Genomic DNA, 57,671 nt, shown 5'->3' on the forward strand with positions numbered 1-57,671 from the left:
ATGGCAGCGGTCAGAGTCGTCTTCCCGTGGTCAACGTGGCCGATGGTGCCAATGTTGACATGGGGCTTTGTTCTCTCGAATTTTTCCTTGGACATTGCGTCGACCTCCCTTGTTTCGAGAATCCTGTCTTTTTTGCTTTTGTCGGATTGCGGCCAGAACAGATCCGCTTTCGCGTGACTTAACGGCTCCGAAAAACAACAAAAATCTTCCCAAACAAAAGTGAAATGGAGCCCACAACCGGAATTGAACCGGTGACCTCACCCTTACCAAGGGTGTGCTCTACCATCTGAGCTATGTGGGCTTATTCCACCTTTGTCCGCGAAGATCGGTTTTAGTATGGAGCGGGAAACGGGACTCGAACCCGCGACCCTCAGCTTGGAAGGCTGATGCTCTAGCCAACTGAGCTACTCCCGCCCAAAACCTCGAAGAACCGAACTTCTATTAAGTTGTCTTGCAGCCTGGTGGGCGCCACCCGGCGGTGCTCCCAGTACCTGCGGCTCGTGGCCTCCTGGAACACAGCCTCCGGACTTTGCCCGGCAGGTAATTTATCAGTGGTGGAGGGGGGAGGATTCGAACCTCCGAAGTCTACGACGGCAGATTTACAGTCTGCTCCCTTTGGCCACTCGGGAACCCCTCCAAAGGATTGCCTCGATCTATTCTCTTTTCAGCTCGTTGCGCCGTTGTGCTCGAGTGGAGCTGGCGACAGGAATCGAACCCGCAACCTGCTGATTACAAGTCAGCTGCTCTACCAGTTGAGCTACGCCAGCACAAGGAGCGATTTATACCTGAGCGGCGCGCGAAATGCAAGGCCTTTTTTTACGGCCCCGCCCCGCCGCAGCAGCGCAAAACATATAATTTAATTGACCTGCCTTGTCAACCGCCTAGTTGGCCCCGGGGCAATTTTTTTTTGCCCGGCACTGCCCAATAAACAATTTCGGGCGCCCCCCTTGACAATAGGCGACAAATATGGTCATATTTAAACCGCAACAACCACTACGCTTTGGGGTGCTCTTATCCCTCCTGGGAGCACCCCATTTTTTTATCCTGTGACAAGGGACGAGTGACGGGTGACGAGTAAAGACTGGAGGCTGGAAGGAATTCACCTCGTCCCTCGTCACTGTTTTTTCCGTCACCCGTCACTCGTCACCCGTCCCTGAATTTTTGCCGGACCACTTCGAACAGGGCAATGCCGGCGGCGACGGAGGCGTTCAGGGAGGAGACCCGGCCGAACATGGGGATGGCCAGCAGCCGGTCACAGCGGCCGCGGATGTTGGGGCGCAGCCCCCGCCCCTCGGCACCGACCACCAGGGCGACATCCCCGCCCAGATCGACCTCGAAAAGATTGACCGCCTCGTCTTCCCCCGCCAGGCCGTAAAGCCAGATCCCCTGGCGCCGCAGCTCGTCCATGGTACGCGCCAGATTGGTGACCCGGCAGACCGGCAGGTGGTTGAGGGCGCCGGCGGCGGCCCGTTCGGCGACGGCCGTGACCGGACATGAGCGGTCCCGAGGCAGAATCAGCCCGTGACAGCCGGCCACCTCGGCACTGCGAGCGATGGCGCCGAGATTGTGTGGATCGGTGACACCGTCGAGCAACAGAAAGAACGCATGGCGGCCGCTTGCCCGCCAGCGGTCGAGCAGGTCTTCGAATGGACAGTAGCGGAAGGGTTCGAGCAGCAGCACCACGTCCTGGTGCCGCAGGCCGCCGCACAGCCGGTCGAGCTCACCGCGCGGACGCCGGCCGACCGACACGCCCCGCTCTTCGGCCAGCCGCAGCAACGGTTCGATTCGGCGATTCTTCCCACCTTCGGCCACCAGCAGCCGAAGGGCCCGGCGCATGCCGCCGGACAGGGCCTCGCGGACCGGGTTGATGCCGCAGACCAGGTCAGCCATCGGCGGACGACGAAAGCGCCTCCTCGATCTCGGCCAGAATCCGCGCGGCCGCATCCACCGGGTCGTCGGCGGCGGAAATGGGACGGCCGACCACCAGGTAATCGGCCCCGGCCCGGATCGCCTCAGCCGGCGTCGTCACCCGCTTCTGGTCGTTGGCGGCGGCAAAGGCCGGCCGGACCCCCGGGGTCACGATACGAAACTCCGGACCGCAGGCCGAACGGATCAGGCCGACCTCGCGCGGCGAGGCGACCACACCGTCCAGGCCAGCGTCCCTGGCCAGGGCGGCCAGCCGGGGGACCATCTCGGTCACCGGCCGGTCGATGCCGATCTGGCGCAGGGTCTCGTCGGTGGACGAGGTGAGGATGGTCACTGCCAGCACCACGGGGCGCTCGATCCCTTCCCGCTCACAGACTTCGCGCACCGCCGTCGACGTCGCCCGCATCATCTCGCCGCCGCCGAGGGCGTGGACGTTGAACATCCGCACCCCAAGCCGACAGGCCTCGACCGCCGCCTTCGCCACCGTGTTCGGAATGTCGTGGTACTTCAGGTCGAGAAAGACCTCCCCGCCCTCGGCCCGGATCATTCGCACCACGTCCGGTCCGCAGCGCGTGAAAAGCTGCTTGCCGACCTTGAACAGACCGACCTTGCCCCTGAGCAGCTTGACCCATTTTTCAGCCTCGTCAAAAGAATCGACATCCATGGCGAAGGCCAGGTGCCGGCTGGCGTTCTCTTTCATCCGTTCCTCCCTACCAGTTCCCGGACGCGACGGGCGATCTCCTGCACCCGCGAGACCAACTCGGCCGAATCCTCGCCGGGCAGATCGCGCCGCGCCACCATGGTTTCCATGTAAAGCAGTTCGTTGAGAGCCTCCGCCAGCAGCCGGTCGCGGTCGTCCTCTCCCAGCCCGGCCAGATTGGCCGCCAGCCTGCCGGCGTCGAGGGAGCCGTCCTGCCGCAGGGTCACATCCTTGAACACGTAGGAGTAGGGCGGGGGAAGATCACGCAAAAAGTGCTGGACCTCGAAGGCGAAGCGCGGGCTGTACCTGATGACGCGGGCGTGGATGGCAACCAGGGCCGCGTTGTAGATCCGGATCAGTTCGCCGGTCCGCCCCTCGACCTCAACCTGCGGCGGCCGCTCCATGCGCACCCGCTTCTTCTCGATCAGCTGGAACAGAACCTTGAGCCCGTCGAACTCCCCCAGCCCCGACTGCCGCAGGATCTCCCTCGCCTCGGCGGCAGCCCCCTGCCCGATACGCTCGAGCAGCCGCTGCTCGGCCGGGGAAAGCTCCCCGCCGCCCTCCCCCGTCGCCACCGGGCAGTGATCGAGCGAGCCAATCACCTCCATGAACAAACCACGCTCGTCGATGCGCCGCAGTCCCTCCATGATCAGGTTCTGGGTGTTCATGGCGAGGGTAACGATCTGCTCCTCGTCGAAGGAACGGGCGGCAAAGGAGAAACTTCCCTCACTGAAGGTGAACAGATCATAGACGATGGTTTCAACCTGGCAGCGCAGGGCCTGCCACAGATCCTTGGCCGTCACCACCTGCCGCTCGACCAGGATCTTGCCGATGGGACTCTTGCTGGTAGCGAACTGCCGGGCCCGGTCGAGGGTTTCCCGGTCGACCTTGCCCAGGGTGAAGAGGATCTCGCCGAGGTCCTCTTCCGGAAAGGTGCTGGTGGCGCTGACGACCTCTCCTTCCCTGAAATAGAGGGCCTTCTCGCCGCCCAGCAGGGCAAAGCGCAGAATGCCGGTCTTGCGGAACATGTTGAAGAAGGAGAGCAGGTCGGGCAGGGTGATTTCGCCCAGCGTACCCGCCAGGCAGACGTTGTCTTCCCCCCGGACCGTCAACAACAGGTGGCCACCGGAACAGGACGCCACCTCCAGCGTCCGGTTGCGCAGCTGGCGGACGGCGCTGGCCGGCAGGTTGATGCGCCCATGGCTGCTGACGGTCAGTCCGGACATGACCGCGACCTAGTCGACAGCGGCGCACATCGCCGCCCGCACCTGCTCGACGACCCGGTCTGCCATCTCGTCCACCGGATACAGGGTGCGCTCGCCGCTGCGCCGCTGCTGCAGCTCTAGCCTGCCGTCCTTCAGGCCGCGGGAACCGACGGTCACCCGCAGCGGAATGCCGATCAGGTCGGCGTCCTTGAACTTGCTGCCGGGCCGTTCGTCGCGGTCGTCGAGCAGCACCTCGATCCCCCGTTCGCAGAGCTCGCGATAGAGCTTCTCTCCGGCGGCGGCCACCGCTTCGTCCTTGGGATTGACCAAGGTGACCAGCACCTGGAAGGGAGCGATGGGCATCGGCCAGATGATGCCGTTTTCGTCGTGGTTCTGCTCGATGGCGGCGGCCACGGTGCGGCCGATGCCGATGCCGTAGCACCCCATGACCAGGGTCCGTTCCCGCCCCTGCTCGTCAAGCACGGTGGCCTGCATGCTCTCGGAATACTTGGTCCCCAGCTTGAAGACGTGCCCGACCTCGATACCGCGCCAGGTCTCCAGCCTGCCGCCGCAGCGGGGACAGGGGTCGCCGGCCTCGGCCTGGCGCAGATCGGCGAAGCGACTCACCTCGAAATCGCGGCCGTGGTTGACGCCGGTGAGGTGGGCATCCTTTTCGTTGGCGCCGACGACGAAATCCGCCATCGCCCGCACTTCCATGTCGGCCAGCACCGGGATCTCCAGACCGACCGGGCCGGCGAAGCCGGCCGGGGCGCCGGTCACCTTGAAAACCTTGTCGTCGGACGCCAGCTCCACCCAGTCGGCATCGAGCAGGTTGCCAACCTTGACCAGGTTCAGCTCGCGGTCGCCGCGCAGCAGCACGGCAACCAGCTCTCCGCTGTCGGTCTCGACGATGAGGGTCTTGACCAGTTTCTCGGCCGGCACGCCGAGAAAGGACGCCACCTCGGCGATGCTTTTTTGACCCGGGGTGGCGACCTTCTGCAGTTCGGCCGCCGGTGCCGGGGCCTGGGCATCGAAGCGGATTTCGGCCTTCTCGACGTTGGCGGCGTACTCGCAGCTGTCGCAGGAAACGATGGCGTCCTCGCCGGAGTCGGCCAGCACCATGAACTCGTGCGAAAAGGAACCGCCGATCGCTCCCGAATCAGCCTCCACCGCCCGGAACTTCAGGCCGCAGCGCTGGAAAATGCGCCGATAGGCCTGGTACATCTTCTCGTAGGCGACATCTGCCCCGGCATCGTCCAGATCGAAGGAATAGGCGTCCTTCATGATGAACTCGCGACCGCGCATCAGCCCGAAGCGGGGCCGGATCTCGTCGCGGAACTTGGTCTGGATCTGGTAGAGGTTGACCGGCAGCTGCCGGTAGGAACGCAGCTCGCGGCGAACGATGTCGGTGATGACCTCCTCATGCGTCGGGCCGAGACAGAACTCTGCCTCCTTGCGGTCCTTCAGCCGCAGCAGCTCCTTGCCGTACTGCCGCCAGCGGCCCGACTCCTGCCAAAGTTCGGCAGGCGTCACCGAAGGCATCAGCAGCTCGATGGCGCCGGCGCGGTTCATCTCCTCGCGCACGATCTGCTCCACCTTGCGGATGGCGCGCAGGCCGAAGGGCAGATAGCTGTAGATACCGGCGGCGACCTTCTTGATCATCCCGGCGCGGATCATCAGCTTGTGGCTGACCACCTCGGCGTCGGCCGGAGTCTCCCTGACGGTGTTGAGAAAATACTGGCTGTAACGCATGGAAGGCATCCTCACTGAAAGAATGGGCGCCCGACGGGCGCCGCGACGGTTCAGGAAACTACCTTATTTGCCTTTTTTTTGCAAGAAACCCCGGCAACGAGGCCATGGGGCTGAACGACGGCCCCAGCCCGAAATGCCGGAGCCGGGTCCTCAGTCGATGGCGTCGATCCGGGCCAGCAGCTCCTCGGTGCAACGCTGCATCAACGCACGGTCGCCGCGCGACTCGACGTTGAGCCGCAACACCGGCTCGGTGTTGGAGGGACGCAGATTGAAGCGCCAGTCGTCGAACTCGACCGACAGGCCGTCAGTATGGTCGACCCGGCCGCCCCGGCCCGCGTACTCCTCCTCGACAAGCCGCAGCACCTTCTCCGGATCGGCCACCCGCCGGTTGATCTCGCCGCTGGCCGGGTAGGCGGCGATCCGCTCGGCGACCAGGGCCGACAGCGGCTTGCCGGTGCGGCACATCAGGCCGGCGACCAGCAGCCAGGGGATCATGCCGCTGTCGCAGTAGGCAAAGTCGCGAAAATAGTGGTGGGCACTCATCTCGCCGCCGTAGAGTGCGTCCTCGGCCCGCATCCGCTCCTTGATGAAGGCATGGCCGGTCTTGCTCATGATCGGGGTGCCGCCGGCGCGACGCACGATGTCGATGGTGTTCCAGGTCAGGCGCGGATCGTGAATGATCTTCGCTCCCGGCACCACGCCGAGCAGAAACTCGGCCAGCAGGCCGACGATATAGTAGCCCTCGATGAACTCCCCCTTTTCGTCGAAGAGAAAGCAGCGGTCGAAATCGCCGTCCCAGGCGACGCCGAAATCGGCGCCGTGCCGGCGCACGGCCTCGGCGGTGGCGCTGCGGTTTTCCGGCAGCAGTGGATTGGGAATGCCGTTGGGGAAACGGCCGTCCGGATCGAAATGGACCGGGATGAACTCGAAGGGCAGCTGCGCCTCGAGCAGGCGCACTACCGGACCGGCACAGCCGTTGCCGGGATTCACTACCACTTTCAGAGGCCGCAGCTCGGTACTGCAGAGATAGCCGAGCAAGTGCCTGACGTAGGGCCCGCGAAAGTTCTCCCGTTCGATCTGGCCGACCTGGTCCGCCGGCGGAAACTCTCCGCCTGCGACCAGCTGGCGGATGGTGTCAAGGCCGCTGTCGCCACTGATCGGCCGGGCCTGCTGGCGCACCAGCTTCATGCCATTGAAGTCGATGGGGTTGTGGCTGGCCGTCACCATGATGCCGCCGTCGAACCTGCCGTAATCGGTGACGAAATAGACCTCCTCGGTGCCGCACAGGCCGATATCGACCACGTCGGACCCGCCTTCGGTGAGGCCGCGCATCAGTGCCGCCGCCAGTGCCTCGCTCGACAACCGCACGTCGCGGCCGACAACCACCCTCTTTGGCCGCAGCCAGGCGGCATAGGCCCGGCCGATGCGCCAGGCCAGATCCTCGTTCAGCTCGTCGGGCAGCCGCCCGCGTATGTCATAGGCCTTGAAACAGGTAAGCTTCATGGTCGCTCCCTCCTCCGGAATCTCATTCGCCGACCTGTTATAAAAACTCCCTCCGGCGAAGTCCAGAACTATTCTTTCTTCGCCGGCAGGTTCGAAAACGGCTTCCGGGCAGGGAACCAAGATACGGGACGCAAGCAACGCTGCTAGGGCGGCAGAAAGCCGGTGGCATGGTCATGACAGCTGGTACAGTCCCTGTCGCGCTTGTGGTTGGGGCTGTGGCAGATCTCGCAGACGCCGAGTCCGTCGCCGCGATTGAAATCCGCCGAACCGTCGACATCCGACTCGAACACCACGTCGCGAACGACGCCCAGAGTCTTGTTCTCTTCGCGGATCCCGGCGTCGGGATACCAGGTCGGCGGGCTGTCGTTGTAGTCGTATTCGATGCCGATCAGGCGGATATTGGTTCCGCCAGCGCTGTTGCCGCGATTGTCGTGCGGATTGTGGCACTCCAGGCAGGTGATGTAGCCGATCTCCCCCGGCAACCGGTTGTCCGGGTTGTGGGCGGCGGCCTCGGTGGCAATCCCCAGGGGGCCGTGACAGGCCAGACAGGTCGTTTCGGTGGAAAACTCGTCGAGCAGTCCGGTGTCGGAAGCACTGCCGTGCAGGCTGTGGCAGGTGTCGCAGCCGTTGTAGTTCTGGTGCGCCGCGATCAGCGCCTCGGCTTTCAGCGGCAAAAGCAAGAGCAACAGGATCAAAAGAAGCGGCATCCGACTGTCTTTCATGGCCACACACCTCCCTGCCGATAGACATCGACCCGCGCCAACTTGCTGTTGGCGACCAGCAGATCGCCGCTGTCGGCATCAATCGCCACGTCGAGGGGGAGAAAAAGCTCGCCGCCGCCGGTACCGGCCTGGCCGACGGTGCCGAGAAGCGCACCGGTCAGCTGATCGAGAACCAGCACCTGGCCCAGCAGGCTGTCGACGAGAAAGAGATGTCCTTTGCCATCGACCGTCAGCCCCTGGGGAGCGGAAAAGATGCTCGTCCCGCCAAGCATGCCACCGCCGGTCGTTCCGGGCAGCGACCGCAAAAAGGTACCGTCTTCCGCATAGATCCGTACCTGCGGCACATCGGGCACGCCAAAGTCGCTGACCAGCACTTCCCGGCGCTGTGCATCGTAGCCGACGGCGGTAGGGGCGTTAAGGTCGCCCGAGCCGATGGCGAACCCGGCGTCGTTACCGTCGAGGGTGAAGACCCGGATCACCCTGGCCTGCAAATCGACGACATAGACCAAGCCGGCGGCGGCATTCAGCGCCAGGCCGTTGGGCCGCTGGAATTCGCCATCCCCCTGTCCCAGGCGGTAGAGCAGGGCGCCATCCGGATCGTAGACCGAAACCCGGCCGGCGCCCTGCTCGGCCACGAAAACCCGTTCCTGCGCGACAACGACTCCGGCCGGTCGGGGACCGACGGGGAAGCTGTCCCGCATTTTCAGGCTCTGCCGATCGAGCAGAAACACCCTGTCGCCGAGATGATCGGCGACCCACAGGCCGTCGTCCGTGACCGCGGACAGACGCACTGGCGATTGCAGTTGCGGCGGCGCACCATCGTTGTCGGCGCAGGAAAACAGGACCAGGCAACAGCCGGCCAAGAACAGGAGACGAATCGGCAGTTTCATCGGCACCTCCATCGCAAGATCAATCCCTAAACACGGCTGGACAACCAGAAATATAACCAGATCAATTGCAGCACCCGGGCCAATCCTCGCTAGAAAAAGCCGGTTCCATCCGGACACAGGTCACCAAACCGAAAGGACGACATCAGCCCTCACTGGACAACCAATTGAAATAAAAGGACTTTACCGAGAACACACCCTCAACCGATCATCGACTCCCCGATACCGGCGGATCGGACTGCACCCGAAAGCTGCGCTCCAGAACAAATGCTCGCCGCCGCAGACCAGAACCTCGCCGTGCATAAATTGCATGGTTGCGCGCCAGAATTTGCCAGGCAAGCCGTTCGCCTGATATCCGTAACAAAAAAAACGAGGGGCCGGTGAACTCTCACCGGCCCCTCGTCGATCGATCTTGAATGGCGCGCTCGACAGGATTCGAACCTGTGACTCGGCTCCGGAGGCCATTTTTCTTGAAAAACACAGAAACACAAAAAGCACAATAGCATGTTGTAATAACGAGAAAAACTGAATTTCAGGAATTAGCACAGACATGATTTCATGAGACAAATTATTTCTTTTTTGTATTTTTTTGCAACAAGCTGCGCCAGGCGGCTGACCATAGGCTGCAACCCAACAGCCAACATCAATTCTACTGAACACATAAACAGGTCGTGACCGGCAATGTGTTCAGCCCGGTGGTCGAGCCGGACGAGACTCCGGTGGCCATCAGGGAATCCGACAGCAAGCCTTTCTACGCCAACAAATAAGCGGGCCATGAAGTGGCGCAACCAAAAGCCCTGCGCCTTCTGCGTGATGTTCGCCGCCACCGGCCGACTGCTGCCGGACTTCATTGCCGGGCTCGGCTCGATCCTGCCGGATGCACTGAAGGCCGGACCTGCCCGGCACCGGACGCTGCCCCACTGGCCAGTCATCTATGTTCTGACTATCATTGTCCTGTTGCCGGCCATCAAGCTCATATCCTGGTGGACGTGGCTGGTAACGGCCTGTCTGGTTATCGGCTGCCTGCTGCATCTGGCCGAAGACGGACTGAGCAAGGGCGGTATTCCGCTGCTGAATCCGGCTGGCCGGAAATTCGGCGCCGGCTGGTACGTGACGGACTCCATCGCGGAAACCTTCGTGGTGGTCGGGATTGTTGTCCTGGCCCTGGTCGTTGCCGGGAAACGGGGATTTCTCTCGATGGACTTTCTCGCCGTCGAGATTCAGTGGCTGCTTTCCTGGTGGAAGTGAATTCGCCTTCCCGTTGCCCCAAAAACAGGCAGACGGCAACGGGCCAAGTCAGTCCCGAAACATGGGACGACCTTATCCACAGAAAACGGGCTGGTTATCCAGTGTGACTGTTGATTGACGGCCGGGCTTTGCGCCCCGGTTTTTGGACGAATTTTTACTCTACATAATTGCTCTTCCGTAAAGTAAACGGCTCACTGTTCTGCTCACCGACCATGAGCGGCCGGCGTGGGCTGGAGCCACCAAGTGGCAGCACAAGGAGCGCACCTGCAGGATTGTGCCTCCTGAGAAAGTCCAGCAGACGAGCCAATAGAATAGAACAAGGAGGCACAGGTGACCGTGGTCCAGGCGGGCAGCAAAATTCTGCGCAAACTTGTCGTGGCTGTGATGGCTCTAATCTTGGCTGGCTGCGGAGTCACAATCGCATACAATGGGAGCAAACCCGCGACAAGATACTTTGGCGCAACCATCGAGGATTTGAGAATCCTTCTGTGCCCGTTCTCAAAAGGGTGGGGTTGGCGTACCTACGGGGTTCTTACGCCTTTCGTCGGCTTCTACGATCTCTACGTATCTATCCCCGTCGATGTCATCGCAATTCCGTTTGTTTTCAAAAATCGCAATCAGGAGCTTCTGTCGAGATTGATGGAGCGACAAACAAAGGACTATGTGAGCCTGCCCTTAGAACAAGATGAAAATGAAGCGACACAAGCCCAGATGACCACAGGTGCGACTGAAGAGAAACCCCAGGATTCAGGGCCGGATTGCCCCAAAAAGACACCATCGGCGCCTCGCTCTTGAAAATTTCCGCTCGACCAGTGGTCGAGCATAGATGGCCGGGAAACTATATGGAGAAAAAAAACATGTTGAACTTGTCCAAACATCCCTGCCCCCTGCCCTCGCGCCGGACCTAACTGACCTGCTTGCCGACTGGCTCAAACTCGATGTCGCCAACGGGGATGCCTGTGCCGACACCCTGAAGACCTACCAGGGACAGATCCAGAGCTGGCCGGCCTGGTGCGGCGAGAATAATGTCCATCCCGGACAGGCCACAACCGAGGATGTCAAAGCCTGGCGGAAGGCCCTGATTGATGCCGGCGCGAAGCCTTCAACGATCTCGCTCAAGCTGACCACCATCCGCAGGTTCTACCAGTCCGCAGTGGACAGGAGGCTGATCGACAAGAACCCGGCAGCCAACGTCAGGGCGCCTCAGGAGCGCCGGGCCAGACAGGAACAGATGAAATACCTGTCGGCGGGCGAGGCGGAGTTGCTGTTCTGGGCCATCCCGACAGATGGCGGTATCAAGGCCCTGCGGGACCGGGCCATGATCGGCCTGATGGCACTCGAAGGGCTACGCCGGGTCGAGATCGTCCGGGCCTGCGTCTCAGATATTGAGGGGAGCGGCCATGACCTGCGGCTGCTGATCCACGGCAAGGGCAAGGACCGTTTCATCTACCCCCGCGAGGATACGGCTCAGGCTCTGGGGGATTACCTTGTGGCCCGTGGCCCTGTTGCCGGAGACGAACTGGGGGAGCCCCTTTTTGTCCAAATCCGCAAGGGTGGTCATCCCGAAGGCCGGATTACCAGACAAGGCGTGAACTCGGTCATCAACCATTATCTGCTGAAGGCCGGTCTGAAGCGGGAGGGGCTTTCCTGCCATGCGTTGCGCCACACCTGCGGGGCGCTGCTCTACCAAGCGACGAGGGACATTCGGGCCGTTCAGGAAACTCTCGGGCACAGTAACATTTCCACTTCTGCCGGCTATGCCCACATTGTCGAGCGTGGGCAGGCACGCTACACGAGGCAGATTCCGGTGGAACTGAAGAGGTGACAGAGAATCTGGCAGCTCAAAGCGTTCTTGTACTTCTGGGGCAATGGTGCGTCGATGGCAACCTGTTGGTAACCTTGACAATGCGATAAAAACGCGCTAACAAAAAGTTGTTCTATAGGAGGGGGATTATGACACGAGGAACAAAGCCGTCCGGGAAGAAGCCAACCGGGCGGCTTTTGTTTTTTCTCTGAGCTGCAAAAGCGCACAGATATTGGAATCCGTTGCTATGGATGAGAAGGCATAACAGGGCAATTTGGTCACAATCTCGTCTAACGCATTGATAACAAAGCTATAAAATGGCCCCAAGCGTGGCAGGGTAGTGGGGGCAAGGTAGGCCATCCAGAAAAAAGGATGGGGAGAGATAATAACAAGTTAGATTTATAAAAATGAATAAAATCATATACGACAATATTCTTCAAAATGAATTTGCATGGGCAATTGAGGCGTACAATACATTAAGAAGCGGCGAAGCACTCTTAAAAGAATCTAAAGAATATAAAGAAAAATGGAAAAAATGCGTAGCAATTAGAAAAGAAAATACAAGCCATACTATAACTGAAGAAGAAAAGGAATTTATGTTGTGGGGTGCTTTCTATCAAAAAGCATTACTTTTAGCTGCTTTCGGCATTGAAAATCTTATAAAAGGTTTGTGGATTGTAGAGAATAACATTTCGTTGAAAACTAAAAATGAAACATACACCAAACTTCCAAATGAGCTTAAAACGCACAATTTACATCAAATTGATATAAAAATCAATTTCAGCCCAAAAGAACGTCAAGTATTAATAGAGCTTTCAAATTATATAAAATGGGTAGGCCGTTATCCTGTTGCACTTAATAGTGTTCAATTTTGTTCTGAGCGCTTCCGCAATCCAGGAATACAATACTATATAGAAGACGCGGTAGTAAATAAAACAAATTTGGAATGCTTTCCTGATGAAATATACTCTATATACAATAAATTAATTTCAGAAATAAAATCAAAAAAATCTAACAATGTAATCAAGCGGAACGAAGATACAGTGGCGGTTCTCGAATAGGACTCTGCCAACTCGAGCCAGCACGTCACGTCCGCCTATCACCAACCGTTATACAATACGAAGGAGAGGAAAAAATGAAGCCTTTTTTGAGATTTTTTTTGTTTATAATCCTTTTCATAATGTTGCCAAGTATTTCATCCGCTGATTGTGTTTATGGAGCAAAAGATAAAAACAAATTTATTAGAGTAGATAGCCATACAATAATCCTGACTGGGGGCTATGGCCCAGATATTTTAATTAAGACATACTGTTTTATATACTCATCTTCGGAGGTCTTAGTATTAAAAGACGATTTCTGTAGCTATGATAATGCAGTGTTGTATATAGATGGTGAAGCATGCGATGCCCAATCAGTAAAAAAATTGGATTAATGCATAAGGCGCTCCACCTGACCGCTATTCCGCTGCACTCCATAGCGGAAAGTGAGCTTGGTCGTTAGGTGATATGGTATGAGAATAGGTGGCCACATGAATTCGACTGCGTCAAAGCGCCAACGGGTTATTACAGCAGTCAACACTCCGCTTGGCTTCTTTGTGCTTGCTCTCCTCATTGTAGAGGCTTTCTTGGCAACCGTTCTGATAGGCGCTAACCTTGATGCGGCACAGAAGATTACTGGTATGTGGCTTGGTATAGGGCTTTTTATTTTTGTAACAACGGCCGTATTTGCCTTAGTTTGGTCCAAACCAGAAAACCTAACATTTGACAAGGAAGCTCACCTTATTGATCGTGGCAAGGCCTATGGAACAGAAAATCACGAAGTAGATACTCCAAACAAATTACCGAAAGATCGTGCTACGCCAGAACATATAGAATCATCAATCAGGAAAGGAGACGAGAAATGAGAAAGGCCTATGCAATTAACTACGACCTCTCGGCTCCAAATCGTGATTATGCAGGACTCTATGAAGCGATTAAGAGCTACCCAGGATGGTGGCATTATCTTGAGTCCACTTGGCTTATCGCTGCAGACAGCACACCATCACAAATATGGGAGAAATTGAAGCCACATATTGATGATAACGACAGCCTACTCATTATCGAGGTTCGCAATAATGTGTCGGGATGGTTGCCAAAGAAAGCGTGGGAGTGGATACGCAAAAATGTGCCAGATTAACGACACCGAACGGCGCGTCACATGACCACTACTCCGCTGGCGCTCCATAGCGGCAGGTAAGCTTAGTCGTTAAAATCCAAAAATGACAAAACAAGAAATCATTACTGTTGCACAAGACATTGAATATTTTGCTAATGACTGGAATGAAAACGCAACTGAAGCCTCAATCCGTAGAGGCTCACCTATACTTCGCAGATTATTGGTTGAGCGAATTCTTGGAAAAGCGTGGCGTGCGGTTGGAAAAGAAAAAGAGCCCATAATTGTCGGTGTCAATTTGGATCTTATGGTTGGCAGTTATGACCGAAACAATCTTGAAATTGCTCTCGCGGGCGGGGCTGCTCACGCTGGCATCTACGCAGCTGGCTACATGCTCACCAAAGGAACCACTCATCTACGCCCACCCGAACGTAAAAATGGTTCAATTGACCATATTATGAAGTATGAATTTCCGCTAAATCAATATCTTGAATCTACATGTGCAATTGTTGCTGGCGCAACAATTAATAGAAGAGAGCTAATTAAATACGTTGCTAATGTAAAAGGCGGAGTACATTTAGGCCTTGGATCAAAGGCCAAACAGAGTATCAAAGCTAGAAAATCGCATAAAACATCACAACATAGATGGTTTGTTTTTTGAAATTTTATCTATTGGCCAGAGTATTGGAAAATCACCAGACTGCCTTAAGCTTGCCTCAACAATAAAAAACGTATGTTTCTAACCCTTATTCACATCCACCAGCTGTCAAGAACAAATTTCCTGCAAACACAGACGACTATCCTGTAAATACAATGCGTACAACAATTATTTTGGCGCTAATCTTGACACTCCTGACCGCCATCCCCTGCCTCGCCTCTTCCTTCACGGGCCAAGTCATCAAAATCTCCGACGGCGACACGATTCAGGTTCTCGATAGCGGTCGGCCAGTCAAAATCCGCTTGGCCGAGATTGACTGTCCGGAGACCAGCCACGGGCCAAAGAAACCGGGCCAGCCCTTCGGTCAGGCTGCAAAGAAATTTGTCCTCGACCTAGTAGGCGGAAGAACAGTACGTGTCGATGTCGTCACCAAGGACCGCTATGGCCGCATCAGTGGCAAGGTCTTACTTGATGATGGCACATTGTAGCCCGTGGCCCTGTTTTCGGAGACGAACTGAGGCAACCTCTCTTCGTCCAGATCCGCAAGGGCGGTCATCCCGAAGGCCGGATCACCAGGCAGGGCGTAAACTCGGTTATCAACCATTATCTGCTCAAGGCCGGCTTGAAACGTGACGGGCTTTCCTACCATGCGCTGCGCCATACCTGTGGGGCGTTGCTCTACCAGGCGACGAGGGACATTCGGGCCGCTCAGGAAACTCTCGGGCACAGCAACATTTCCACTTCCGCCGGCTATGCCCACATTGTCGAGCGCGGGCAGGCACGCTACACGTGGCAGATTCCGGTGGAACTGAAGAAGTGACAGGGAGCCTAGCAGATCAAAACTTTCTGGTATTTCTGGGGCAATGGTGAGTCGATGACAACCTTGACAAGGCAATAAAAAAACGCTAACAAAAGATTGTTCATACGAGAGGGGGATTATGACACGATGAACAAAGCCGTCCGGGGAGAAAAACCAACCGGGCGGCTTTTTTGTTTTTTCTCCGTGATGCAAAACCGTGCACAGATATTGGAATCCGTTATTATTAGATAGACGAAAAGGCATAGCAGGGTAATTGAGGCTAAATTCGTCTGAAACCTTTACAATAGAGCTATAAAAAAGGACCCCCAAGCGCGGTGGGGAGCGAAATCAATGGCACATCGTGCAATAATTTTGAAGAACGCAAAAATTAGGCCACACAAAGCTTTTATGAGGCCTACCTTTGATGCACCCACAGTTATCGTAAGCGATCAATTCGATTACGTTGAGTTGTGGCTAAAAAGAAATTCTAGCCTAGAATCTGTTCTTTATTGGAAACAGGCAGAAAACTTTTATAAAGCAAGTTCTATTCTGCCAGACGGATCTAAGGCGATAACATCCTACTATTGTATGCTGAATGCAGCAAAAGCTTTGTTATCATCAAAAAATATTTCCTTTTCACATTTACATGGTTTGTCTGGGCGTTCAATCGGGAACAAAACAAGCCTTGCAAATGAGCTATCAACAATTAAGGGGACTGGAATATTTGTTTCACTATCAAGATACTTCGGCGCAAACCTTTCGGGCAGACATGTTTCTGTTAAAGATGCACTATACAACCTTCCTTTCGTCCATCGCTCATTTACGGTCACATACCGTGGAGCTCAAGAACTTTTTATTCCTATTGTAAACCCTCACTTTGTCCGTCAAAATAGGGGAAACGAAGCTTGGTTTTGCGCTGAAATCATCGATGACAAATATAAGAAAAGGGAAATTTTTAGCAGACAACGCGGATGGGAAGTAGACATTGGCATTAAGTCAAAGTTTGTTATACGCAGAAAAAGGAGATTTAAGTGGAATACTTCCCGCGGCTCAAAAAAGTCAGAACGCATCAATCAACTAATAAAGTATCACCAAAAAATCAGGCGTGATATTAAATACATACATGGTTCCCATCGACTGTGGTACTTCAAGCGTAACGACAGGGTAGATGGTGTTTTGCCTTGGCCAACACCAGTATTGATTTACATTGTAATGCATAGATTAAGTGAATTAACTCGTTATGACCCAAAGCGTCTCCGAAGACACTTTGAATGCCAACACAACTGGTTATTGTCAGAGTTCATCAACCAGGCTGCAGACAATTTTATTGATCAGATTGCTAGCGATATAACAGGACATGAGTTAATGGTTCCAGGTTATAGGGCTAGATTCTAGCTCAAAGTACCAACTTTGAGACGAGGTTACAAAACAAGACATGATGCGCTTTTCGATCATGTTGACTAACCATGTCCTATACGAACCCTACCTATAGCTATGACTGTTTCCCATAGCGTTTATAACCGTTCAATTGTACAATGATACGTATCGGCTTTATCAATTTTTGAAACCCCGATGAACTCGGAGTCCTACACGCAAATTCTTGGATATGTCCGTTTAGCAACCCATCTACCAAGGTCCGACGATGTCTGCCTTGCGAATCTGCTCGAGATCCTCGGAGTCGAGACATCCTTAAAACGCATCCTTCCTGTCCTCAAAACGTTCGTCCAAATCCGGAAAGATTTGGAGCTCTGCATCCCGAAGAACCTTTTATGGGCACCTGCCCGGGCAAGGCTGAAAGACGCATTCTCTCTGGCAGAGCATCTTCTTCAAAAGCGCTCTCAAATCCAGACCGATCTCCCCAGCCTGGACCTCAGGCCAACTGAGGTCAGGAACAATGTCTTTCAAAAACAAATTTCGGAAGGCCCCTTTCTTGCCACCCTCGGGTACCTTCCGACCAACCCGGAACATCTGGGTCATTGGCACCTACTGCTGGCTCAAATCATTCTTGTCCGTCTCCTGACCGTGCAACTCAATCGGGAAGGCGAGGCACGAGAACAGCTTGGCAGAGCCCTCCGGACCGTCCGCGGGCTTGCGGACGATCCCTTGCTGGCCCAGATGCCGATGGGCCCATGTGTCCCGGAAAGATTTCTCGATGACTTGCGTCGAATCGAGAATGAAAAACTCACTCCCCTGACCACTTATCTCGAGACAGCCCTTGAGCTGTGCCGGCCTCACCCTTTCAGCCTCCCCGACCTCAATCGAGAACAAACCTCTTCAGGGGCAGATGACACAACGTTCGAAGAGGAGAGCGAAAAGGCCACGCTTGTGGTTGAAGACCTTCGGCCGACGGAGGAGGAGAGCGAACCACCGGAAGCGAACAGCCTTGTTTTTGCTTTCCAACGGACCCTGCCCGACGGCAAGCGCGTTCAGCAGGACAGCATTCGGGCCACGACACAACGCCAAGCCCGGGAGAACCAGATGCTGCCGGGCTCTTGGGACAATCTCAACCAGCATGAGCTGGAGGTTCTGGTCAAAGGCATTTTCAGCGAAACGAGACATGACTGCATCGAGGCGAGAATCCAGCTTGGCATCATGCTGTTCGCCGGGCTTGATCCAAAACGCATTCGTTGCCTATTGGTGGTCGATCATCCCGACAACGCCGAAGGGCCAGACACCTACATCTCGCAAACCCGTTGTCTTCGTCTTCGGTCAGAGGAACCCCAGTTAAAAACCCGGCCTTCTACCGAGGCAACGCAGCAGACGTGGCAAAGACAGTTCCATGTTGACCTGCCACTGCCACCCTCGCTGGCAAAGCTGATTGAACGGTATGTGGCCCTCCGTTCTTCGACGACACCGACACAGCTGTTTGTAGGCAACGCACCTTCGTCCTGCCAAAGTTTGTTGGCCAAACTTCGGAAAAAGGCTTCCAGACTGACCTTCCACCGGATCCAGGACCACCTTCTCTATCGGTTGGCGAACCTTCCCAACTCGGACATCGCAGTTGCCAGCCTGCTGCTGGGGCGTAAAATCTACCTGGCCAGAACCCGGGTGCATTACGCCGCATTTGACCCGGAGTTTTTGCAACAACTCTACATCAGAGCCTGCAACGACCTTCTCCGTGAAGCGGGTCAGCAGGACCGGATACCAGAGCGGTACCCACTGGCTCCTCCTAGGATTGTCGGTACTCCGCGTCGTCCCCGGCTTGCAGAGGTTCAACATCTGGCCGATAAACTGAAAGAACAGATTGACCAAACACCTCTTCCCCGAACACAGCAGGAATGGGTTGCTTGCCACAACAGCTATACGCTGTACACGTTACTTTTCCTGGCATATTGCACCGGACTCAGGCCGAACCACACACCGTACATTCCTCCGCAGAGAATCGACCCGGCCAACGGACTCACCGTCATCTGGGACAAGTCGGGCATTGACCAGTATCACTGCCGCCTGGCATGGCTGTCACCGGAATGTGTCCACCAGATCAATCACTACCACACCTACATCAACCGTTACTTTCAGACCGAAAAAGGCACGGACAATCCGGCCGAGCTCAGCATCTTCTTCCTCTCTCCCGAGATGAAGCCTGTTGCCGTCACTCGCCAGGAGCTCGTCAGACGTTTGGCCGAAAACGGTTTTTTTCTACCGCCCAACGTCCAACGGCACCTGCTCAAATCGGAACTGCAGGAAGACGGTTGTCACTGGGAGGTCATCGAGGCGCTACTGGGGCACTGGCATTTGGGAGAGGAACCTTGGGCACAGACCTCGGCCTTGCACCCGGACGACTTTCGGCAAGAGTTGAGCCGTTACATTGTGCGCCTGCTCGAACGGCTTGGATTCAAGGCCATCCAATGGCCACCTGAGCGGCGAGGGAGAAGAGAGATTATTCGTCTACCTGGACTTCCAGCTTCCAAAAGGCCGGGCCGTACCAGCCAAATGCAAAAGGCTTCTGCCCGCAAGGTTCGGCAGATCCTTGATGATCCCCCCGGAGAGCTGTGGCAACAACTTTTTGGCGTCGCCTGGCCCAACGGGCTCAGTACCAAGCCCGAACAGATTCATGTTCTGGACAAGCTGCGCTGTTATCTTCCGGATATCTACAAGGGCAACGCCCGACCTCAGGTGAACCTCGACCAACTACGTCAATTCATCGAGAAGCTCGAACCGCACCCGGTGGACCCGAGAGTCTACCATCGCCGAATCTCCTTTCTGATCCGGGGGCTGGAAAGAGGACGGGACGTTCAAAATTGGGACATCCCCATCCCACCCAAACCGGTCATCAACCGAAAACCGAGAAATCTGGCAAAACTTTCCCTAGTCGACCATGTATTGCAAGCGCGTCTTCTGGAGAAGGCCCTGGTCAAAGAGCTGGAGAATCCACCGCCTGACGACCCGCTTATTGCCCTGGGACAGATTCTCGTAAGCGCAGTTTTGTTCGGCGGCATCAACCACCAGACATGGGCCGAAGCGCTCGTCAAATCCCTGCCGGACAAGGTCTACCTGTACCAGAAGACCTTATGGGTCGATCTCTGGCGGGAAGACATTGACGACATCCCGCCCCAGGAGCGCTGGCGCCTGCAGCGGAATCCGACGCTCTATCGCCGCTGGCTGCCCGACCCGGTAACCCGTAACCTGATCCTGCAGTTCTACTCCCGAACGCAACGACCTATGGAGAGACAAAGCCTCTCTCTTAAGTCGATCTACGCGGCCTACCGCAAGCACCTGAAAGCACAGGGGCATGCCTTACCCACCCTCCGAGACCTGCTACGCCTTGGACAGGCACGAACCACACTCACCAACGAACCGTTCCTGAGTGCCTACTCGCAAAACAAGATCCTTTCGGCCAGTCTGCCCGATCCGGCTTGGGTACGTTTGCTGACCAACAAGGCGGTGGGCCATCAACGTCCAAGCATCCGACGCCGAGGCGCCATCATTACCGACAACCATACGGATTGGCTCAAGCTGCAGAAACAACTGATTCGTGAGCTGAGACATCGCATCGATACGTCAAGCCGGAAAACCGGCGACACCTCCACAGAACAGACGCCTTCCAGCCCGGAACAAACCAAAAATGCCATCGCGACCTTTTTGGCCGACCACCAAGAGCAACTCAGTGAAGCAACAGCCCTGCTCGGTCGTTGGGCCATGCAACTTCTTTCGGCAAGGATCTATCCGCAGGAAAACCGCAAGGTCCAACCGGAGGCAAAATCGACCGTCATCTCCTACCTTGAAGCGTTCGATGACGAGTTTCTGCTGCATGCTGTCGGGCATGACATATCGGAGATGGACGAAGATGACTTCAAGGATCTGATCAGCAAAACCGCAAACGAGATTATTCGGACACGCACGAACCAGAATAACGACAAAATCATCAACGACAGAACGGTCTGGGTCATCGAGCGACTCAACCAATTTTTGTCCTATCTCCACCTCTTTGAGGAGTGCCCGGACCTTTTCGTCGATTTGAAGAAGAGCGGAATCCGCGTATACAAGAAGGACAACAAGGTACGGGCCAACCTGCTATCGGTCGGCGAGTACAGGGATTTGCGCAGTGCCATGGGGTGGAAGAGGAGACAAGACCTCAGCCGCCGTCAGCGCATGACCCTGGTCGCCCTGGTTCTGCTCTACCGTACCGGCATGCGCATCAACGAGCTCGGTGGAATTCTGGTTGAAGAATGTGTCGGACGGGAGCAACTCGAAATTCTGGTACAACGCAACCGGCTCCGCGGCATTAAAAGCAGGCAAGCTCGGCGTCGACTGCCCCTCTGGCTGCTACTGCCCAAAGAAGAGTTGGACTTCGTCAGAACATGGCTCACCTACCGCAGAAAGGAGCCGGGAACGACAGACGATGCGCCCCTGTTCGCGGATGCTCCCTTCGACATGAAGCCAACGCCTCTGAATGCCCTGGTCGGTCCCATCCGGGACAAGATGGTCGAGGTCACAGGCGACGAGACCCTGACGCTTCATGGTCTGCGCCATACGTTCGCCAACAATCTGCTGACCAGCCTGCTTTGCGAACCGACTGAAAGCAAATCCTCCATTTTGGCTGATGACGACCTTTCCGCCGCCGATCGAATCCGGTTGCGCGAACATCTGCTGGGAGACGGAGCGACCAGCAAAAAGGCTCTCTTCTGCCTGGCCATGCTGCTTGGCCATGCCAGCACGGACACGACTCTGACATCTTACATCCACTTGTGCGACAGACTCGTTGTGCATAACAGCCAGCGAAAAGACAGCGCCCCTCCCCTTACGACAAAAGCTATCGCCAGGCTGACGGGACGCGGCCGGCGCATGGGCCAGAACCTACTGAAGAAGCAGACACATCCCCTGGACAAGGTCCTTCCACCACTCGACGACAGTATCCGGCAGGCACTGGCACACCCTCTCCTTCAGGAGGCAAGGAGTCGAAAAACCCCAGCCTTTAAGCCCGATGAGAAGACCTTATCGGAGTTGCTTTACGAAAGGATCGTCGAGCACAAGGACCAACTCCCCACTCAGCTCAAATGGCCGGAGTCCAAACCGGAGATGGAGGTTCTGCAGGTTCTGTTTGAACAGGTGGCAAAATCAGACGATCGCAACAAACCCCCAACAGCGGCGAAAGCACTTCTCGATGGGTTCAGAGTGCGCCACAATCACATTGAAATAAGCCACATTCATATCGCGCACCAGGCGCTCGCTTTTTTGGAATGCCTAGGAATCCCCACGGCAGAGATCACTGTTCATTGTCCTCGCTTCACACGTATAAAATCGCCGAGATCCCTTGAAAGAAAATGGAGAGCGGCGACAGGCCGTTTCCTTCATGCCGCGCCGCCGCAGTGCCGGGAAAACTTGCCCAACGGCAAGATCCGGATCCCGATCCGCTATCTCCTCCATGACGGAAAACTGGTCGAGACAGACAGGAAGCTGGTCAATTTGGTGGGGGTGGTGATTTTTCTAGTGTCAAGAAACGCATACTAAATGCCATGAAACAAAACATGACTTGTTCTGGCCCCAAAAAAGACAACGTCTTTCGCCACATTAAATATCCAAGTCTATAATCGTAACACCTTTCCTGCTGACCTCTAAAACAGCTTTCATACCTGCAGGAAAAAGGTTACGAACAAATTTTTTAATCTTATTCCTTGCATCTTGTGAGATATTACAATTACCTACATCACCAACAACATCAATTCGAACGTTAACACCATTTTTTACTAATGTTACGACCGGCAGAACCTCCAAAACAATTTTGGTAAAATTATCTTCCTTAGGCGAGGAGAACAATTCGACATCAGATTCTTTCTCATCTTCTAAACTTTTATCACAATATTTGACACTTCCTATTGATTCATTTTTAAAAACAGACCAGCAAGGAACAAGAACTGCGCGAATAGAGGTGTTTTTAACTACAACACTAGCAACCTTTTTTATAGTATTTTCCATTTCAGAAAAATAGATAGGCGACACTGAAAAACCATTATCTTGAGCAAGCGACTTGAACTCAAATAATATTTTAATTTGACTGCAAGCCTTATTGCCTCCATCAAGCATCGAAAGCAACATTGAAAAAAACGCGTCAAAAACAACATTTACAAATTCACCATATGATCGTTGATATTCTATAGAGATAGAAATTTTTACATTATAATTATTTTTATAGTCTTCATGATATATAGAAAACCTTAAACTACCATCAAAAATATTGTTAATAATATTGATTAAATCTTTTGCTGCAGACAAAAATTTATACGTCAATTCGGCTACTTCATTTGTGACTTTTCGACTTCCTACATTATAGAATTGAAGATAAAAGGTATTATATTTTTTCATGCCACACACCTCCTCTTCCGTAAATGCCGAGCCAATCGCCCGCGAATAGCGTGATAAGGCACAAAGGCCCTCACCTATATAAAAGGGGGAGGGTGCAACATTTTCGCGAAAAAAAATTACACAAAAATGCACTTCATGGTTTTTATATAATATTTTCAAGCACTTGTATTCCACAAACAAACTGGACACATATTTGGTTGCAGGCCCGCACCGAACATTTCATGCGCACCCCGAAGGAGAAGCTTTTGTGGGTGCAGGGCTTCGACACGGTGGAAAAACTGCGCTAGGCCCTCCTGGCGTTCAAGGAGCGATTCAACCGGCATTGACTGCCCCAGCGCCATGCTTACATCACACCAGCCAGGTGCACGCCGCCCATGTACTCATGGCGGAGGCGGCGTGTTTTTTTGTGCAAAACAGTGTCCAGAAATTCGGGAGCTTTATGGCAATCCGAAAAAGCCACGCTCTCAGATTATAAAGTTTGCGAGCTAGGATGAATCAGACGACATCCCGGCAACCGCCGCTCAGTCGGGGGAAGGATAAATCAGGCGACACCCTGGCAACCACCGCCCTGCCAGGGGAAGGGATGAATCGGGCGACACTCCGGCAACCACCACCTTGTCGGGGAAAGGGATGAATCGGGCGACACTCCGGTAACCACCACCTTGTCGGGGGAAGGGATGAATCGGGCGACACTCCGGTAACCACCGCCCTACCTGGGGAAGGGATGAATCGGGCGACACTTCGGTAACCACCACCTTGTCGGGGAAAGGGATGAATCGGGCGACACTCCGGCAACCGCCGCCCTACCGGGGGAAGGATGAATCAAGCGACACTCCGGCAACTGTGACCTTCCCCCGGTTTGTTAGATTTTTTTATGAACAACTAGATACCAACGGAAAAATGGTTGTTGATGAAGAAATTCTTTATCCCAAAAAGACTGAAGCTACCCCCTTACACACGGCCAATGTCTGCTATCCTTCATCTCGCATGACACGTCGTTTTCTGTCACAAGCGACCTGTACCCTTCGCGATGCGAACAGATGGATAGATTGGAGACCTGCATGAAAGCAAATCTGATAGGTCGCGCCGGTGATGTTGCCCGGCTCGACATTCCTTTCTTACTCGACGCGGTACCGGCCGGTTTTCCCTAGCCGGCCTCCGACTATAAGGAGCGCACCCTTGATCTGAACGAAGCTGTGCGTCAGAAACCCCGCCGCCACCTACTTCGTCCGGGCGCAGGGGGACTCGATGATCGAGGCCGGCATCTTTCCCGGCGACGTGCTGGTGGTCGACCGCTCGCTGGAGGCCCGGCACGGCGAGTTGACGGTAAAAAGGCTGAATTTCGTTAGAATACGCATTAAATAAAATCTTGACTGTACCTCTCGGCCGGCCAAAGCTGGCCCACAACCAATAGTTTCAATTAGGTTCGCACAAATTTGAGTGAAATCGGCAAAGAACGTTTGCTTTAGCACAAATAGCTTTTGTATATTGGGAATGTTTGAAGAAACCAAGATAGACAGAGGTTACCAATGAGACATGTCCCGACCTCTCTATATATCGACACTGAGTTTTTCAAAAGACAAGGCCTCCGTTTTGACACAAGGGCATTTACCGCCTTAACGGATACATTTGCCAAAGGCGGTCTCCGCCTGATCGTTCCGGAGATTATGGAGCGCGAGTTATTTCGCCATTTTGAACGAGAGGCTGAAAAGGCAGCTAATGCTGTCATAAAAGCTCATAAAGCATACCCTATCAATAGCTTGGCCCTTGTTGAACTCCCGTCCGAAGAAGAGTTAAAAACGAAATGCATTGAAGAGATGCACCGCCATTGGTCTTCCTTCAAGGAGCATTTTGTCGTTGAGAACCTGCCCATTGCTGTCAATCTGGAGGATGTTATTGACTGGTATTTTGAAATCCGTCCTCCTTTCTCAGAAAAGAAACCGAAGGAATTTCCAGACGCGTTTATTATCAGCGCACTGGACAAGTACCATAAGCAGCACCACGCAAACATTGCCGTCATCGGTTTTGACGGTGATTTTAGCCAAGCCTGCGCAAGCAGGCGCTATATCTTCTATTTCCCTGATCTGGAAAAGTACATCGAGGCATTTCTGCCTGAATTGTCAGGAAAAGACAGGTTGCCCGGTGACGTTGACCTTACGAAACCCATTACAACCGAAGATCTGACGGAACTGAAAGCCATACTCGCTCGCGGCAGCCAGGCGACTCCGATTGAAATTGAGCGGGTCATGCAACTGTTGGAGAGCAGAGGATCTAATTACGATTATTTTTTCCAAAATGCTGACGACGCTGTTTGGTTACAATATCTTTCGGAAAAAGGATATTTTCTCAATCCCCCCGACGTAGAGAAGACCACGGAAGGACATTGTGTTTTTCCATGGTGGCCCCCCCTTGAGTATCTGATACGCATTTTTGACGCTGCACCTGCTGATGTGATGGATATAATTTCAAAACTTCCGAATACGAATAATTTTCGAATTTTGGAAGGAATATTGAAGATTGTGTTAAAGGCCGATTCGGCTGACGCGACTTTGAGATTTTCTCGATTTATCACATCCTTTATTGAAAACTACCGGTGGGGTCATAATCTCATTATTAATTTACTGAAAAAGCCTTTCCTTTTTGATTCACAGCTTTCAGAAGTTACGCCTGCCTTATTACTCAAGCTTGTCGAATTTCGCAAAGACCCTCGTGAACAGGAAAAGCGGTCCCGACGGAAAGAAAACCCTGAAGATTGGGACACCTCGCTAAAGCCGATCCCGCGTTTTGATCAATGGGAATATCAGCAAATCCTTGAAAAAGGTGTTCGCCCCTTGGCCGAGCATGAACCCTATCAGGTTGCCCGCATCTTGATTGACGCGGTGGCAAGCATGATCCGCCTGGGAATGCATCCGGAAGATTTCGAAAAAGGGAGGGACGAAGACTTCTCGGAAATTTGGTGTCGGAGGTTGGATAAGCCGGAACGTGACTATCAGGATGTGAAGGAAACCCTGGTGCAGACGTTGACCTATGCCTGCGAGCAGGTCTATGACAAGGCTCCGGAATCCATTGACGCCCTGGATCAGGCATTACGAAATCATCGCTGGAAGGTGTTTAAGCGTCTGCGTCAGCATCTTTACGCATCACATCCGAATGATCAGACCCTCCCATGGATACGCGAGCAGATCCTCGGGCATGATGATTATTCAAAGTGGGAGCATCACTACGAATTCCAATTAATGATCCGCAAAGCCAGTGAACACTTCGGTACCCGATTGCTCAGCGAGGACGAACGAAAAGCTATTTTCGACGCCATTCTCAGCGGTCCTTCGAAAGAGGATTTTCGCGAATGGATGGGTGAGCGATACAGTGAAGAGGCTTTTCAACAACGTCAGCGCTATTTTCACCGCATGCAGCTACGCCCATTTGCCGCACTGCTAAGTGGAGAAGTTCGAAATTATTTCGATAAGCTGGAAGACGAAGCCCAAGCTGAAGCTGTTACCGATGACAGTTATTCACCCTACGGCGGGGTAACCGGAGGCACTGTCACTTTCCGGAGTCCGAAGTCCGTCAAAGATCTCGAAAGCTTCACAGATGAGGAGCTTCTGGCCTATCTGAACGACTGGGACGAGGAGCATCGAGATAAGGATAATTGGCTGGTTGAGATCAATATCTCCGCGCTTGCTGGCGTCTTTCAGGCTCTGTTCAAAGAAAAGATTGCGCCAGATGGCGAGCGTCTAGCTTTCTGGATGACGAACCGTGACAGGATTGCACGGCCAGTTTATGTCACCGCCATGCTCAAAGCCATGCTTGAGCTCGTCAAGGAAAAGAATTTCGGCAACCTGGACCAATGGATGGAGTTCTGCGCGTGGGTCTTGACGCATCCGGACTCGGCGCGGGTGGAAGGTCAACCCGAGCCGCGAGACGAGTCACGCGACCATCCGGACTGGGGCAGCTCACGCAGGGCTGTGGTTGATTTCATTGACGCATGTGTGAACAAAGATACGAATGCCCCAATTACCGCAAGAGACGGCCTTGCCGCTCTGCTTCGAAAGGCGTGTTGTCAGCTTGATTGGCGACTCGATCACAACTGCCCGGTGCTGCTTAACCGAGACGATCCTATCACCGAGGCCATCAACAATACTCGCAGTCGGGCTCTCGAGTCTCTTGTCAATTTCGGCTTCTGGGTTCGCCGTCAGTCACCAGAAGATCATTTGCCAGAAGTGACCGACATCCTCATTAAACGTATAACCGAGGATGCTGAAATCCCGTTAACCCGACCTGAACATGCGCTATTGGGGATGCACTTTGGAAACCTCTGCACCCTCAATCGGGATTGGGCCATTACCCAACGAGGCGCCCTGTTCCCTCAAGGAAATGTGCCTGTTTGGCGAGATGCTTTTGGCAGCTATATCCGCTTCAACCGGCCGGTCAAGGTGACATTTGAAATTCTGCGGAAGGAATTCGAATACGCGCTTGAAAACCTGAATGTCCTGACGACCGCGAAAGACGACGGTAGGGAGCTTGTCGACAGGTTGGGCCAGCACCTTTTCACCTACTACATTTGGCAAGTCTACCCTCTAACGGGTGAAGAAAGCCTACTAGCACGTTTTTATGACAAGACCAGCGATGACCGCAAACGTTGGGCTCAGCTCTTCGACCATGTGGGCCGCTCACTGAGAAACAGCGGTAAACACCTAGACAAAGAGTTGACCGATCGCGCAATCGCCTATTTCGATTGGCGTCTTGAAGCCGCTGAGCCGCTGGAACTCAAGGAATTTACCTTTTGGCTGCAAGCTGAATGTTTCGATCCTGAGTGGCGTTTACGCTCTTACGCGAAGATTCTCGATCTTGGGTGCGGGAAGGATGTAGGCCTTTCCTTGGAGGTGAGAACTTTAAACAAACTGCTTCCGGAGCATCTGTCATTGGTCGTTGAATGTTTTACGAAAATCACGGATACCATGGACCAAGACGCACAGATGTACATTTCGGCCGACGAGGCCAAACCTATTCTAAAAGCTGGCCTGAATGCTGAAGATCCTCTGATCCGGGAAAACGCTGAACGTGCCAGGGAAAATCTGTTGCGGCTAGGCCGCTTTGATTATCTAGACGTTGAGTGAGGGGGAGTATGTAACGACTGACAACGAAAAGAATGTACCAAATTTTCGCCATTGAGTTCCTGCTCTTCACCAGCCAAGCGGTTGATTGAGGCCCGCAACTCGATATTTGGGTCTTGAAATGGTGAAAATTGGGACAAAACCCCGATATTCGCCGAGACCGTTAGGCCGAATAGTTGTTGTTTCCCCGAATCCAAAGTCATAAGTCCGAGAGTGACCGGAGACCTGCATGAAGGCAAACCTGATCGGTCGTGCCGGCGATGTTGCCCGGCTCGACATTCCTCTCTTTCTCGATGCGGTGCCGGCCGGCTTCCCTTCGCCGGCCTCCGACTACAAGGAGCGCACCCTCGACCTGAACGAACTGTGCGTCAAAAATCCCGCCGCCACCTATTTCGTCCGGGCGCAGGGGGACTCGATGATCGAGGCCGGCATCTTTCCCGGTGACGTACTGGTGGTCGACCGCTCGCTGGAGGCCCGGCACGGCGATGTCGTCATCGCCGAGTTCAACGGCGAGCTGACGGTGAAGAGGCTGGAGCTGAAGCCCGAGGTGCGGCTGGTACCGATGAACCGCCGGCACGCGCCGGTGCCGGTGCCGGAAGGGGCCGAGCTGGAGATCTTCGGCGTGGTGACCACGGTCATCCATAGTTTGCGCAAGCCATGAGACGTTTCGCCCTGGTCGACTGCAACAACTTCTACTGCAGCTGCGAGCGCCTGTTCCGCCCGGACCTGAAAAGGGTGCCGGTGGTCGTGCTCTCCAACAACGACGGCTGCATTGTCGCCCGCAGTCCGGAGGCCAGGGCGCTGGGGATCGGCATGGGCGTGCCCCTGTTCAAGGTGCGGGAGACGGTGAGGCGGCACAACGTCCGGGTCTTTTCGTCCAACTACGCCCTCTACGGCGACATCTCCGCCCGGGTGATGCAGACCCTCGAACGGTTCAGTCCCGACCTGGAGATCTATTCCATCGACGAGGCCTTTCTCGATCTGAGCGGCGTTGCCTCACCGGTCGCGTACGGACAGGAGATCCGCGCCACCGTCCGCAGGCACGTCGGTGTGCCGGTGAGTGTCGGCATCGCGCCCACCAAGACCCTGGCCAAGCTGGCCAATTACGCCGCCAAGAGATTCGCCGAAACCGGCGGCGTTGTCGACCTGAGTGCTCCACACAAGCAGCGGCGCCTGCTGGCGATCACGCCTGTCGGCGAGGTCTGGGGTGTCGGCCGCCGGATCGCCGCCAGCCTGCAGAAGCTGGGCGTGACCACGGCGCTCGATCTGGCCCGCATGGAGCCGCGCCGCATCCGGCGGCGCTTTTCGGTGGTGCTGGAGCGGACCGTGCGCGAGCTGAACGGGGAAAGCTGCATCGGACTGGAGGCAATGCCGGCGGCGAAAAAGCAGATTGTCTGCTCCCGCTCCTTCGGCGAGAAGCTGACCGGCTATGCGGAAGTGCGCCAGGCGGTGTGCGAATTCGCCGCCCGCACCGCCGAAAAGCTGCGGCGGGAGGAACTGCTGGCCCGCATGGTTCATCTCTTCATCCGGACCAGCCCGTTCGACGGCAGCGGGCCCGGCTACAGCAACGCCGCCACCGGCACGCTGCCCTGTCCCAGCGCCGACAGCCGGGCGATTCTGGCCCTGGTCACCCGCCTGTTCGACGACATCTGGAAGGACGGCTGCCGCTACGCTAAGGCCGGCGTGATGCTCGGTGATCTCTGTTCGCCGGACCAGGTACAGCCCGATCTGTTCACGGCCGGAGATGACCAGGACCGGAGCGACAGGCTGATGCGGGCCATCGACGCCATCAACCACAGTGGCAGAGGCAAGATCTGGTTCGGTGGCCAGCGGCCGCAGACCGACTGGTTCATGCGCCGGGCACACCTGTCACCGGCCTACACGACGCGGTGGGAGTGCATTCCGGAGGTGTGCTAAGGTATCGTAAGAGGAGGATCAACATGGGCTGCATGGTCATCGCTGGATATCTGCTCGCGGCTTTCGCAATTTTCGTGATTGTTCACGACAAGATCGTGGACAAACGCGAACGCAAACGCGACCACACGAAGCACCCCCAACAAGGTTGAGAAAAGAGCCTCTCCAGCAGCGGACAGTCAGGTTAGTCGTCCCCGAAAAACTCCACAATGCATCTGAGGCAGGCTGAGAAATCTGGTAGCCTACGAGGCTCAAGGACGTGTCCATTAGAACGAACACCAAGGCAGAAAGGGGCAAAACATGGGAAAAGGATGCACCGACTCAAAAGAAGGAGTCAAACCTAGCCTCAAATGCTGCTAGTTCGTCGGCTAGATAGTTATGGGATGGTCCCCGCACTTGCCACCAACACACTACCCTTCCCCCGAAAATGTGGATAATCCGAAAAAGCCACACTCTCAGATTATAAAGCTTGCGAGCAATGATGAACCAGGCGACTCTCTGGCTGCCGCCCCTGCTAAGGTAGGGATGAATCGGGCGGCACCTTGGCAACCGCTGCCTTGCAAAAAGATAATGGTGTAAGCTTGGCAGTTAATTGACTGGGAAGCTTACGACCAATGCGCGCAAACTAGGTTGTGACCTCGCCAACGACAAACAATTCGGTAATTGGCGTGATACGGAATCTGTGCTCTGTCTTTTTTAAAGCGCCTGCAGATTTTACAATTTTTCCAACAGCGTCAATGTCGCCATCAGAATACTGCTGAATGATGTCTTTACATTCGTCGCAGAGCTGGTTGAACCTCTCGATAAGGACAACCACTCCCTTTGACGATTTCTTCATGATCTTTTCTTTGGTGACCTGGATGTGCGTCAACAGATCGCCGGCCGTCAGGACGCTGCCTTCAAGGGCGATGAAATCAAACCCCATCTCTGTGGCAAATTTCTTGATGGTGGTCGTTTTGCCCATGCCGGTTGGTCCAGAGAAAACGGGCACGCGAACAGGTCTGGTTTTGTCGAGCAATGCACGATCAACGTAAACTCTCTGATTGTATTTGTACGATTTATGAAGAGCATCAAGCATCTTCACATAGGGAGAGCTTTTCCTCTTCGCTATTTCCGACATCGCATTTTGACACCATTGCAACAAGTTTCGGTCTTCTTCCCCGTAAGCAATACCTTCTACCATGAGTGACAAATGATTCAATTCTTCGATTGAAGTGATGTGGTGTAACCCTGAAATAAGAAAATTTTTCGCGGTGTCAAAATCGTTTAAATCGTCGATTGCCATAAAGATGACCCGTTCCAGGTCATCACCGCTTGCAATCCTCTTGAAAGCCTCTGAGAGGATGGCTTTCTTTGTTGCATTGTCGAGTTGTTCGTTATCGTAGATAAAATCCATGAATTCTCCGGTATCGTTAAATTTTGAGATTTTCTTCTTGATTTCTTCAGAGATCATAGGCTGCCTCCGGCGATCAAATGTCATGGGTTGTGGCATATGTCGGCATGTCAAAATGAAATGTGCATTCGGCTGCATTCCGAATTTCTGGATGACAGCCAGTTGCCGGTCGCAAATGGCCTCGGCCCCTGTCTCTTTTGTCAGCCCGGCGACATGGCTGCCTCCATGTTGGCCGCCAGCGGATTTGATTCGTGCCTGCCCGGGGCATCAGAACAATATCGTGCTTCCCCTCTCGTCCTTGGAAGACTCCCAAATATCTACCAGTTTTCCTCTGCACCGTGGGCATCCTGAGGGAACACACGTGTCGCAGTAATAGACTTCTTTTTGGCACTTGGTACAGTATCGAGGCATCTCTTGCTCTGTATATCTGCTGTATGTGTTGCGACATTTCTCGCAGTTTCTTGATCTTGCAAATATAAGCATTTGTTTGCCTCCTTTGGTTGCTCATGTTGCTTTGGCATCCATGTGCCTGTTTAAAAAGAAATATATCTGTTGCTGTATTCCGAGACCCGTGTCAGCCACCGGTAGTCTTTTTCCGTCAGCTCGTCGACCTCGAGACCTCTTGCGAAGATACTTTCAACGTCCCATTGGTTCATGCTCTTCAGGTCGACATATTTCACGTTTTTCTTCCGGAGAAAATTTTTCAGCTCTTCAATGTTTTTTGCTTCAACCGCATGAAAACATTTGTATCCATGCCCACGTTCTTCGTAACTGACAATGTCGACGTATTCAACAATTCGCCCTGGTGTTTGAATAAGCATGATCGTACTGTCTATCGGTTCGTAACCCCATCCGGCGTCTTTCTTGATACGTCCATCGATAAAGGCCGCGAGCCTTTTCACCTTTTGCGGATAGAGACAATCGTCCCAGAATTTGATGAGATCTTTTGAGATGTCATCTTTGCTGGATTTCTGGATGCCAATCCAGCTGTCGGGAACAAGAAAATCGAAATTGTGTTCAAGTTCCGATTCCAGCCGTTCTCTCGATACTTTGTTGAAGAATTCGACCTTCTCCTTCCGGTCGAATCGGCTGGAGTAGGCAATCAGGAAAAAGGGCTTTTCGATGAGTTTGAGGGCCTCCTTGCAATGACTCATTCCCCTGACATCGGGAAAGGGCGGGTCGAAGAACAGGAGCATGGTATTTTCCACTGAGAGAAAAAGGAGGTTGGTGTTCGGATTTTCATTGATTTGCGCCAGCCATTCTTCACGGTTCATCGCAACCTCCTTTCTGCGGTGGGCTACACGAAAAGCAGATTTTCGGGGTGCAGCTTCCTCTCTCCGTTCCACCGGTAACCGCACAGGACGCCTCCCCTGGCGACGCTGAAATCGACACAGGTGGCGTTCGGGGTCAGCAGCCTGACAGGTGGTCTCATCCAGTAGTGACCGAAGAACACGGGCTTTTCCCCGGTGGGATAGATGTTCCTCCCGTTGTCGGTCAGTGGCAGGTTCGGGATAGCTGGCAGCTGGTCGTCCGGCAGCATGGCAATCTCCCGGTAGGTTCTGCCGGATGCTTGCCACCACTTGACCCTGATTTCCTGTCTGGCGAAGCCGTCCTTGTCCTGAAGAACACATCCTGCCGGCAGAGGGATTTCGGTGCCCTTCAGCAGGGTTTCGATGATCCGGTGCTCCGATGTCCGGTCATCGACAGACCGAAACAGGAAGTGATCGTCGAGGCAGAAGGTGTTCGTTGGCTGGCTGCCGTTGCCGGTCAGCGACCGGATCAATCTGGCGTCCCATTCGGCATGGATGACCCGCAGGCCTTCCAGTTCGAGAAAGAGAGGCAGGGACCGAAACCAGGCAATGGTCTCGACAAGAAGGCTTTCCCGGCCGGCAAATTCGGCCAGAAAGGCAGCGTGTTGCGCGGTATTCTTGGCAGAATGGGGCCGCAGCGGCTGGCCTGTTTGCGGATGCCGGGTGTGGTAGCAGATGGCATTGTATTCGTGGTTGCCCATGACGGCGAGAGCTGCCCCGCCGTCGACCATGCGACGAACGATATCGATCACGCCGAGATTGTCGGGTCCCCGGTCGATGAAGTCGCCGGCGAAGATCGCCTGACGTTCCGGGTGGCGGAAGCATCCGTTGTGCTGGCGATAGCCGAGCTGACGCAGCAGAGCCCGCAGAGCGTCGGCATGGCCGTGAATGTCGCCAATGATGTCGTATCCCGTAGAACCGGTCGTTGTCATCAGCTTGTCCTGAACCCGAAGTTGAAGAAGATGTAGTCACCCGTTCGTTTCAGGGTTGTGCTGGCTTCGCCGGGCAGTCCGGCGATTTGCCGGGCGATGCGAACGAGCTCGTCATCCGCGATGCCTCCGAATTGGCTGGCCACAAAGACCAGGGTATTGCCCCTGATGCCGTCCCAAAGCCATTTTTCCCACAGCACGTTATTGCCGTCGAAAGTCAGGTACCGTTTGGACAGGACTTTCGTGTCCTTGTCTACGGGCCGGTTGTTGAATAGTTTCCGGTTGCACATCGGTTCGATTCTCTGGGACATGCGGCGTGGGCATGCCATCAAGGCCGCAGGGTTTTCGCCCCAATCGGCATCCTGCTCAACTGTATAATCCAGGCATGCGACAAACGATGTCGCATTGGTGACAAGGAATGCAGGGGCTCCGATCTGCTGTTTCCGGGCGGGGAGGGGCCGCTGGTTTCATTGGTAGAACTGGTGGAGTTTGGCCGCGATGCTTTTGAACTCCTGGCGGAGGGCTGGAGGCCCCAGAATCTCGACCGTATCGCCGAATCCGAGCAGCCACCAGCGCAATTGATGGCTGTCGAGAACGGTGGCTTCGAGTATGACGTGGTCATTGCCATCTTCTGTTATGGTCTGGTCTTCGCTGAGCCGCCGCTCCTGCAGGTGACGTGACGCGCCGGCAGCAAAACGGGCACGCAGGCGGATGGTCTTGCCTTCTTCGAGAGGCCATTCGAAACGGCCGTTGCGCATGTGTTGCTCGAGATCGAAGCCATCGGGCCGTTGAACCTCTTGTTCCAGCAGTTCGACTTCCAAAAACCGGTGCAGGGCGTAGTGGCGGACGTCCTGGTAATCGTCGATACGAGCCACCAGGTAGATGACGGCGTCGGAAAAGACCATTCCCAGGGGATGGAAATGCAGTTGTTTTTCCCGGCCGTCGATTGCCGACCGATAGCGTCCCCTGAAACAGCGATCTCCGAAGAGGGCTTCAGTGATGGTCTCAAGGACCTCTTCACTGATGTCCGGCGGGAGCAGCGGCTGGGTGCGCGAAACAACCTTCACCTTTTCCGGCCAGTGGGCGTGGCCACCGGAAAGCTTGTCGAGAATGGTTTGGGCGCGCCGGAAGTGTCCTTCCAGGCTGCGGGCACATTGCCCGGGAAGCATGCGCAGCATGAAGGATTCGACCATCCGCAGAGTGAGTGCCGCACTGGGGCCCATGCCAGGAATATCGAAGGTCTCGGCGTCTTTTTGCCAGGACCAGCCGGCGGGTTTACGACCGTCGCTGACCAGCGGAAAATGCCGGGACAGCTTGTCGAGGTCGCGCTGGATGGTTCGTCGTGTGGTTTGATACCCCTGTTCGTTCAGTTTGTGTTCGAGTTCGGCGGTGCTGATGCGGCGAGGCTGGCGCGGAATCAGGCGAAGCATCAGCCATTGTCGGAGTAGGGTTTCCATGGGGCTTCCCAGAGTGGCACCTTTTGACTTGGTAAATGCCCGCAACTTGATGGCATCTTTCAACCATTTAATACATCAAGCGGTTTCTTTGTCTCTAGCGGCCCGAAAGATGCCAGTCGAAGATATTTCTACTCGCCATCCGACTTCTTCGACAGAGCAAATTTGGCGCCTAATCAAATTAAGTTATCATTCAAACGTCAATCCTACACGTCCTCTTCCAAGATGTTCCCATTCTCCATTAACCACTGCTTGGCTTTGTCCATCATCGGAGATTGTGACCTGACAATATTCCAGAACCTTGATGTGTGGTTTCCTTCCAACAGATGAGCTAACTCATGAACGATGACATAGTCAATAATGAACATGGGCGCCTTTATCAACCGCCAGTTGAAGTTAACGTTGTTCTTGACGGTACACGACCCCCAGCGGTAGCTGCTATCTACGATCTTGGCCTTGTTGAAGGCTACACCAAGCTGGCGGGCATGATGGCGCACCCGTGGCAGAATCTTTTCGTGGGCCTTTTGGATATACCACTCCCGCAAAACGGTCTTCCGATTCTGAACATAGGAGGCGGGGATATAAAAGCGCTGGGCGAAACGGATCTCGGACAGGTCGGATTCGACCACTTCAATGCGGTAATGCCGCCCCAAATATAGCGCCGACTCGCCACTGACGAGTTCTTTCCCCGGGGCGTGAGGCAATTCCCTGTACTTTTGCGGATGATGGAGTTTTTCGTAGATCCACAGGCGTTTGGTCTCAACGATCTCGCGTATCTTCGCTTCCGGTGTGGTCATGGGTGCATGGACGATCACACGCCGGTCGCGCTCCACTGTGATGGTGAGCTTGCGCCGCTTGCTGGAACGTCGGATTTCGTAAGCGAGCTCCATTTGGTCACTCCGCGTAGAGGATGATGTCGTTGTTCTTTTCGGCGATTTCTATAATGCGGCTGATGATGTGTTTATAATTTTCTTTCATTTTGGGTAGTCCAATAAACTTTTTTGAAAGCAAAATCTTCTTGATCTCCGCAGTCAGATTGTTGCGTGCCGGGATGCTCTCCCAGAATCCGGTCAGCTTCAGTTCGCGCTCAACGACCAGGGATATCCGTTGCGTCAGATCCACCAGCATCGCGATCTCGTCATCATTCAGATCTTTCTCGCCGAACAGCTCGCGGCGGAAAGAACGGAAAAACGGCATCTGTTTCTTGCGGTGCAGATCGTAGGTTGGTTCCTGAGATGCAGCGATGATCTTCTGACGAAGCTTCTCAAGTTCATCATAGACTTTGGCCCAATTGTGATGAAACTCATCCAGAATCCTCTCCAGCGCCTCGGCAAAAGAGGCTTGCAGATCCGGATCGTCATCGAGCTCCACATCCAGATGGTGGCGTATCGCATGTTCAACCTCGGCCGCCTTGGTTTTTGTTCTCTTGTGCTTGCCTACCTGCTTTTCAAAGTTGTCGTCGAGAATTGAAATTGGTGGCACCCTAAGGTCGATGCCTTTCGACACCAGATATTCGTCTGTGATGGCCCGTAGCTTGGGCGGGATGCCTTTCATGCTCAGGCGTTGGTCGCGCAGGTGCTTACCGGCAAGCACATTAATTTCGGTCAGCGCTTTGTAATCATCAATGTAATCAAGCGCTTCCTTGGCCGGGAAAACGGTATTCAGGCATTTGGTAAACTGCTTGAAAGCCAGTATGAAATCGAAGCGGATGTCTTCGTCGTAAAATAGATCGAAAAAGGCATCCGTATCGCTCAGGTCGTTTAGGCCATGCTTTTTCAGCAAATCCATGATCGCCTTGTGCGCCGCCTCCAGTTCGCGGATTTCCTCCTCCGGAAAACTTAGTGCTTCAGTGATCTGCTTCTGCTCACGCTCGTCGTAGTCCTCCAGCGCCTTTTTCAGGTGATGGCCGATACCAACATAATCAACCACGAATCCCTTGTCCTTACCTAGGCCACCCACTCGGTTGACGCGAGCAATAGCCTGCAACAAGTTGTGGGCAACGACCACCTTGTCTAGATACATCACTTGCTCCACCGGCGCGTCAAAGCCGGTCAGCAGCATATTGTTGACAATCAGAATCCCCATATTGCCATTCTGGCCATCTTCCTCGCTACCGAAAGCCAGTTTGAAGCGCTTGATGCTGGTCTCGTGCCGCGACTTGTCAGTATATTTTTTCAGATGCAACGGGTCATTATGCCCGCCGGAGATGATTACATCCGTCTCCAGCTTTTGGAGTAGCTCGAGGTCCAGCTTGCGGGGGTTGTTCTGTCGCAGCCTACGCAGGGAGAGTCGTAATGATGCGTCAATCCAGCGCTTGTAACGCACTGCCGCCTCACGGGAGGTAGCCACGATTTGCGCCTTAAAGCCATTGGGAAAGACATGAGTCAGATAGTGCCGCACCATATCGCAGGCTTTGGCCTTGATGGTCTCCTTTGCTTCCAGGTAGGCATCTCGCGATCCATATCCCAGAATCTGCAAACGCTCGTCCAGGTTGTAGTCGCTGAAGACATCCTCGAATGCCGTATCCATGCCTTTCTGGTCGGGCACGTCGGCATAGTGGGTGCGGCCTTCATAGACAATTTCCAACGTCACCCCGTCCTCAATGGCCTGGCGCATGGTGTACTTGTCGATATAGTCGCCGAACACCCGTTCGGTCTTGTCTATGGGGGTGCCGGTGTAGCCGATACGGGCGGCGTTGGGGATGGCTTTATCCAGATTAGCTCCCAACAGCGCATATTGCGAGCGATGAGCCTCGTCGGTCATCACCAGGATATGCGGGCTAGAGTTTAGCTCCGGGAAAGTCTCAGACAGCTCCGTCTCGCGGAATTTGTGAATCATGGCCATCACCAGATCAGAAGCGTCGGAGCGGAGCAGTTCCTTGAGCGTCCTGATGCTGTCGGCCACCTTGACCGTGAAGCCAATGCCCTGGCTGGTCTCGGCTAATTGCTGCTCCAGTTGAGTGCGATCGGTGACGAACACCACTTTCCACTTGGCCAATTCCGGGTGCTGGTACATCTCCCGTACCATGAACATCATAGTAAGTGACTTGCCCGATCCCTGAGTGTGCCAGATAATGCCGCTGCGCTCTCGCGGTGTCTTGCCCTCAAGCAAACGTTTGACCGCCAGCTTGACAGCACGGAACTGCTGATAGCGCCCCACGATTTTGATCGTCCGGCCCTTATCGTCGGTGGAGAACAGGGTGAAGGTGCGAATGATGTCCAGCAGATTGCGAGGGTCACACATGCCGGCTACCAGTCGCTGCTGATCATTGGGGCCGCTGGCGCCGTGTTCCAGCTCATCCACCGTGCGCGGGTAAGGGTCTGCCCAACGGTAGAAATGCTTTTCGCTGTGCGAGCTGATGGTGCCGAACTTGCATTCGTTGCGGCAGGTGGCCACTACGAACTGGTTGTAATAAAAGAGCGGCTGGCTGCCTTCGCCTCGGTCGCCGCGCTGCTCGCTGTAGCGCAGAAGCTGGTCAATGGCTTCAGGGATGGCGTCCTTGACCTTGGGCGACTTGCACTCGATCACCACCACCGGCAGGCCGTTCAGAAACAGCACGATGTCCGGAATGATATGGTGCTCGGTGCCCAGGATACGTACCTTGAACTGGCAGACGGCGGTAAAGTCGTTGTTGGCCGGATTGTCAAAGTCGATAAAGCGCACCGTGGGGCTTTTCTCACCCGTCTTGCGGTTCTCGCTGACGCTGGTGTTCTCCAGCAGCAGATGCAGAACATGCCGGTTGTTCTCCATGAGGTTGCTGCCGGGGAAACTGGCCGTGAGGTGCTTGATCACCTCCTCGGTCTGGTCCGCCTCCAGCCATGGATTGATGCGTTTAATGTTTTCTCTCAGAACCTTGGGAAGAATCACCTCGGTAAAACTTTCTCGCCCCGTGTCGCTTGGCTTCTGCTTCTGGCCGGTAAAGTCGATGATGTTCCAGCCAAGCCCCGCCAATTGGTCCAGCAGCGGCTTTTCCACATGGTTGCGCTCGTCGATCTTGATATGTGCAGGGGTCTTATTGAGGCTCATGCGCAGGCCTCCTGTTGTTCTTTTTCCAGTAGTGGCGTCACGCGGACTTTGCCGGTGAGCAGGTCTTGCATGAGAGCATTCTTAAGAGATTGCAGCTTGAATAAATCTTTGTTTAGATGCTTCAATGTTTCATTGTGGCTTCCTATTATTTGAAATATAGTAATTTGCTCACTAATAGGAGGTGTGCGCACTAAAAATTTCCGAAAATGTTCCAAATGAATGTGTGCAAGTCCGGTTCCAGCTGATAGTGAGCCAAGTTGCATCATAAACTCACCGCTGTCGAAAAATGCCCAAATCAACTGTGGCATACAAATTTCGTACTTTGGTCTAAGCAAAGCAACAGATACAAAAATGCTAAACTCTGGAGCATCCTCGGGTACTATCCGGGCGACACCTAGTGTTCCATCTTTTGTCACCAACACATCACCTGCGGTTGGATTTGCGCGTTTTTTGTATAACTTGTGAGCATCTTCAGATATAAGCCTAGTATTTGAAAAATCAATTCCGGGAGTGGATGTGAGATCTGTTACTACAATAAATGGTACGCCAGACTCTACATAATTTGGCGTGTGATGTACGCCATCAACGATTTGTGTTGTCAGATGCTCCATCCTCAATACATTCCACTCCACCGGAATCGGCCCCAGTGGGGAATCTTTGAATTTATGGGTTTCTTCAGAGCGGAGGTTGCCGTGTTCGTCGATGCCGCGGATGAGGAGGTCCTGCATCAGGCCGGTCTTTATGCGCTGCTGCTTGGCAATCAGCGCCTCGGTATGCTCAATCGCCCGATCCACCGCTGAAAGGACTTCAGCAATTTTGGCTTGTTCAGTTATAGAGCCCGGAAGGTCCAAGAATACCCAATTAATGAAACTTGTTTTTAATCCAGGCTGCGCTGATCCAGAGATCTGTAAACTTATTTGCCTCTGAATACTTTCCGATAAAAGGCTGTAATAGAGGTACTCTTGAGTTATTTTCTTGCATTTTCCTCGAAGTAGAAAAAGGTGTTCGTTGATACAGGCATAATCCTGATCACCAGAGAAGTAAAATCCAACCTTTCCAGTCTGAGCACCGTCTTTGTTAATAAGAACATCACCAGGAAGAAGGTGCCCTTTGGACATTCCTTTGTAGAAATCCCATGAAACGAGTTTGACATTTTCAAGAACTACCTTGCCTGAAGGTAAAATATTTTCTCCCCCGAGGCTTGGTACATCCCCATACTCACTATTAACGCCACCCTTAGGCCGAGAACCGCTTTCAATTGTTTCAAGAACTGAAAATAAACTTTCCCGTTGCCAATCTGCATTCATCCCAAATACCCCAAACCTTTTAGAAACTCATCCAACTGTTCCATCGTCTCTGTCCGCTGTTGCTCCAGCTCCCGCATGGAGACGGCATACTTGTTCCAGAGCTTTTCGACGGCGGTAATCAGCGCCCGTTTTTCGGCGTTGAGGTAGCGCTCCAGTTCGGTATGGGCGATGTCGTGCAGCTTTTTCAGGATCAGCTGCCTAGAATTTTCTTCGGTCAGCTGCCCGCCGATCTCATCTAGCAGGGCGTCGGTTTTTTCCAGCCGTGCCTTGATAACAGACTTGTCCTTGTTCAGGGCGTTGGCTTTGCGCTTGTCGGCTTTATTGGTGGGGTCGAGCTTATTCAGCTGTTCATCGATCTGGCGCAGCAGTTCTTGCTGTTCGGCATTGAATTCGTCAGCACCCAGACGCTTAAGCTGAAGCTTAGTCTCCAATGCGGCCTGTTGTTCCTTGAGTTTGGCCTTTTTCTCCTTGATGCGTTTCTCGATGCGCTTGATGGTCTTGTCCTGTGCTTGCAGTGCTTCGCGTTCCTTGCGCGCGGATTCGCCCATCGAGTTTTTGAGGTCGTCAATCAGTGCCTTGAGAGCCTTCTTGATGACGGCGGCGGTGATTTTCTCGTCCTCCTCCGGCTCGTAGCCGGCCACTTCCTGCGCCGTTTCCACGGCTTCAGCCAGTTCGCTCTGCGCTTCGCTGATGGCCGATTCCATCGTCTCGATCTCGTCCGCTTCCACTTGGAAATATTCGGCAATCAAGTAGTCGTCCGGGATCAGGCTGTGGTGCCAGCCGGTGGAGACGATGGTCTTGAGGTCGTAGCGGATCTGCTGCCACCAGTTAACGAAGACGCCAGCGCTCTTGAATTCATCCAGCACGCCGAGTGGGATGAGCTTATCCTTGAGGGTGGTGAGCAGTTCGGACCGGACCTCGGGCAGCTTCTTGCCGTCGCGCAGTTTGGCGAAATCCTCGCGGGCCACCGCCCACCAGCTCGAGAGCGCCTCGGTGTGGTGGTCGAGGGTTTGTTGCAGCCCAGGCTCGGCTTCAAACCAGGCCTTGATGGCGGGCTTACCGTCGATGGCGTCCAGAAACAAGAGATAACCGGGCCGCTCGGGTTGGAACAGGGCATTGGTCTCCATGCCGAAGCGCTGGAAATCCGCCGTAAATAGCGAGACTTCGGCCTCGGGAATGCCGCCGATCAGGTGGGCCTGCACATCCTCGGGTTCCGGTTCCGGGGTGTTGTCCACATAGCGGCGGATGTTGAGGTTGTAGTCGTGCTGCTCGACGATTTCTTTCTTATCCACCAGCCGTGAGTATTTGGGAATTTCCAGCTTGTGGGTAAAAACGTGGTCGATCTTTTCGATGTCTTCGGGCCGCAGCTTGTTCTGGTTCTTGCCCTCGGCGTATTCGCGGTCGGCGTTGATGAATAGAATCTTGCCCCTCAGTTCGTCCGGCTTGCGCTTGTTGACCACCAGCACACAGGCAGGGATGCCGGTGCCGTAGAACAGCCCCGGCGGCAGGCTGATGATGGCCTCGATGATGTCGTCCTCGATGAAGATCTCGCGGATAAGCTTCTCCTTGCCGCCACGGAACAGCACGCCGTGAGGCATGATGGTGGCCATGTGGCCACCGGGTTTGAGGCTTGCGACCATGTGCTGGACGAACATCAGGTCGGCCTTCTTGCCGGTTTCCGGGCACCATTCGCGGAAACGTTCGGGGAAGCGCATATTGGCCCGGCTGTAGTTCTGCGAGAAAGGTGGATTGGCCAGCACCCGGTCAAAGGTGCGGGGCTTGCCGTTTTCCAGGATCAGCGGTTCTTCCAGCGTGTCCCCGTTCTCAATGGCGAAGCGGGTGATGTTGTGTAGGATCAGGTTCATATTGCAAATGGCCCAGACGGTACCGTTGGACTCCTGTCCGTAGAGAAACAGGTCGTTGGGGTCCTGTCCCTGCTCCTCGACATACTGGTGCGACTGGATGAGAAAACCGCCCGAGCCGACGGTGGGGTCGTAGATGGTGTTGCCCGCCTCGGGCTTGACCAGTTGCACCAGCAGGCGCACCACCTCGGCGGGGGTGTAGAATTCGCCGCCTTTCTTGCCGGCGCTGTCGGCAAAGTACTTGATAAGGTATTCGTAGGCCGCACCCAGCAGGTCAGGGAACTCGAAATTGTCATTGATCAGCGGCGGGAAGCTGCTGAAGTGATCCAGCAGATCTTTCCATTTCTGGTCGGGGATCTTGGTCTTGCCCTTGACCGCATTAAAATCGATGTTGTTCTTCAGGACTCCGGCCAGCGCATCGTTTTCTTCTTCAATGGCGGCGATGGCTTTGTTGAGCATGTTGCCGATATCATGCTTCAGATCCTTGAGTGCGGGGACGAGATTACCGTCTTCGTCGGTCCATGACTCATGCCAGCGCGCACGTTTGGGGACGAAAAAGGTCTCGCCGTAAGAGGTCTTGTCTTCGAGGATCTCTTCCATCAGCTCGGGCTGCTCCCTGAGGTGGGCATACTCCTCACGCAGCTGTTCCCGCTTGCGGTCGAACTCGTCGGAAAGCCTCTTGAGGAACAGCATGCCGAAGATGAATTCCTTGAACTCCGAAGCGTCCATCTTGCCGCGCAGAATGTCGGCAGCCTTGAAGAGGAAAGACTCAAGTTGAGAGAGCGTTATTTTTTCTTTCAATGGATTACCCCTTGCCAGTTAGTAATCGTAGCTAGTAGCGTTAAAATGAATGTTTATCTCTAAGCTGCGGTGTTCTCTGCGAGGTTAGAGAAGAACACTCACCCCATCTCCAATCCGAACCTGCCACCCTTAGCATTCCTATCCAAATAGCCCTGTCAGCAAATTGGACCATGGGGCAACGCAGAGAGAGCACGTCTTTGAGGGTCACCGTCGTAACAAAAGTTGGGATGGTTGGAACTTTTACCTCTGTTGTTGAGGACGTCCTTGGCCATTACCTGCCAACTTTCCACAAGGTTTACCATCAAAATCAAACAGCAATAGAGTTCGCGAACACTACTGGCTTTCGCAGAACCTACTCACCCAAAAATTCCAACTATATACTTTCCCCTCTGCCAAAAAGAACCCCTCCCATTTGTAAGAAGAACCAGAAGATACGGTCTGACAGAAGCAATTAGATGTCTTCTTTAACTGATATGGCTTGGGGATGACCAGAAAAGCTTACCGATGGGGCGCAAGGCCTGCCCCCATCTTGCCCCCCTCCCTGCAACCGATCCCATAAATAGTTGTTATTTTAACACTAACAGCCCAATTCCCAAAGGAGAAGATTGGCCCTTGAGACTACTGTTGGAGGACTTCGCCTCAGGCGTACAAATATTTTTCCTCGCCCTTGCACCAGCCAAGGTGCAACAAAACACCTTCTACCTCTCCAACCGTAACCAACCTGCCGATCTCGGCCTTTTTGCCGAACAGATTTACGAAGAAGCGGAAGTCGTCGAACCATTCATTGGTTTGACTGAAGCTGTGAACCAGCATGACGGCATGCCTAGCGGGAAAACGGTGGGCCTCAATCACGGCCGACGCCGTCCGGTGCAGCAGCTGATACCGAGTTCCCAATGGCGGGGGGCTGGAGAGACCCAGCTGCTCCTGAAGGTAGGCAAGTCGCTCCATCTTTCCTTTCGAGGCATCTTTGTACCATTCACCGATGGTTGGCCCGAACGGCTCCGAAACCTTTCCCTCGACGGCAATCGAGACCAGCTCTTTCTCCTTCCTAGCCAGAACCCAGAGATCACTCTGTGATGGTCGCGTTCCCCCGGGGAGTGGAACTTGATGTTCCGGAAAGCCCAACAACATCCCAAGGCCATCGAGAACCGTTCCTCGGAATATCCTTTTGACCTCAAGGGGAAAACCATCGGCCTCCTGCCAGCAGTAAGCAAAGGCACGAGCCGAAAATCCGGGTTTCCACTGCTCCTCAGGTTCGGCCAGAAACTGTTGCCAGTCTTCAGCGGATTGTGCAGGTATGTAGATTTTACTCATTGCTTGAAACCTTTCCCGGGGAGACTGTCTCCCGTAAATTCTTCACTGCCGAGGTCCCTTGGACGGCTGAAATTCTACCAATTCGTTGTGACAAAAAAAGTCACAATAATCGCCTGGCGGAAAAAAGAACCAACGCCCCCACCCCCATCATTGCCTCTGCCAAGATGAGGTGGCGGTCAGCCTGCTGGAGAAGGTTCTCGACTCCACCGGACGTGCTTTTCCTTGCGTGGTGGCAACAGAAACGCGACAGAAACTCTGCCGGTCCCGCCGCGGGAACCGGCAACATTTTCCAGACGCACCACCTAGCGGGCTTCCCGACGGGCCCACGGACACCATCGACGTTCCGGAAGCCGTCGCCGAATGGGCCGGCAAGCTTCTGCGGGCCATCTACCAGGCCCGGCAACGCTAGATTGAGGCGGGAAAGGAGCTACGGTGCCTCGAGGTCGAGATAACGCCGTATCGTCAGAAAACCTTCGTAGCCCTGCTTCATGATGGCAAGCGGAGGGCGATGATCGAATCGCCGGTTCGGCTGGGAGACCCACCGATAAGCCAGCTCTTTGTTGTGCGGAAAGATTTTGCGCAGTGCCTGGTGAATCCCCAGCAGATGGCCGACCCTGGCGATCAGATCCTGCCGGGCAGCCAGGGGATGGCCTCGCCGGTAGCGGGCGATGGTCGTGCGACTCTTCGGGGAGAGTCCGAGCAGAACGGCCTGCTCCTCCACCGTCAGCTGCCAGTGATCGAACAGGCGGGTGACCATCTTGGCCAGACGACGCCGGCTGTCGACGTCATACAGGTCGATGGCGGGCTGGACGGCAGGCATGGCACCCCTTTCCAGAATGTACTTCCGATAGTGTCGGGACGCCAGGCGGAAGCCGGGCTTCCGCCTGGCAGACAACCTAAAGCTTACGTCCCTCTTCGACCTTCCGCAAGAGTTCGGAGGCCGCTGGTCGTCTTCCTTGTCTTTCACTGTCCCTGAGTGGCCAGTCCGGCGCTGATCCGGTCGGCGCTGCGCACCACTTCGGCCATGGTCAACCGGGGAATCCTGCCATCCCGCCGTCCCTTGCGCCAAGTCAGCAAGTAGCGCAGATCGGCGGCGATTGCGGGCCTGTGCCGGTCGAGCCATTTCAGGTGCGGTGCCAGCACCTCCAGGGTCAGCTTGTCGTGATCCAGGGTCTGTCCCAGGCTGGTGCGTCGCATGTCGGCGGTCAGTGTCAGCACCTTGCCGATGTCGTGAAACAGGGCCGCCACCATGCCGCATTCCATCTGCTCGCGACCGAATTGCGGATGACGAAACACCGACTGCACGCACTCGAGGCTGTGCTGCAGCAGACCACCGGGCCAGGCATGGTGATGGCGCAGGCTTGCGGGCGCCGAGACGAACAAAAATGCCAGCCCGTCGTCGCCGAGGACGTTCAGGGTGAACTGCCGCAGATGCGGGTCGGTCAGATGAGCGACCCAGGCATCGAGATAGTACAGCAGCCAAGGCAGCGGGCAGACGCTTTGCGGAATCAGCCGCACGACCTCGCCCAGCCGGTCCTGGACGTCACCGATCCGCTCGACATCCAGAACGATCCCGTCCCGGCGCCGGCGGATGGCACCAACGACCTCGACGCAGCGCAGATCCTGCAGCAGCGACTCGGTGTCACTGTCCGGCGCCCAGAGATAGGCTGGCACCCGTCCGCTCATGTCCTCGAGTTCCAGGGCGACGTAGGGGCAGCCTTTTCGGGTATGCCGCAATCGCGGACGGCGCAGCCGGTAGAGCCCCCGAACCGTCCCCCTTCCCTTTTCAATCAGCGTGCGTATCGGCAACATCCTCGACTCCTTTCAGGCTGCTCACCAGCAGCCGCTCGAAGGCCGAACCGTCCCGACGGGTCAGGTTGGGCACGAAGCGGGAATAGACGGTGAACAGCATCTCGGTGCTGGAGTGCCCCATCTGCCGGGCGATCCATTCGGGGTTTTCCCCGGCGGCGAGCCAGAGGGTCGCCGCCGTGTGCCGGGTCTGGTAGGGACGCCGGCGCTTCATGCCTAGCAGCTGCAGTGTCGGATACCAGATGCGCTTGGTCACGTTGACATGATCCAGCGGCTTGCCCTGGCGGTTGCAGAAAACGAATCCTCCACCAGCCCCGGTGACATCCCACTGCTTCTTCAGGGCCTCGTACACGAGGCTGCTCATCTGGATCTCGCGAATGGACCCGGGCGTCTTCGGTGTCTCGATGCGGCCCTGCACCAGGGTCTCGCGCACCAGGATCTCCTTCCGGTCGAAATCGACGTACTTCCACTGCAATCCGTCGATCTCTCCGGTCCGCATGCCGGTGAAGAAACGCACCGTGTAGTAATTGCGATAATCCGGCCGCACGCGGGCGAGAAAGGTTTTCACTTCCTCCAGCGAAAAGGGATCCACGTCGGTCTTGGGCACTTTCAGGGGTTTGATGCCGACAAAGGGCGTGTTAAAGTGAAATCGGTCGGCCGCATCATTGAGAATCATGCGCAACGGCGTCATGATGTGATTGATCCTCATGGGCGACAGCCCTACCCTGTTTCCGACCCGGACTTTGGCGAGTGAGGACCGGAACTTGAGGATGTCACCCTTGGTGATGTGGCTGACCGCCATTTCCCCAAACTCGGGGATGAGGTACTTGTCCAGGATGCCGCGCACCGTCACCCGGTGCGAGATCTTCCAGGCGACCTCGTTTTCGAGAAACCACTCCTCGCAGAACTCTCCGAACAGGGGCGTATCTCCCGGCACAACCTGGGTAGCGGACGGTCTCTGGACAAAAGGCTTTGCCGCCATAACCCGCTGCAGATTCCGACTGCCGGGAAAGTAGCTGGCGTAATCGAAGGTTCCCAGCTTGATCTCCTGTTCGATGCGCGCCATGAACGCTTCGAGCTTTTTCCGGTTGGCCGGCGTATCGTCCAGCAAGGTCTGCTCCCGACAGCGAATGCCATTGTAAAAGAAATCGAAATACAACTTCCCTGTCTCTTTTCTCACCCTGACCTTACCCATTGATCACACCTCCTCCTGCCAGGGGAATCACAGGTCGCTGCTCAACGGAGGGCTTGACCATGTCCCGCTCGATCGCCTCCCAGATGTAAAGGACCCGCCGCCGACCGAAAGGACGAATGTAATGGACCCCCTCGATGAACACCGCATCCTTCAGGGTGCCGCGGATGTAACCGGGTTCGTACTTGAGACGGGCTGCCAGCTCCTCCGTGGTCAGGTAAGTACGCTCTTCCATTTTGCACTCTCCTTTCATCGTTTGTTGAATATATTCGTCATATAACACTCGTTTTCGTTCTTGTCAATCACATTTTTAGCTTATTCTCTACACATGAACACCAGAGTTCCTCCTTGAAGACTTCACGTGTCAAAAAGAGGGATTCAGCAATTGAATTTTCGAGAAAAAGAATTTAGATTGGGCGTCAGAGGAGGAAGACGTGATTCGATACAGACTGAAAGAATTGATGGCTGACTACCAGTTCCGCACCGGGCAGAGGCTTACATTCGATGAACTGGCAAAGCAGACTCAAATCCACAGAACCACTTTATCCAAGATTGCCAACCAGCGGAGCTACAACACCACCACGGACAATATCGACCGGCTCTGCAAATTTTTCAGGTGCAACGTCGGGGAGCTGATGGAATACGTGGAAGATCCAACGGATTGAACAAAGGGTACACACCGCGCATTCTTGGACCAAAGGTCCTATCTGACGGCCCTGAGTCGAACGGCCATCCACCAAACAAAATTGGCACGATTTTTCAGTCCCACAACATCCCGTTTTTCCAAAAAGCTCATATCCCCTTGCCGACCGAAGGTCAAACCGGGTTGACCTTCGGTCGAGGGAAAACCGGCGAATTCGGCAACCGAAGGTCATTCCAGACACTTCAGCGTCACAAATTCGTCACAAAAACGTCACATAAAAACAAACGGGCTACGGAAATCATCCGTAACCCGTTGATTTTAGTGGCGCGCTCGACAGGATTCGAACCTGTGACCTTCGGCTCCGGAGGCCGACGCTCTATCCAGCTGAGCTACGAGCGCGTGGAGGCTTTATATAGCCCAAAGCGCGCAGGATTGCAATTGGAAAAAACGTTCTTCAGGGCAACTGTCCCGTCGGCTTCCCTTTCTGCTATAATCGGCCGAACACTGATGGAGAGGAAGGCCACGAAATGCGCCTGCTGCTTGTCCTGCTCGCCCTGTCACTGCCCGTAACCAGCCTGGCGGCGCCTGTCGCCACTCCGCAACTGACCGGACCGACCTTCACCGCCACCCGGCTGACAGACAACGTCTTTGCCCTGACCCTGTCCCCCGGATCACGGGCGACCTCCAATGCCCTGCTGGTGGTCGGTGACCGGTACGCAGTGGTCGCCGGCGCCCACATGACCAGGGAGACGATCGACGCCCTGGTGGCCCGGACGGCCGCCATCACTCCCCTGCCGATCCGTTATTTCGTTCTGACCCATCATCACCGGGGCTACACCCATATCGACTTCGACTTTCCGCCGGACGCCGAAGTAATCATGTCGTGGCAGACCTGGCAGGCCCTGGCCGGCGAGACGCGCGCGATTTCCTTTCCCGTGCTCTTTTTCCGCGATGGTCTGACCCTGCGCATCGGCGGACGGAACCTGGTACTGACCAACATCGGCCCGGCGCACACCGACGGCGACGTCATCGCCTATCTGCCCGAATCGAAGCTCCTCTTCACCAGCGACCTCTTCTACGCCGGTGGTGTCGGCTACATGGGGGACGGCCACATGCAGGACTGGGTGTTGGCCCTCGAATTTCTGCAGAGTCTGCGGGCGGAGCGCATCATCCCCGGCCAGGGGCCGGTCAGCCGGCCTGAAGATCTCGTCGAATACACTCGCTTTTTCCGTGATTTTCTCACCGAGATCATCGCCCACCTGGAACGGGGCGATTCCCTGAAACAGACCCTGAAGAGCTTCCGCCTCGACCGCCACCGCTCGCGGCGGGGATACGCGGAGTTCATGCCGGTCAACATCGAACGGGCCTGGACGCAGCTCGCCGAAACCGTCACCCCGAAACGCTGAAGGCTGAACCGTCTGGCCAACGACTCCCCGGTGGGAACGACCATTCCCGCCGGGTTGCCGAAACATCGGACCTTTTCAGCGGTCTGCCTCCTCCCGCTCCTCGTCCTGGTAGGTCTTGCGCAACAGCAGGCTCAGCACGCCGGCGACCAGCAGCAGCACCACGGTGATGCCCCCCCAGAGCTTGCGGGTCGACAGTTCGGAGCGGATTTCCGCAATCCGGCCGGCCACCTTGTCCAGCTCGGCCTGGACCGACGCCGTTCCCTCGTGCACCCGATCGACATCGACGGTGTGAAACAGCCGGTGAAAATTGTTGCGGGCGGAAAAGACCTTGCCGCGCAGCGGCTTGACGGCAATTCCGACCCGGCGCAGAGCATCGATCGCCTTCTCCAGATCGTCGATCTTGTTGTCAGTGGACGCCAGCGCCGCCCGGATGCGGGCCGCCCGGCCGAAACTGTGACAGCGGGTACAGTCCTTGTCGTTGATCAGGGCCAGCGAGGCGCGCTGCACGGCATGGTTGCCATGACAGGTGACGCACTGCGGGCCGCCCTCACCGAGCGCCCGGCCGTGCTTGCTGTCCAGGTAATCGTCCCTGACACCGATGTGACAGCGGCCGCAAAAGGCCGGAATTTCCGCCTCTTCCGGCGCACCGAGAAATCCCCGGTCGGGGCTCATGGCCATGGCGAAATCGGTCGGATCGCCCCCGTGGCAGTCATGGCAGGAGATGCCGTTCTCCCGGTGGACGCTGTGCTCCCAGTCCCCTACCGGAGCCCCGAGCCGCCCCTGCATACCACCGTGGCACTGCTGGCAGACGGTTTTCGCCGGGCCGGCCGCACCCCCTTCATCTTCGGCCGCAAGCGCCGGGAGAGCCAGCAGAAAGAGCAACGGCAGAGTCAGAATCCAGCTTTTGCAGCAGGTCGTCATGAGTAATGCCCCCAGATGGAAACCGCCACCACCAGCAGCAGGCCGATAACGTAACAGGTGACAAAAAGAGGCCGCCTGGCCGGACGTCGCTCCTCACTCCGGTCGATGAACGGCAGCAGCGCCAGGAAAGTCATCAGCGCCCCCTGCGCCGCCAGTCCCAAAAACTTGCTCGGGAAGATCTTGAGCGTCTGGTAGGCCCAGAGGAAATACCACTCGGGTTTGATGTGCTCCGGCGTGGCAAAGGGATCGGCCGGATCGAGGGCGTCGAGGGGAATGAAGATCTCGGGCGCGAAGAAGGTCACCCCCACCAGCACAGCCAGAACGAAACAGACGATGGCGGCCTCCTCGGTCGTGTAGTTGGGGAAGAAGGGGATGCCGTCCGGATGCTTTTCATGGCTGTAGACCGCACCGACCCTTGCCGGCCGCGCCTCCTTGCCGAAGGGCGGCACCGAAATGCCGCAGCGCCGGACGCAGAAGAGATGAAAACCGATCAGCCCCATCAGCGCCCCCGGCAGGACCACCACATGCAGGGCGAAGAAACGCCCCAGGGTCTGCGGCCCGACCGAAGGCGATCCGCGCAGAAACTCGACCAGCTTCGGGCCGATGACCGGAACGGCACCGGCGGCGTCGGTGGCCACCGTCGTCGCCCAGAAGGAGAGCTGGCTCCAGGGGAGCAGATAACCGGTCAGGCAGAGCGCCAGCCCGAGATTGAACATCAGAAAACCCGAAAGCCAGGTCAGCTCCCGCGGCTTCTTGTAGGACCCCATGAACAGCACCGAGAGCATGTGCAGCAGCAGCACGACCACGATCAGGTTGGAGCCGACCGCGTGCAGGTTGCGGATCAGCCAGCCGTAGGGCACCTCGTTGACGATCCGTCCGACACTGTCGAAAGCCTTTTCGGCATCGGGGATATAGTAGATCAGCAGCAGGATGCCGGTGAGAAACTGCAGTCCGAACAGCACCAGCAGCACCGTGCCCAGCGCGTACCAGGCGTTGATGGTGCGCGGCACCAGGTAGCCGGTGGTGTTCTGCTCCCAGAGTTCGCGAACCCCCAGCCTGACATCGAGCCAGTCGACGACCTTTCTGATCATTTGTTTCCTCCCTGGAGGATGGCGGACTATTCCTGAACGGACTGCACGCCTGGCGACATCTCCCGCGTCCCTCCTAGCCGATGACAAGCTGGTCGCCGTCGAGGACGACCGGAAAGTTCTGCAGCGGGGCCGGTGGCGGGCCGCCGAGCACCTCGCCGGTGGCGGAAAAACGGCCGCCATGGCAGGGACAGAGAAATTCGCCCTTGTTCTGCTGCCATTTGACGATACAGCCAAGGTGGGTGCAGACGGCGGTCAGAGCCGTGAATTCTCCCGGTCTCATCTGCAGCAACACGGTGGGCCGCCCACGGAACTCGAAGAAATGGGCTCCGCCGACGGGCACCTTGTCGCGCGGTACCCTGACCCGGGCATCGGCGTCTGCCCCGGAACGGGGCGACAGGTAACGCAGCACCGGCCAGCCGAACATGGCGCCGACGGCGGCACCGATACCGGCCAGCATCACGGTCAGGAAGGTCCGGCGCCTGGCGGGAGAAAGCTCGCTCTGGTCCATGGAAGCTCCTCGCAGATCTGTTCTCTGTGTCTGTTCGAAACAGGGCCGAAGCGGTGGGGATGCCGCGGGCCGTCACTAAATTGCTGGAATTATAACGTCCCCACGGCGACCTGCAAGCAACAGAGACAAAGATGATAAAATTTATCATCTATCAAGACAAACAACACGTACAGCCAGGGATCCCCGGTTGTCATCCCCCTGCTTACCGGGCGCCGGTAGCGACCCTGACCTGTACCGGCACCCGAATTTCCGGCAGGCGGCTGCTGTCGGTCCGGATCAGCAGATAGCCGCTGACGACCGGTTTGCCTTCGCCCGGCCGGGCGATAACTTCAAGAGTCAGACTGGCCCCCGGTCCCAGCAGCGTCGGCTCAAAATCGACCTTCAGTTCGCGGGCCGTGGTGCGCACCGGCCCGATGGTCACCGGCGTCCTGGAAAGGTTGGTCAGGGTGATTTCCGCCTGTGAGCGCTGGCCGGGGGCCAGCGGGCCGATAATCAGCGAGCGGCTGCTGAGGCGGATCTCCTCCTGCACCTTGCCCCGCAGGTGAAACTGCACCAGGCTGCGTGTCGGATCGTTGCTGTAGAGGTAGATGGTCTTGACCACGCCGCCGCGAAAGCGGGTCGAATCGAAGGTGGCCTTCACCTCGCCGTCACCACCGGGCGGAATTTCCTTCTCGGATACCAGCACGGCGGTGCAACCGCACGAGCTCTTGACCCGGTCGATGAGCAGCGGCTCGTCGCCGGCATTGTGAAAGGCGAAGGCATGCTCGATCTTTTCCCCCTGGAGCACGGTGCCGAAATCGAAATCGGTCTCGTTGACCTCGATTTTCGGCCCGAGAGCACAGGCGACGGACGGCAACAGCAGAAGCAGCAGGCAGAGAATCGGTTTGCGGTTCATGACGATATCCTTTCCGTGGTTTCGCCCTGAGCTTAACCGAGGCCGCCCGCCGGTGCAAGTTCGTCGATTTTTTTCATTTTTTCGTTCATATCTGCCCTCGCCTTGTATAAAATGAGTGCCTATTTTCCATGGGGGTACCAGTTTTTTTTCATGTCTGAACTGAATCTGAAACCGCTCTATTCCGCCGAAACCGTCGCTGCAACCGTGACCCGGCTGGCGACCGAGATCAACCGCGACTATCAGGGAGTGGACCTGCTGCTGGTCGGCATCCTGAAAGGCTCCTTTCTGTTCATCGCCGATCTGTGCCGGCAGATCGAGGTTCCGGTGTCCATCGACTTCATGCGCCTGGCCAGCTACGGCTCGGAAACCCAGTCTTCGGGCATCATCGAGCTGCGCAAGGACCTGGAAATCTCCATCCGCGGGCGGCATGTGCTGATCGTCGAAGACATCATCGACAGCGGGCTGACCCTGCAGTCGCTGCTGCACCGGCTGCGCGAACGGCAGCCGGCGTCGCTGAAGGTCTGCGCCCTGATCGACAAGCGCGCCCGCCGCGAAGTCGACATCGAGGCCGACTATGTCGGTCTGACCATGGACGACGGATTCATCGTCGGCTACGGACTCGACTATGACGAACGCTACCGCAACCTGCCCGGCATCTATATCGCCGAATTCCCCTGATACGGATTACGGCACCCTGACAAGGAGGGGTATGGCATGATCATTCAGTGCGAAGCCTGTCAGACCCGCTTTCGGCTGGCCGAAGAGAAACTCAAGCCCGGGGGAGTGAAGGTACGCTGTTCGCGCTGTGGAAAGATCTTCGCCGTTCCTGGTCCGTCCAAGCCGCCGGCAGCGCCACCCAAACCGGCGCAACCGCCGTCCGAGCCGCGGCCGGAAACGGCAAAAAAAGCAAGTAACGCCCCGGCCGAAAGCGGAGGCACCGACAGGACGGCAGCGGAAACCGGCGGAGACGAATTCGATTTCGACGAATTCAACATGGAGAGCTTCGACGAGGAGCCGACGGCCGAAACGCCGGCCCCCTCAGCGGCCGGCTTCGCCGATATCGGCGACGAGCTGCCCGACCTCGACCTGCCCGACGATTTTTCTTTCGACGACGAACCGGGCCAGAAGACCGACAGCACCTTCGACACGTCAGCCGACCAGGCGGAGTCAGGCAGCGGCGATGACCTGCTGGCCGATTTTTCTCCGGATGACCTGCTCGACGAAACGGAAAGGCTGGACGCGCCGGTGCCTGTCGACATGCCCGAGATGGACGACATCTTTTCCAGCGACAACCAGCAGGGGCACTGGGATGCATCGGCCATCGAACCGGGAGAGCCGCACATCGGCGGCGACCTCGGCAAGACCTACGAGATGGGCGACGATCTGTCCAGCCTGCCGGAAGTCGACTTCCCCGACCCGGGCGAAATCGACCAGATCGACCTTGACGCCGAGGAATCTCCCGGCATCGATCTCGACGCTGCCCCCTCGCTGGAACTGGGAATCGACGACGCAAAAACGGCTGTCGACGACACACCGCCGGCTGACGACTTCGTGTTCGAGGAAGAACCGGCAGCCGAGCCCCCGCCGACGGAGCCCGTCCCGACACGGCCGACAGCCGAAACGACGGCGGATCCCCCGGCCCGCAAGAGAACGTCTGCTGCGACGCCGCGAACCGGTCGCGCCCAACCGGGACTGAACCGCCGGCGCAAGAAGAAAAAGAGCCGGGCGCTTCCGCTCTTTCTGCTGTTCCTGCTCGTGCTTGCCGGCGCCTACGCCTATCTCGCCGACCGGCAGGGGACCTGGGATCCGGTGATCCTGGCCGGCCACCTGCAGCAGATGATCGACAAAAGGCCGCCGGAAGACCCGACGGCGCACATCGAGTTGCGCAACCTGAAGGGATTTTTCGTCACCAACCAGAGCGCCGGCCAGATCTTTGCCATCTCCGGCGAAGCGGTCAACCGCTACCGGACGACCCGTTCGGCGATGGTCGTCAAGGGGATCATCTACGATCGCAAGGGGAAACCGGTGGTGCAACAAAAGGCCTTTTGCGGCAATCCACTCGACGAAGCGGCCCTGCGCACCCTTCCATACTCGAAGATCGAGGAATCGATGAACAACCAGTTCGGCGATTCCCTCTCCAACCTCGACGTCGCGCCGGGCAAGGCCGTCCCCTTCACCATCGTCTTCAGGAACCTGCCGGGTGAAGTGGCCGAGTTCACCGTGGTGGTCGTCGACTCGCGACCGGGCACGCAATAGCAACAATCCATGCTTCCGCACACAACAAAACGGCCGCCTGTTTCAGGCGGCCGTTTTGCATCGGCACTTTGCCGGAACTCCGCTCAGGGGGCCTCGATGGCATCGACCGGGCAGCTGTCGACACAGGCGCCACAGTCGGTGCAAAGGGCCGGATCGATCACCCGTTTGTCTCCCTGTTCGGAAATCGCCTCAACCGGGCAGACCGGCTCGCAGGCGCCGCAGTTGATGCACTCGTCGTTGATGGTGTGTGCCATGGTCCCATACCTCCTTGTTCTGGTTGCGTGGTTGGCAGGTCGAACCTGCCGGTACTGAATCGAGTCTACACAAGATGTATACACGCTGTCCAGCGGGGAAAGATGACAAAAAACTTGCAATGCGCCATCCCTTTCGGCTAGTCTTGGCGCAAACTTTTTAAAACCGTGGTTTATTTTTCGATCTAACGTTTTGCCTGGGGAAATTTAGTCAAATCTTTTTTTGGCAGAGGCAAACATTTCTGCATTCAGGGAGAGCGCGACTCCGGTCGCCAAATCGTGGGAGGAGGTTTCATACAATGGATATTCTGGCATTGAATTGCGGCAGTTCGTCGGTCAAGTACCAGCTCTACGACTGGGAAAAGAAGGAAGTCATCGCCAAGGGGATGGTCGAGAGGGTCACCATCGGCGATTCCTTCATCGTCCACGAGGTTCCGGGACGCGAGACCTATCGCGAAGAGTACGAATGTCCGGACCACAAGGTCGCCATCCACCTGATCGTCAAGATCCTGACCGACCCCGAGTACGGCGTCCTCGAGGACATGAGCGGCATCAGCGCCGTCGGCCACCGCGTGGTGCATGGCGGCGAGAAATTCACCCGCTCGGTACTGATCGACGACGCGGTGCTCGAGGCGATCAAGGAAGTGCAGCACCTGGCGCCATTGCACAATCCGCCGAACATCGCCGGCATCGAGGCTGCCCAGGCCAACCTGCCCGACGTGCCGCACGTGGCCATCTTCGACACCGCGTTCCACCAGACCATGCCCGAGCACGCCTACATGTACCCCCTGCCCCACGAGTGGTACGAAAAATACGGCGTCCGCCGCTACGGTTTTCACGGCACGAGCCACCTCTACGTCTCCAAGCGGGCGGCGGTGCTGCTCGGCAAGGAGCCGAAGGACTGCAACCTCATCACCATGCACATCGGTAACGGCGTTTCGCACACCGCCATCAAGGGCGGGATCTCCGTCGACACCTCCATGGGCCTTACGCCGCTGGAGGGCGCGGTGATGGGAACCCGCTGCGGCGACATCGATCCGGCCATCCCCCTCTTCATCCAGCAGGTGGAAAACCTCGGGCCGAAAGAGGTCGACACCATTCTCAACAAGAAATCGGGCATTCTCGGTATCACCGGCCAGTACACCGACCGGCGCGACGTTCTCGAGGGGGTCGAAAACGGGGACGAGCGCTGCAAGCTGGCGCTCGAGATCGAGGCCTACCGGCTGAAGAAATACATCGGCGCCTACTGCGCCGTTCTCGGCCGGCTCGACGCCGTGGTCTTCACCGCCGGCGTCGGGGAGATGGCCTGGAAAATCCGGGAAAAGGCCCTGGAGGACCTGGAGCACATCGGCATCAAGCTCGACCGGGAGAAGAACCGCAACACCATGACCCGCAAGAAGGAGTCGGTCATCTCGACGCCCGATTCGCCGGTCAAGGTCTTCGTCATCCCCACCGACGAGGAGCTGGTCTTTACCGAGGACGTGGTCGCCATCCTGGAAGAGACCTACACCGACCACATGAATTTCACCTATTCCTTCTCGTCGAAGGATTTCCAGCGCAAGTAACCGGACAGTGGACAACAGCCCGGGGCCGGCGGCAAGCCGTCGGCCCCGGGTGAAACCGCGCCCCGGCAGCGCCTACTGGCCGTAAATGTCGGCTCCGCGAACCCGGCTGCGTTTCAGGTCGTAGCGGAACCAGGCCTTGACAGTCAGGCGCTTTCCCGGATAGACGCTCGGCAGCGGCCCGTAGGGAGCCCCCTTGCGCACCGCCGCCAGGGCGGCCCGATCGAGGGCACGGGTCCCCGAAGAACGCAACAATTCGACTTTTACCACCTCTCCCTGGCGGTCGAAGGTCATGCGCAACAGGCAGCGCCCTTCACGCCCCTGGCGTACGGCGCTCGACGGGTAGTTCCAGACATTGTAGATGTTGTCCCGCAACCGCTGAAAGAAGGAGAAGAGCAGATCCTGCTCGGTGTCGAGCCAGACCTCGTCCCCCACGGCCACATCGGAGCGCTCCTTGCGCCGCCACTCACTGTCGAGACGGGCAACCGTCGCGTCCGGCAGCTGAAGCAGGGACTCGACGTCGGGCAACGGCCGCGCCTGGTCGCCGGTTTTGGT

At 55.9% G+C, this 57,671-nt stretch carries 51 protein-coding genes and 6 tRNA genes (1 of these 57 running past the window's edge); 22 read left to right on the forward strand and 35 right to left on the reverse strand.

The window, feature by feature from the left end; all coding sequences use genetic code 11:
* The 13 genes from EDC39_RS12700 to EDC39_RS12760 form a co-directional block, all read right to left on the reverse strand.
* A partial coding sequence (locus tag EDC39_RS12700) for a GTP-binding protein (RefSeq protein ID WP_222862885.1) occupies window positions 1-95 on the reverse strand: 95 nt, incomplete at its 3' end.
* 130 nt (window positions 96-225) lie between these two features.
* A tRNA-Thr gene (locus tag EDC39_RS12705) sits at window positions 226-301 on the reverse strand.
* A 36-nt stretch (window positions 302-337) separates the two neighbouring features.
* A tRNA-Gly gene (locus tag EDC39_RS12710) sits at window positions 338-414 on the reverse strand.
* Between the two features lie 138 nt (window positions 415-552).
* Window positions 553-637, reverse strand: a tRNA-Tyr gene (locus EDC39_RS12715).
* 54 nt (window positions 638-691) lie between these two features.
* Window positions 692-767 (reverse strand) — tRNA-Thr (locus EDC39_RS12720).
* A 376-nt stretch (window positions 768-1,143) separates the two neighbouring features.
* A complete protein-coding gene (gene rlmB / locus EDC39_RS12725; protein WP_148896775.1) occupies window positions 1,144-1,890 on the reverse strand; it encodes a 23S rRNA (guanosine(2251)-2'-O)-methyltransferase RlmB in 747 nt (248 codons plus the stop codon).
* Window positions 1,883-2,626, reverse strand: coding sequence for an orotidine-5'-phosphate decarboxylase (gene pyrF, locus EDC39_RS12730; protein ID WP_148896776.1), 744 nt, complete (start codon window positions 2,624-2,626; stop codon window positions 1,883-1,885). The genes rlmB and pyrF overlap by 8 nt, the downstream gene beginning before the upstream one ends.
* Entirely contained in the window at window positions 2,623-3,852 is a 1,230-nt protein-coding gene (locus EDC39_RS12735; protein WP_148896777.1) for a DUF4388 domain-containing protein, read from the reverse strand. Before EDC39_RS12735 ends, pyrF begins: the two co-directional genes overlap by 4 nt.
* A 9-nt stretch (window positions 3,853-3,861) precedes the next feature.
* Window positions 3,862-5,583, reverse strand: coding sequence for a proline--tRNA ligase (locus EDC39_RS12740; protein ID WP_148896778.1), 1,722 nt, complete (start codon window positions 5,581-5,583; stop codon window positions 3,862-3,864).
* Between the two features lie 150 nt (window positions 5,584-5,733).
* Window positions 5,734-7,086 carry a phosphohexomutase domain-containing protein gene (locus tag EDC39_RS12745; protein WP_148896779.1) on the reverse strand — a complete coding sequence of 451 codons (1,353 nt, stop codon included), beginning with the start codon at window positions 7,084-7,086 and terminating at the stop codon, window positions 5,734-5,736.
* Window positions 7,087-7,229: 143 nt separating this feature from the next.
* A complete protein-coding gene (locus EDC39_RS12750; RefSeq protein ID WP_148896780.1) occupies window positions 7,230-7,808 on the reverse strand; it encodes a cytochrome c3 family protein in 579 nt (192 codons plus the stop codon).
* Window positions 7,805-8,698: an NHL repeat-containing protein gene (locus EDC39_RS12755; protein ID WP_148896781.1), complete on the reverse strand. Its 894-nt coding sequence runs from the start codon at window positions 8,696-8,698 to the stop codon at window positions 7,805-7,807. Before EDC39_RS12755 ends, EDC39_RS12750 begins: the two co-directional genes overlap by 4 nt.
* Window positions 8,699-9,112: 414 nt before the next feature.
* Window positions 9,113-9,193: transfer RNA gene (locus EDC39_RS12760), tRNA-Arg, on the reverse strand.
* Window positions 9,194-9,469: 276 nt separating this feature from the next.
* Here EDC39_RS12760 and EDC39_RS12765 point away from each other — a divergent pair.
* From EDC39_RS12765 to EDC39_RS12815, 11 genes are all read left to right on the forward strand, one after another.
* The gene (locus tag EDC39_RS12765; protein WP_187426799.1) at window positions 9,470-9,943 is read left to right on the forward strand and encodes a metal-dependent hydrolase; all 474 of its coding nucleotides are present in this window, start codon (window positions 9,470-9,472) and stop codon (window positions 9,941-9,943) included.
* 330 nt (window positions 9,944-10,273) lie between these two features.
* The gene (locus tag EDC39_RS12770; RefSeq protein ID WP_148896783.1) at window positions 10,274-10,738 is read left to right on the forward strand and encodes a hypothetical protein; all 465 of its coding nucleotides are present in this window, start codon (window positions 10,274-10,276) and stop codon (window positions 10,736-10,738) included.
* A gap of 31 nt (window positions 10,739-10,769) precedes the next feature.
* The gene (locus tag EDC39_RS12775) at window positions 10,770-11,768 is read left to right on the forward strand and encodes a tyrosine-type recombinase/integrase (RefSeq protein ID WP_148896784.1); all 999 of its coding nucleotides are present in this window, start codon (window positions 10,770-10,772) and stop codon (window positions 11,766-11,768) included.
* Between the two features lie 386 nt (window positions 11,769-12,154).
* Window positions 12,155-12,808 (forward strand): hypothetical protein, encoded by a 654-nt coding sequence (locus EDC39_RS12780; RefSeq protein ID WP_187426800.1) that lies wholly within the window; start codon window positions 12,155-12,157, stop codon window positions 12,806-12,808.
* 467 nt (window positions 12,809-13,275) lie between these two features.
* A complete protein-coding gene (locus EDC39_RS12785; RefSeq protein ID WP_148896786.1) occupies window positions 13,276-13,650 on the forward strand; it encodes a hypothetical protein in 375 nt (124 codons plus the stop codon).
* Window positions 13,647-13,922 carry a hypothetical protein gene (locus tag EDC39_RS12790; protein ID WP_148896787.1) on the forward strand — a complete coding sequence of 92 codons (276 nt, stop codon included), beginning with the start codon at window positions 13,647-13,649 and terminating at the stop codon, window positions 13,920-13,922. Before EDC39_RS12785 ends, EDC39_RS12790 begins: the two co-directional genes overlap by 4 nt.
* An 82-nt stretch (window positions 13,923-14,004) precedes the next feature.
* Entirely contained in the window at window positions 14,005-14,559 is a 555-nt protein-coding gene (locus tag EDC39_RS12795) for a hypothetical protein (RefSeq protein ID WP_148896788.1), read from the forward strand.
* Between the two features lie 182 nt (window positions 14,560-14,741).
* Window positions 14,742-15,044, forward strand: a complete 303-nt coding sequence (locus EDC39_RS12800) for a thermonuclease family protein (RefSeq protein WP_222862884.1) — start codon at window positions 14,742-14,744, stop codon at window positions 15,042-15,044.
* A 50-nt stretch (window positions 15,045-15,094) separates the two neighbouring features.
* Window positions 15,095-15,376, forward strand: coding sequence for a tyrosine-type recombinase/integrase (locus EDC39_RS12805; RefSeq protein WP_281289765.1), 282 nt, complete (start codon window positions 15,095-15,097; stop codon window positions 15,374-15,376).
* Between the two features lie 330 nt (window positions 15,377-15,706).
* A complete protein-coding gene (locus EDC39_RS12810) occupies window positions 15,707-16,750 on the forward strand; it encodes a YaaC family protein (protein ID WP_148896790.1) in 1,044 nt (347 codons plus the stop codon).
* 177 nt (window positions 16,751-16,927) lie between these two features.
* Window positions 16,928-22,306, forward strand: a complete 5,379-nt coding sequence (locus EDC39_RS12815) for a tyrosine-type recombinase/integrase (RefSeq protein WP_148896791.1) — start codon at window positions 16,928-16,930, stop codon at window positions 22,304-22,306.
* Window positions 22,307-22,366: 60 nt separating this feature from the next.
* On the opposite strand, the gene EDC39_RS12820 is transcribed toward EDC39_RS12815, so the two are convergent.
* A complete protein-coding gene (locus EDC39_RS12820; RefSeq protein ID WP_148896792.1) occupies window positions 22,367-23,158 on the reverse strand; it encodes a hypothetical protein in 792 nt (263 codons plus the stop codon).
* 1,248 nt (window positions 23,159-24,406) lie between these two features.
* Here EDC39_RS12820 and EDC39_RS15975 point away from each other — a divergent pair.
* The 5 genes from EDC39_RS15975 (at window position 24,407) to EDC39_RS15785 (ending at window position 30,338) form a co-directional block, all read left to right on the forward strand.
* Window positions 24,407-24,523 (forward strand): LexA family protein, encoded by a 117-nt coding sequence (locus EDC39_RS15975; RefSeq protein WP_246140254.1) that lies wholly within the window; start codon window positions 24,407-24,409, stop codon window positions 24,521-24,523.
* 164 nt (window positions 24,524-24,687) lie between these two features.
* On the forward strand, window positions 24,688-28,275 hold the full coding sequence (locus EDC39_RS12830) for a PIN domain-containing protein (RefSeq protein WP_148896793.1): 3,588 nt from the start codon (window positions 24,688-24,690) through the stop codon (window positions 28,273-28,275).
* Between the two features lie 226 nt (window positions 28,276-28,501).
* Complete coding sequence (umuD, locus tag EDC39_RS12835) at window positions 28,502-28,933, forward strand: translesion error-prone DNA polymerase V autoproteolytic subunit (protein WP_148896794.1); 432 nt, start codon at window positions 28,502-28,504, stop codon at window positions 28,931-28,933.
* Window positions 28,930-30,189, forward strand: coding sequence for a translesion error-prone DNA polymerase V subunit UmuC (gene umuC, locus EDC39_RS12840; RefSeq protein WP_148896795.1), 1,260 nt, complete (start codon window positions 28,930-28,932; stop codon window positions 30,187-30,189). Before umuD ends, umuC begins: the two co-directional genes overlap by 4 nt.
* A 23-nt stretch (window positions 30,190-30,212) precedes the next feature.
* On the forward strand, window positions 30,213-30,338 hold the full coding sequence (locus tag EDC39_RS15785; protein ID WP_281289763.1) for a hypothetical protein: 126 nt from the start codon (window positions 30,213-30,215) through the stop codon (window positions 30,336-30,338).
* A 473-nt stretch (window positions 30,339-30,811) separates the two neighbouring features.
* Here EDC39_RS15785 and EDC39_RS12845 read toward each other — a convergent pair whose 3' ends face one another.
* The 10 genes from EDC39_RS12845 to EDC39_RS12890 all read right to left on the reverse strand — a co-directional run bounded on the left by EDC39_RS12845 (window position 30,812) and on the right by EDC39_RS12890 (window position 44,582).
* Window positions 30,812-31,639 carry an ATP-binding protein gene (locus tag EDC39_RS12845; RefSeq protein WP_187426801.1) on the reverse strand — a complete coding sequence of 276 codons (828 nt, stop codon included), beginning with the start codon at window positions 31,637-31,639 and terminating at the stop codon, window positions 30,812-30,814.
* A gap of 473 nt (window positions 31,640-32,112) precedes the next feature.
* Entirely contained in the window at window positions 32,113-32,853 is a 741-nt protein-coding gene (locus EDC39_RS12850) for a hypothetical protein (RefSeq protein ID WP_148896797.1), read from the reverse strand.
* A 23-nt stretch (window positions 32,854-32,876) separates the two neighbouring features.
* Entirely contained in the window at window positions 32,877-33,821 is a 945-nt protein-coding gene (locus tag EDC39_RS12855; RefSeq protein WP_148896798.1) for a metallophosphoesterase, read from the reverse strand.
* The gene (locus EDC39_RS12860) at window positions 33,821-34,108 is read right to left on the reverse strand and encodes a hypothetical protein (RefSeq protein ID WP_148896799.1); all 288 of its coding nucleotides are present in this window, start codon (window positions 34,106-34,108) and stop codon (window positions 33,821-33,823) included. The genes EDC39_RS12855 and EDC39_RS12860 overlap by 1 nt, the downstream gene beginning before the upstream one ends.
* 177 nt (window positions 34,109-34,285) lie before the next feature.
* Window positions 34,286-35,338, reverse strand: a complete 1,053-nt coding sequence (locus EDC39_RS12865) for a helix-turn-helix transcriptional regulator (RefSeq protein WP_148896800.1) — start codon at window positions 35,336-35,338, stop codon at window positions 34,286-34,288.
* 140 nt (window positions 35,339-35,478) lie between these two features.
* A complete protein-coding gene (locus tag EDC39_RS12870; RefSeq protein ID WP_148896801.1) occupies window positions 35,479-36,162 on the reverse strand; it encodes a M48 family metallopeptidase in 684 nt (227 codons plus the stop codon).
* 4 nt (window positions 36,163-36,166) lie between these two features.
* Window positions 36,167-39,298: a type I restriction endonuclease subunit R gene (locus tag EDC39_RS12875; RefSeq protein WP_148896802.1), complete on the reverse strand. Its 3,132-nt coding sequence runs from the start codon at window positions 39,296-39,298 to the stop codon at window positions 36,167-36,169.
* Entirely contained in the window at window positions 39,295-40,605 is a 1,311-nt protein-coding gene (locus EDC39_RS12880) for a restriction endonuclease subunit S (protein WP_148896803.1), read from the reverse strand. Before EDC39_RS12880 ends, EDC39_RS12875 begins: the two co-directional genes overlap by 4 nt.
* Window positions 40,602-43,268 (reverse strand): type I restriction-modification system subunit M, encoded by a 2,667-nt coding sequence (locus EDC39_RS12885; RefSeq protein WP_148896804.1) that lies wholly within the window; start codon window positions 43,266-43,268, stop codon window positions 40,602-40,604. The genes EDC39_RS12880 and EDC39_RS12885 overlap by 4 nt, the downstream gene beginning before the upstream one ends.
* Window positions 43,269-43,907: 639 nt before the next feature.
* Entirely contained in the window at window positions 43,908-44,582 is a 675-nt protein-coding gene (locus tag EDC39_RS12890; RefSeq protein ID WP_148896805.1) for a DUF6946 family protein, read from the reverse strand.
* 169 nt (window positions 44,583-44,751) lie between these two features.
* Between EDC39_RS12890 and EDC39_RS12895 the strand changes: the two genes are divergently transcribed.
* The gene (locus EDC39_RS12895) at window positions 44,752-44,991 is read left to right on the forward strand and encodes a hypothetical protein (protein WP_148896806.1); all 240 of its coding nucleotides are present in this window, start codon (window positions 44,752-44,754) and stop codon (window positions 44,989-44,991) included.
* 18 nt (window positions 44,992-45,009) lie between these two features.
* Here the strand turns inward: EDC39_RS12895 and EDC39_RS12900 are convergent, their stop codons facing one another.
* From EDC39_RS12900 to EDC39_RS12915, 4 genes are all read right to left on the reverse strand, one after another.
* Window positions 45,010-45,402, reverse strand: a complete 393-nt coding sequence (locus EDC39_RS12900) for an MbcA/ParS/Xre antitoxin family protein (RefSeq protein WP_148896807.1) — start codon at window positions 45,400-45,402, stop codon at window positions 45,010-45,012.
* Window positions 45,403-45,545: 143 nt separating this feature from the next.
* On the reverse strand, window positions 45,546-46,394 hold the full coding sequence (locus EDC39_RS12905; RefSeq protein ID WP_148896808.1) for an HD domain-containing protein: 849 nt from the start codon (window positions 46,392-46,394) through the stop codon (window positions 45,546-45,548).
* Window positions 46,369-47,586: an Arm DNA-binding domain-containing protein gene (locus tag EDC39_RS12910; RefSeq protein WP_148896809.1), complete on the reverse strand. Its 1,218-nt coding sequence runs from the start codon at window positions 47,584-47,586 to the stop codon at window positions 46,369-46,371. Before EDC39_RS12910 ends, EDC39_RS12905 begins: the two co-directional genes overlap by 26 nt.
* Window positions 47,579-47,818: a hypothetical protein gene (locus EDC39_RS12915; protein ID WP_148896810.1), complete on the reverse strand. Its 240-nt coding sequence runs from the start codon at window positions 47,816-47,818 to the stop codon at window positions 47,579-47,581. Before EDC39_RS12915 ends, EDC39_RS12910 begins: the two co-directional genes overlap by 8 nt.
* A 199-nt stretch (window positions 47,819-48,017) precedes the next feature.
* On the opposite strand from EDC39_RS12915, the gene EDC39_RS12920 reads away from it, so the two are divergent.
* The gene (locus EDC39_RS12920; RefSeq protein WP_148896811.1) at window positions 48,018-48,248 is read left to right on the forward strand and encodes a helix-turn-helix domain-containing protein; all 231 of its coding nucleotides are present in this window, start codon (window positions 48,018-48,020) and stop codon (window positions 48,246-48,248) included.
* Between the two features lie 300 nt (window positions 48,249-48,548).
* Here the strand turns inward: EDC39_RS12920 and EDC39_RS12925 are convergent.
* A tRNA-Arg gene (locus EDC39_RS12925) sits at window positions 48,549-48,625 on the reverse strand.
* A 128-nt stretch (window positions 48,626-48,753) separates the two neighbouring features.
* Between EDC39_RS12925 and EDC39_RS12930 the strand changes: the two genes are divergently transcribed.
* Window positions 48,754-49,632 carry an MBL fold metallo-hydrolase gene (locus EDC39_RS12930; protein WP_148896812.1) on the forward strand — a complete coding sequence of 293 codons (879 nt, stop codon included), beginning with the start codon at window positions 48,754-48,756 and terminating at the stop codon, window positions 49,630-49,632.
* Window positions 49,633-49,707: 75 nt separating this feature from the next.
* Here the strand turns inward: EDC39_RS12930 and EDC39_RS12935 are convergent, their stop codons facing one another.
* The 4 genes from EDC39_RS12935 to EDC39_RS12950 form a co-directional block, all read right to left on the reverse strand.
* On the reverse strand, window positions 49,708-50,553 hold the full coding sequence (locus EDC39_RS12935) for a cytochrome C (protein WP_148896813.1): 846 nt from the start codon (window positions 50,551-50,553) through the stop codon (window positions 49,708-49,710).
* Complete coding sequence (locus EDC39_RS12940) at window positions 50,550-51,644, reverse strand: cytochrome b (RefSeq protein WP_148896814.1); 1,095 nt, start codon at window positions 51,642-51,644, stop codon at window positions 50,550-50,552. Before EDC39_RS12940 ends, EDC39_RS12935 begins: the two co-directional genes overlap by 4 nt.
* Before the next feature lie 73 nt (window positions 51,645-51,717).
* Window positions 51,718-52,152 carry a QcrA and Rieske domain-containing protein gene (locus EDC39_RS12945; protein WP_148896815.1) on the reverse strand — a complete coding sequence of 145 codons (435 nt, stop codon included), beginning with the start codon at window positions 52,150-52,152 and terminating at the stop codon, window positions 51,718-51,720.
* A gap of 202 nt (window positions 52,153-52,354) precedes the next feature.
* A complete protein-coding gene (locus EDC39_RS12950) occupies window positions 52,355-53,047 on the reverse strand; it encodes a DUF1573 domain-containing protein (protein WP_148896816.1) in 693 nt (230 codons plus the stop codon).
* 150 nt (window positions 53,048-53,197) lie between these two features.
* On the opposite strand from EDC39_RS12950, the gene hpt reads away from it, so the two are divergent.
* Both hpt and EDC39_RS12960 read left to right on the forward strand, forming a co-directional pair.
* A complete protein-coding gene (gene hpt / locus EDC39_RS12955; RefSeq protein WP_148896817.1) occupies window positions 53,198-53,725 on the forward strand; it encodes a hypoxanthine phosphoribosyltransferase in 528 nt (175 codons plus the stop codon).
* A 36-nt stretch (window positions 53,726-53,761) separates the two neighbouring features.
* Window positions 53,762-55,303 (forward strand): DUF3426 domain-containing protein, encoded by a 1,542-nt coding sequence (locus tag EDC39_RS12960; protein ID WP_148896818.1) that lies wholly within the window; start codon window positions 53,762-53,764, stop codon window positions 55,301-55,303.
* An 83-nt stretch (window positions 55,304-55,386) separates the two neighbouring features.
* On the opposite strand, the gene EDC39_RS12965 is transcribed toward EDC39_RS12960, so the two are convergent.
* Window positions 55,387-55,557 carry a 4Fe-4S binding protein gene (locus EDC39_RS12965; protein ID WP_148896819.1) on the reverse strand — a complete coding sequence of 57 codons (171 nt, stop codon included), beginning with the start codon at window positions 55,555-55,557 and terminating at the stop codon, window positions 55,387-55,389.
* 296 nt (window positions 55,558-55,853) lie between these two features.
* Between EDC39_RS12965 and EDC39_RS12970 the strand changes: the two genes are divergently transcribed.
* A complete protein-coding gene (locus EDC39_RS12970; RefSeq protein ID WP_148896820.1) occupies window positions 55,854-57,119 on the forward strand; it encodes an acetate kinase in 1,266 nt (421 codons plus the stop codon).
* A gap of 72 nt (window positions 57,120-57,191) precedes the next feature.
* Here the strand turns inward: EDC39_RS12970 and EDC39_RS12975 are convergent, their stop codons facing one another.
* Window positions 57,192-57,671: the 3' portion of a TonB family protein gene (locus EDC39_RS12975; protein ID WP_148896821.1), read on the reverse strand. Its footprint extends 444 nt past the window's final position; 480 of the gene's 924 nt are visible here — the last part of the coding sequence; the start codon falls outside the window, past its right edge; it ends in the stop codon at window positions 57,192-57,194.

The sequence above is a fragment of the Geothermobacter ehrlichii genome (genome assembly GCF_008124615.1).
Lineage (GTDB): Bacteria > Desulfobacterota > Desulfuromonadia > Desulfuromonadales > Geothermobacteraceae > Geothermobacter > Geothermobacter ehrlichii.

What these genes read in the sequence shown, in the direction of transcription:
- EDC39_RS15785 (WP_281289763.1), top strand. Translation starts at nt 30,213, where the DNA reads ATGGGCTGCATGGTCATCGCTGGATATCTGCTCGCGGCTTTCGCAATT.
- EDC39_RS12870 (WP_148896801.1), bottom strand. Translation starts at nt 36,162, where the DNA reads ATGGAGCTCGCTTACGAAATCCGACGTTCCAGCAAGCGGCGCAAGCTC.
- EDC39_RS12930 (WP_148896812.1), top strand. Translation starts at nt 48,754, where the DNA reads ATGCGCCTGCTGCTTGTCCTGCTCGCCCTGTCACTGCCCGTAACCAGC.
- EDC39_RS12845 (WP_187426801.1), bottom strand. Translation starts at nt 31,639, where the DNA reads ATGATCTCTGAAGAAATCAAGAAGAAAATCTCAAAATTTAACGATACC.
- EDC39_RS12820 (WP_148896792.1), bottom strand. Translation starts at nt 23,158, where the DNA reads ATGAAAAAATATAATACCTTTTATCTTCAATTCTATAATGTAGGAAGT.
- EDC39_RS12830 (WP_148896793.1), top strand. Translation starts at nt 24,688, where the DNA reads ATGAGACATGTCCCGACCTCTCTATATATCGACACTGAGTTTTTCAAA.
- EDC39_RS12785 (WP_148896786.1), top strand. Translation starts at nt 13,276, where the DNA reads ATGAATTCGACTGCGTCAAAGCGCCAACGGGTTATTACAGCAGTCAAC.
- EDC39_RS12940 (WP_148896814.1), bottom strand. Translation starts at nt 51,644, where the DNA reads ATGATCAGAAAGGTCGTCGACTGGCTCGATGTCAGGCTGGGGGTTCGC.
- EDC39_RS12810 (WP_148896790.1), top strand. Translation starts at nt 15,707, where the DNA reads ATGGCACATCGTGCAATAATTTTGAAGAACGCAAAAATTAGGCCACAC.
- EDC39_RS12745 (WP_148896779.1), bottom strand. Translation starts at nt 7,086, where the DNA reads ATGAAGCTTACCTGTTTCAAGGCCTATGACATACGCGGGCGGCTGCCC.
- hpt (WP_148896817.1), top strand. Translation starts at nt 53,198, where the DNA reads ATGTCTGAACTGAATCTGAAACCGCTCTATTCCGCCGAAACCGTCGCT.
- EDC39_RS12890 (WP_148896805.1), bottom strand. Translation starts at nt 44,582, where the DNA reads ATGAGTAAAATCTACATACCTGCACAATCCGCTGAAGACTGGCAACAG.
- EDC39_RS12790 (WP_148896787.1), top strand. Translation starts at nt 13,647, where the DNA reads ATGAGAAAGGCCTATGCAATTAACTACGACCTCTCGGCTCCAAATCGT.
- EDC39_RS12750 (WP_148896780.1), bottom strand. Translation starts at nt 7,808, where the DNA reads ATGAAAGACAGTCGGATGCCGCTTCTTTTGATCCTGTTGCTCTTGCTT.
- EDC39_RS12960 (WP_148896818.1), top strand. Translation starts at nt 53,762, where the DNA reads ATGATCATTCAGTGCGAAGCCTGTCAGACCCGCTTTCGGCTGGCCGAA.
- EDC39_RS12775 (WP_148896784.1), top strand. Translation starts at nt 10,770, where the DNA reads ATGGCCGGGAAACTATATGGAGAAAAAAAACATGTTGAACTTGTCCAA.
- EDC39_RS12860 (WP_148896799.1), bottom strand. Translation starts at nt 34,108, where the DNA reads ATGTGCAACCGGAAACTATTCAACAACCGGCCCGTAGACAAGGACACG.
- EDC39_RS12910 (WP_148896809.1), bottom strand. Translation starts at nt 47,586, where the DNA reads ATGGGTAAGGTCAGGGTGAGAAAAGAGACAGGGAAGTTGTATTTCGAT.
- EDC39_RS12855 (WP_148896798.1), bottom strand. Translation starts at nt 33,821, where the DNA reads ATGACAACGACCGGTTCTACGGGATACGACATCATTGGCGACATTCAC.
- EDC39_RS12765 (WP_187426799.1), top strand. Translation starts at nt 9,470, where the DNA reads ATGAAGTGGCGCAACCAAAAGCCCTGCGCCTTCTGCGTGATGTTCGCC.
- EDC39_RS12965 (WP_148896819.1), bottom strand. Translation starts at nt 55,557, where the DNA reads ATGGCACACACCATCAACGACGAGTGCATCAACTGCGGCGCCTGCGAG.
- EDC39_RS12915 (WP_148896810.1), bottom strand. Translation starts at nt 47,818, where the DNA reads ATGGAAGAGCGTACTTACCTGACCACGGAGGAGCTGGCAGCCCGTCTC.
- EDC39_RS12755 (WP_148896781.1), bottom strand. Translation starts at nt 8,698, where the DNA reads ATGAAACTGCCGATTCGTCTCCTGTTCTTGGCCGGCTGTTGCCTGGTC.
- EDC39_RS12735 (WP_148896777.1), bottom strand. Translation starts at nt 3,852, where the DNA reads ATGTCCGGACTGACCGTCAGCAGCCATGGGCGCATCAACCTGCCGGCC.
- EDC39_RS12740 (WP_148896778.1), bottom strand. Translation starts at nt 5,583, where the DNA reads ATGCGTTACAGCCAGTATTTTCTCAACACCGTCAGGGAGACTCCGGCC.
- umuD (WP_148896794.1), top strand. Translation starts at nt 28,502, where the DNA reads ATGAAGGCAAACCTGATCGGTCGTGCCGGCGATGTTGCCCGGCTCGAC.
- EDC39_RS12880 (WP_148896803.1), bottom strand. Translation starts at nt 40,605, where the DNA reads ATGAATGCAGATTGGCAACGGGAAAGTTTATTTTCAGTTCTTGAAACA.
- EDC39_RS12815 (WP_148896791.1), top strand. Translation starts at nt 16,928, where the DNA reads ATGAACTCGGAGTCCTACACGCAAATTCTTGGATATGTCCGTTTAGCA.
- rlmB (WP_148896775.1), bottom strand. Translation starts at nt 1,890, where the DNA reads ATGGCTGACCTGGTCTGCGGCATCAACCCGGTCCGCGAGGCCCTGTCC.
- EDC39_RS12900 (WP_148896807.1), bottom strand. Translation starts at nt 45,402, where the DNA reads ATGCCTGCCGTCCAGCCCGCCATCGACCTGTATGACGTCGACAGCCGG.
- EDC39_RS12970 (WP_148896820.1), top strand. Translation starts at nt 55,854, where the DNA reads ATGGATATTCTGGCATTGAATTGCGGCAGTTCGTCGGTCAAGTACCAG.
- EDC39_RS12905 (WP_148896808.1), bottom strand. Translation starts at nt 46,394, where the DNA reads ATGTTGCCGATACGCACGCTGATTGAAAAGGGAAGGGGGACGGTTCGG.
- EDC39_RS12795 (WP_148896788.1), top strand. Translation starts at nt 14,005, where the DNA reads ATGACAAAACAAGAAATCATTACTGTTGCACAAGACATTGAATATTTT.
- EDC39_RS12780 (WP_187426800.1), top strand. Translation starts at nt 12,155, where the DNA reads ATGAATAAAATCATATACGACAATATTCTTCAAAATGAATTTGCATGG.
- EDC39_RS12935 (WP_148896813.1), bottom strand. Translation starts at nt 50,553, where the DNA reads ATGACGACCTGCTGCAAAAGCTGGATTCTGACTCTGCCGTTGCTCTTT.
- EDC39_RS12850 (WP_148896797.1), bottom strand. Translation starts at nt 32,853, where the DNA reads ATGAACCGTGAAGAATGGCTGGCGCAAATCAATGAAAATCCGAACACC.
- EDC39_RS12875 (WP_148896802.1), bottom strand. Translation starts at nt 39,298, where the DNA reads ATGAGCCTCAATAAGACCCCTGCACATATCAAGATCGACGAGCGCAAC.
- EDC39_RS12945 (WP_148896815.1), bottom strand. Translation starts at nt 52,152, where the DNA reads ATGGACCAGAGCGAGCTTTCTCCCGCCAGGCGCCGGACCTTCCTGACC.
- EDC39_RS12950 (WP_148896816.1), bottom strand. Translation starts at nt 53,047, where the DNA reads ATGAACCGCAAACCGATTCTCTGCCTGCTGCTTCTGCTGTTGCCGTCC.
- pyrF (WP_148896776.1), bottom strand. Translation starts at nt 2,626, where the DNA reads ATGAAAGAGAACGCCAGCCGGCACCTGGCCTTCGCCATGGATGTCGAT.
- EDC39_RS15975 (WP_246140254.1), top strand. Translation starts at nt 24,407, where the DNA reads ATGATCGAGGCCGGCATCTTTCCCGGCGACGTGCTGGTGGTCGACCGC.
- umuC (WP_148896795.1), top strand. Translation starts at nt 28,930, where the DNA reads ATGAGACGTTTCGCCCTGGTCGACTGCAACAACTTCTACTGCAGCTGC.